The 57,671-nt window shown below is 58.4% G+C and carries 41 protein-coding genes and 1 tRNA gene (1 of these 42 only partly in view); 22 read left to right on the top strand and 20 right to left on the bottom strand.

Annotated elements, in window-relative coordinates:
* The 3 genes from GTQ55_RS16105 to GTQ55_RS16115 all read left to right on the top strand — a co-directional run.
* Positions 1-30 carry the 3' end of a PrkA family serine protein kinase gene (locus tag GTQ55_RS16105; protein ID WP_161859643.1) on the top strand. Its footprint begins 1,893 nt before the window's first position, so only the last 30 of its 1,923 coding nucleotides appear in the window; its start codon lies off the left edge, out of view; the stop codon is at positions 28-30.
* 125 nt (positions 31-155) lie between these two features.
* The gene (locus GTQ55_RS16110; RefSeq protein WP_161859644.1) at positions 156-1,436 is read left to right on the top strand and encodes a YeaH/YhbH family protein; all 1,281 of its coding nucleotides are present in this window, start codon (positions 156-158) and stop codon (positions 1,434-1,436) included.
* Positions 1,436-2,998 carry a SpoVR family protein gene (locus GTQ55_RS16115; RefSeq protein WP_161859645.1) on the top strand — a complete coding sequence of 521 codons (1,563 nt, stop codon included), beginning with the start codon at positions 1,436-1,438 and terminating at the stop codon, positions 2,996-2,998. The genes GTQ55_RS16110 and GTQ55_RS16115 overlap by 1 nt, the downstream gene beginning before the upstream one ends.
* A gap of 104 nt (positions 2,999-3,102) precedes the next feature.
* Here GTQ55_RS16115 and GTQ55_RS16120 read toward each other — a convergent pair whose 3' ends face one another.
* Positions 3,103-3,666: a response regulator gene (locus GTQ55_RS16120; protein ID WP_161859646.1), complete on the bottom strand. Its 564-nt coding sequence runs from the start codon at positions 3,664-3,666 to the stop codon at positions 3,103-3,105.
* A 497-nt stretch (positions 3,667-4,163) separates the two neighbouring features.
* On the opposite strand from GTQ55_RS16120, the gene GTQ55_RS16125 reads away from it, so the two are divergent.
* From GTQ55_RS16125 to GTQ55_RS16135, 3 genes are read left to right on the top strand one after another with little or no spacing between them, the layout of a single operon-like run.
* Positions 4,164-5,396, top strand: coding sequence for a multifunctional CCA addition/repair protein (locus GTQ55_RS16125; protein WP_161859647.1), 1,233 nt, complete (start codon positions 4,164-4,166; stop codon positions 5,394-5,396).
* Positions 5,397-5,448: 52 nt separating this feature from the next.
* Positions 5,449-6,174: a pteridine reductase gene (locus tag GTQ55_RS16130; protein WP_161859648.1), complete on the top strand. Its 726-nt coding sequence runs from the start codon at positions 5,449-5,451 to the stop codon at positions 6,172-6,174.
* A 29-nt stretch (positions 6,175-6,203) separates the two neighbouring features.
* On the top strand, positions 6,204-6,779 hold the full coding sequence (locus tag GTQ55_RS16135; RefSeq protein ID WP_237567730.1) for a phosphoribosyltransferase: 576 nt from the start codon (positions 6,204-6,206) through the stop codon (positions 6,777-6,779).
* Between the two features lie 41 nt (positions 6,780-6,820).
* On the opposite strand, the gene GTQ55_RS16140 is transcribed toward GTQ55_RS16135, so the two are convergent.
* Positions 6,821-7,282, bottom strand: a complete 462-nt coding sequence (locus tag GTQ55_RS16140) for a winged helix-turn-helix transcriptional regulator (protein ID WP_161859649.1) — start codon at positions 7,280-7,282, stop codon at positions 6,821-6,823.
* 128 nt (positions 7,283-7,410) lie between these two features.
* On the opposite strand from GTQ55_RS16140, the gene GTQ55_RS16145 reads away from it, so the two are divergent.
* Positions 7,411-8,523, top strand: a complete 1,113-nt coding sequence (locus GTQ55_RS16145; protein ID WP_161859650.1) for an NADH:flavin oxidoreductase — start codon at positions 7,411-7,413, stop codon at positions 8,521-8,523.
* Positions 8,524-8,815: 292 nt separating this feature from the next.
* On the opposite strand, the gene folK is transcribed toward GTQ55_RS16145, so the two are convergent.
* The 3 genes from folK to tsaD are packed head-to-tail and all read right to left on the bottom strand — an operon-like array spanning position 8,816 to position 10,763.
* Positions 8,816-9,307 (bottom strand): 2-amino-4-hydroxy-6-hydroxymethyldihydropteridine diphosphokinase, encoded by a 492-nt coding sequence (gene folK / locus GTQ55_RS16150; RefSeq protein WP_161859651.1) that lies wholly within the window; start codon positions 9,305-9,307, stop codon positions 8,816-8,818.
* Between the two features lie 2 nt (positions 9,308-9,309).
* On the bottom strand, positions 9,310-9,687 hold the full coding sequence (gene folB, locus GTQ55_RS16155) for a dihydroneopterin aldolase (RefSeq protein WP_161859652.1): 378 nt from the start codon (positions 9,685-9,687) through the stop codon (positions 9,310-9,312).
* 56 nt (positions 9,688-9,743) lie between these two features.
* Positions 9,744-10,763: a tRNA (adenosine(37)-N6)-threonylcarbamoyltransferase complex transferase subunit TsaD gene (gene tsaD, locus GTQ55_RS16160; protein WP_161859653.1), complete on the bottom strand. Its 1,020-nt coding sequence runs from the start codon at positions 10,761-10,763 to the stop codon at positions 9,744-9,746.
* Positions 10,764-11,169: 406 nt separating this feature from the next.
* On the opposite strand from tsaD, the gene rpsU reads away from it, so the two are divergent.
* From rpsU to GTQ55_RS16195, 7 genes are all read left to right on the top strand, one after another.
* On the top strand, positions 11,170-11,385 hold the full coding sequence (gene rpsU / locus GTQ55_RS16165; RefSeq protein ID WP_010133379.1) for a 30S ribosomal protein S21: 216 nt from the start codon (positions 11,170-11,172) through the stop codon (positions 11,383-11,385).
* A gap of 218 nt (positions 11,386-11,603) precedes the next feature.
* Entirely contained in the window at positions 11,604-12,047 is a 444-nt protein-coding gene (locus GTQ55_RS16170; protein WP_161859654.1) for a GatB/YqeY domain-containing protein, read from the top strand.
* Between the two features lie 10 nt (positions 12,048-12,057).
* The gene (gene dnaG / locus GTQ55_RS16175) at positions 12,058-14,097 is read left to right on the top strand and encodes a DNA primase (protein ID WP_161859655.1); all 2,040 of its coding nucleotides are present in this window, start codon (positions 12,058-12,060) and stop codon (positions 14,095-14,097) included.
* Positions 14,098-14,373: 276 nt separating this feature from the next.
* A complete protein-coding gene (gene rpoD, locus GTQ55_RS16180; protein ID WP_161859656.1) occupies positions 14,374-16,239 on the top strand; it encodes an RNA polymerase sigma factor RpoD in 1,866 nt (621 codons plus the stop codon).
* A gap of 110 nt (positions 16,240-16,349) precedes the next feature.
* Complete coding sequence (locus tag GTQ55_RS16185; RefSeq protein WP_161859657.1) at positions 16,350-16,739, top strand: diacylglycerol kinase; 390 nt, start codon at positions 16,350-16,352, stop codon at positions 16,737-16,739.
* A gap of 192 nt (positions 16,740-16,931) precedes the next feature.
* Complete coding sequence (locus GTQ55_RS16190) at positions 16,932-18,884, top strand: autotransporter family protein (RefSeq protein ID WP_161859658.1); 1,953 nt, start codon at positions 16,932-16,934, stop codon at positions 18,882-18,884.
* An 89-nt stretch (positions 18,885-18,973) separates the two neighbouring features.
* Positions 18,974-19,050, top strand: a tRNA-Ile gene (locus GTQ55_RS16195).
* A 110-nt stretch (positions 19,051-19,160) separates the two neighbouring features.
* Here GTQ55_RS16195 and GTQ55_RS16200 read toward each other — a convergent pair.
* Entirely contained in the window at positions 19,161-20,393 is a 1,233-nt protein-coding gene (locus GTQ55_RS16200) for an MFS transporter (RefSeq protein WP_183946704.1), read from the bottom strand.
* Positions 20,386-21,195, bottom strand: a complete 810-nt coding sequence (locus GTQ55_RS16205) for a DUF3298 and DUF4163 domain-containing protein (RefSeq protein WP_161859659.1) — start codon at positions 21,193-21,195, stop codon at positions 20,386-20,388. The genes GTQ55_RS16200 and GTQ55_RS16205 overlap by 8 nt, the downstream gene beginning before the upstream one ends.
* A 198-nt stretch (positions 21,196-21,393) precedes the next feature.
* Between GTQ55_RS16205 and GTQ55_RS16210 the strand changes: the two genes are divergently transcribed.
* Complete coding sequence (locus tag GTQ55_RS16210) at positions 21,394-24,594, top strand: DEAD/DEAH box helicase (RefSeq protein ID WP_161859660.1); 3,201 nt, start codon at positions 21,394-21,396, stop codon at positions 24,592-24,594.
* Positions 24,595-24,622: 28 nt separating this feature from the next.
* Here the strand turns inward: GTQ55_RS16210 and GTQ55_RS16215 are convergent, their stop codons facing one another.
* The 3 genes from GTQ55_RS16215 to GTQ55_RS16225 form a co-directional block, all read right to left on the bottom strand.
* Positions 24,623-25,579 (bottom strand): lipid A deacylase LpxR family protein, encoded by a 957-nt coding sequence (locus GTQ55_RS16215; protein WP_161859661.1) that lies wholly within the window; start codon positions 25,577-25,579, stop codon positions 24,623-24,625.
* Positions 25,580-25,708: 129 nt separating this feature from the next.
* A complete protein-coding gene (rrtA, locus tag GTQ55_RS16220; RefSeq protein WP_183946706.1) occupies positions 25,709-26,332 on the bottom strand; it encodes a rhombosortase in 624 nt (207 codons plus the stop codon).
* A gap of 6 nt (positions 26,333-26,338) precedes the next feature.
* The gene (locus GTQ55_RS16225; RefSeq protein WP_161859663.1) at positions 26,339-27,004 is read right to left on the bottom strand and encodes a hypothetical protein; all 666 of its coding nucleotides are present in this window, start codon (positions 27,002-27,004) and stop codon (positions 26,339-26,341) included.
* 633 nt (positions 27,005-27,637) lie between these two features.
* On the opposite strand from GTQ55_RS16225, the gene tal reads away from it, so the two are divergent.
* From tal to GTQ55_RS16260, 7 genes are all read left to right on the top strand, one after another.
* Positions 27,638-28,606, top strand: a complete 969-nt coding sequence (gene tal / locus GTQ55_RS16230) for a transaldolase (protein WP_161859664.1) — start codon at positions 27,638-27,640, stop codon at positions 28,604-28,606.
* A complete protein-coding gene (gene xylB / locus GTQ55_RS16235; protein ID WP_161859665.1) occupies positions 28,606-30,096 on the top strand; it encodes a xylulokinase in 1,491 nt (496 codons plus the stop codon). Before tal ends, xylB begins: the two co-directional genes overlap by 1 nt.
* A 58-nt stretch (positions 30,097-30,154) precedes the next feature.
* The gene (xylA, locus tag GTQ55_RS16240) at positions 30,155-31,489 is read left to right on the top strand and encodes a xylose isomerase (RefSeq protein WP_161859666.1); all 1,335 of its coding nucleotides are present in this window, start codon (positions 30,155-30,157) and stop codon (positions 31,487-31,489) included.
* Between the two features lie 201 nt (positions 31,490-31,690).
* Entirely contained in the window at positions 31,691-32,710 is a 1,020-nt protein-coding gene (locus GTQ55_RS16245; protein WP_161859667.1) for a LacI family DNA-binding transcriptional regulator, read from the top strand.
* 184 nt (positions 32,711-32,894) lie between these two features.
* Positions 32,895-33,074, top strand: a complete 180-nt coding sequence (locus GTQ55_RS16250) for a hypothetical protein (protein ID WP_161859668.1) — start codon at positions 32,895-32,897, stop codon at positions 33,072-33,074.
* A gap of 309 nt (positions 33,075-33,383) precedes the next feature.
* Positions 33,384-35,225: an IlvD/Edd family dehydratase gene (locus GTQ55_RS16255; protein ID WP_161859669.1), complete on the top strand. Its 1,842-nt coding sequence runs from the start codon at positions 33,384-33,386 to the stop codon at positions 35,223-35,225.
* A gap of 90 nt (positions 35,226-35,315) precedes the next feature.
* Positions 35,316-35,888, top strand: a complete 573-nt coding sequence (locus GTQ55_RS16260; protein ID WP_161859670.1) for an NADPH-dependent FMN reductase — start codon at positions 35,316-35,318, stop codon at positions 35,886-35,888.
* A gap of 111 nt (positions 35,889-35,999) precedes the next feature.
* Here GTQ55_RS16260 and pelA read toward each other — a convergent pair whose 3' ends face one another.
* The 10 genes from pelA to GTQ55_RS16310 form a co-directional block, all read right to left on the bottom strand.
* A complete protein-coding gene (pelA, locus tag GTQ55_RS16265) occupies positions 36,000-37,040 on the bottom strand; it encodes a pectate lyase (RefSeq protein WP_237567731.1) in 1,041 nt (346 codons plus the stop codon).
* A gap of 401 nt (positions 37,041-37,441) precedes the next feature.
* Positions 37,442-40,444 carry a TonB-dependent receptor gene (locus GTQ55_RS16270; RefSeq protein WP_161859672.1) on the bottom strand — a complete coding sequence of 1,001 codons (3,003 nt, stop codon included), beginning with the start codon at positions 40,442-40,444 and terminating at the stop codon, positions 37,442-37,444.
* Positions 40,445-40,571: 127 nt separating this feature from the next.
* The gene (locus GTQ55_RS16275; protein ID WP_161859673.1) at positions 40,572-43,127 is read right to left on the bottom strand and encodes a fibronectin type III domain-containing protein; all 2,556 of its coding nucleotides are present in this window, start codon (positions 43,125-43,127) and stop codon (positions 40,572-40,574) included.
* A 368-nt stretch (positions 43,128-43,495) separates the two neighbouring features.
* Positions 43,496-45,283 carry a pectate lyase family protein gene (locus tag GTQ55_RS16280; RefSeq protein WP_161859674.1) on the bottom strand — a complete coding sequence of 596 codons (1,788 nt, stop codon included), beginning with the start codon at positions 45,281-45,283 and terminating at the stop codon, positions 43,496-43,498.
* Between the two features lie 53 nt (positions 45,284-45,336).
* Complete coding sequence (locus tag GTQ55_RS16285) at positions 45,337-48,621, bottom strand: pectinesterase family protein (protein WP_161859675.1); 3,285 nt, start codon at positions 48,619-48,621, stop codon at positions 45,337-45,339.
* 242 nt (positions 48,622-48,863) lie between these two features.
* Positions 48,864-52,826 carry a pectate lyase family protein gene (locus GTQ55_RS16290; RefSeq protein ID WP_161859676.1) on the bottom strand — a complete coding sequence of 1,321 codons (3,963 nt, stop codon included), beginning with the start codon at positions 52,824-52,826 and terminating at the stop codon, positions 48,864-48,866.
* Positions 52,827-53,271: 445 nt separating this feature from the next.
* Entirely contained in the window at positions 53,272-54,573 is a 1,302-nt protein-coding gene (locus GTQ55_RS16295; RefSeq protein ID WP_161859677.1) for a TRAP transporter large permease, read from the bottom strand.
* A 15-nt stretch (positions 54,574-54,588) separates the two neighbouring features.
* Positions 54,589-55,170: a TRAP transporter small permease gene (locus tag GTQ55_RS16300; RefSeq protein ID WP_161859678.1), complete on the bottom strand. Its 582-nt coding sequence runs from the start codon at positions 55,168-55,170 to the stop codon at positions 54,589-54,591.
* A gap of 81 nt (positions 55,171-55,251) precedes the next feature.
* On the bottom strand, positions 55,252-56,238 hold the full coding sequence (locus tag GTQ55_RS16305; protein ID WP_161859679.1) for a TRAP transporter substrate-binding protein: 987 nt from the start codon (positions 56,236-56,238) through the stop codon (positions 55,252-55,254).
* Between the two features lie 98 nt (positions 56,239-56,336).
* Positions 56,337-57,344: a sugar kinase gene (locus GTQ55_RS16310; RefSeq protein WP_237567732.1), complete on the bottom strand. Its 1,008-nt coding sequence runs from the start codon at positions 57,342-57,344 to the stop codon at positions 56,337-56,339.
* Positions 57,345-57,671 lie beyond the last annotated feature (327 nt).

The following is a 57,671-nucleotide window of genomic DNA, read 5'->3' on the forward strand; positions in this document are numbered from 1 at the left end:
TGGTATTTGCGGGTGCGCAAGTCGCAGTAAGCACTGATGAGTTTTGTGCCTTGAAGTCTCACGGTGGCGGCGCTGCCCCAGCAGCAGCACTGCCACCGAGCTCCCCCAGGAGCCTCGTGGCACTGCAGCGCACCGCAACATAAGGCAGTAAAGCAATGAGCTATATCATCGACCGCCGCCTGAACGGCAAGAAAAAAAGCACCGTCAATCGACAGCGTTTTTTGCGGCGCTACAAGTCTCATATCAAAAAAGCCGTCGGCGAAGCCATGAATAGCCGATCCATCACCGATATGGGTAACGGCGAAAAAATCAGTATTCCCACCCGTGATCTCAATGAACCCATTTTCTCCAATGGCCGTGGCGGACATATGGAGCAGGTGCTGCCCGGCAACAAAGAGTTTGTCACCGGCGATCGTATTCCCCGCCCCGGGCAGGGCCAGGGCCAGGGCAGCGGAGGAAGTGGCGCCAGTGATAGCGGCGAGGGTATGGACGAGTTCGTCTTCCAGATTTCCCAGGAAGAGTTTCTCGATTTCATGTTCGAAGGCCTTGAGTTGCCGAACATGGTCAAGCGCAAACTCGCCGGCAACGATTCCTTCCAGGTGGTTCGCGCCGGTATATGCAACGAGGGCACCCCGGGGCGACTGAACGTGGTGCGCTCGATGCGCGCTGCCAATGCCCGCCGTATTGCACTCAGCGGCGGCAAGCGCCGCAACCTCAAGTTACTCGAGCAGGAACTGGAACAGGAAGAAAGCAAGGATCCGGCGCTGCGCGACCAGCGCAAGGTTGAACAGTTACGGCTGGAGATGGAAGACCTGAGAAGCAGGATCAAGCGCATCCCATTTCTCGACGACTTCGACCTCAAATACAACCTGCTGGTGAAACAGCCCCGGCCCAGTTCCAAAGCGGTAATGTTTTGCCTGATGGACGTATCGGGCTCGATGAACCAGGCCACCAAGGATATGGCCAAGCGGTTTTTCCTGCTGCTGTACCTGTTCCTTCAGCGCAGTTACGAATACACCGAGGTCGTGTTTATCCGTCACCACACCAGTGCCAAAGAGGTGGACGAACAGGAATTTTTCTACTCTCGCGAGACCGGTGGCACCATTGTATCCAGTGCACTCAAAATGATGCGCGACATCATGCGTGAGCGGTATCCGGCCAGCGAGTGGAACATCTACGGTGCCCAGGCGTCCGATGGGGACAACTGGAACGACGACTCCAGCACCTGCCACAAGATTCTGATCGACGACATCATGCCCCACGTGCAGTACTACTCCTATGTGGAAATCACACCCAGAGACCACCAGGCCCTTTGGGACGAATACCGGAGTGTGGAACAAGTGTTCCCAGAACACTTTGCCATGGAGCAGATCATCGATGTAGGGGATATCTATCCGGTATTCCGCCAATTATTCACCCAGAAGGTTGCCGCCTGATGCTAGATACAGCGATCAATAAAAAGCAGCCCATCTCGACCACTTCCGAGTGGACTTTCGAGCTCATTCAGGAATACGACCGGGAAATCGCGCTGCTGGCCAAGGAATTTGGCCTCGACACTTATCCCAACCAGATAGAAGTTATCAGTTCCGAACAGATGATGGACGCCTACTCCTCGGTAGGCATGCCAGTGGGTTACAACCACTGGTCCTTCGGCAAACAGTTCATCAGCGTGGAGAACAATTACCAGCGCGGGCGCATGGGGCTGGCGTACGAGATTGTGATCAACTCCAATCCCTGTATTGCCTATCTTATGGAAGAGAACACCATGACCATGCAGGCGCTGGTCATCGCCCACGCCAGTTACGGTCACAACTCCTTCTTCAAGGGCAACTACCTGTTCCGCACCTGGACGGATGCCAGCAGCATCATCGACTACCTGCTGTTTGCAAAAAACTATATTGCGCGCTGTGAAGAACGCCATGGCGTGGATGAGGTGGAAGCGCTGCTGGATAGCTGCCATGCACTGATGAACTACGGCGTGGACCGCTACAAACGCCCCTACCCCATCTCGGCCCATGAGGAGGAGCGACGCCAGAAGGAACGCGAGGAGTACCGCCAGCGCCAGCTGAATGACCTGTGGCGAACAATCCCGAAAATGGATGGGGCCGAGGAGCATGAACGTCCGCACCGCTTCCCTGAGGAGCCGCAGGAAAACATTCTTTATTTTGTCGAGAAAAATGCACCGCTACTGGAGAACTGGCAGCGTGAACTGGTGCGTATTGTGCGCAAGCTTGCGCAATATTTTTATCCGCAGCGCCAGACTCAGGTGATGAATGAGGGCTGGGCCACGTTCTGGCACTACACCCTGCTCAACGAGTTGCATGCGCGGGGCAAAGTAACCGATGGCTTTATGCTGGAATTTCTGCAAAGCCACACCAGCGTCATCTACCAGCCCCCCTACGACAGCCCGTATTACAACGGCATTAATCCCTACGCGCTGGGCTTCAGTATTTTTACCGACCTGCGCCGGATCTGTGAAAACCCCACGGAAGAAGACCGGGCCTGGTTTCCGGATATCGCCGGCAGCAACTGGAAAGAAACCCTTCAATTCGCGATGCGCGATTTCAAGGATGAGAGCTTTATCCTGCAGTTTCTTTCGCCCAAGGTGATGCGGGATATGAAACTGTTCTGTATTTCCGATGATGACCGGGAAAAGGAAATTGAAGTGGGCGCCATCCACAATGAGGATGGCTACCGGGAGCTTCGCGCCAAGCTGGCCGGGCAGTACAACCTGGGGAACCGCGAGCCAAACATCCAGGTATATTCAGTAGATACCCGTGGCGACCGCTCCATCACCCTGCACCACACCCAGCACCAGCGCAGGCCACTGGGTAAAGACACGAGCGAGGTACTGCGGCATCTGCACCGTCTGTGGGGATTCGACGTGCACCTGCACAGCCTCAATGGCGACGAAATTACTGCAGATTTTCACTGCCCTGAACTCGGCAGGGACCGACCGGACGAAGAGGAATCAATGCTAGTGCCCAAGCCGATCTGACGATCGGCGGGCTTGGCGTATTCTTACAGGGCCCGACGAAGCACCGACGGACACTCAAGCCGGCCCCACCACTTCAGCGGCAGGTACTACCAGCCAATGCCTGATCAGGCATCCAGCAACAGGTTGATTCGACCCACGAGCTCGTTGCGATCGCAACTGGCGGCAACTACGGCATCGGCTCCGGCATCCAGCCAGTGTTGCTGATTGCTGTCACCATTCGGTGCGATTACCAGCACGCTCAATGAAGAGAATTCACTGCGGCAACGAATCATATCCAGCACCTGAAATCCGTTAACGCCATCCAGGTTCGTATCCAGAACCAGCATTGCGGGTTTGCTGGTTGCCAGCAGGGCGCCAGCGGTGAAACTGTCACCAGCGATCTCCACTTCTACACCCGCTTGCTGCAGCAACTGACGGCTTGCGGCCAGCTCCGGAGAGTCAGCCACCAGCAACACCTTGCGCGTCGCGCTACCCAGCTCAGCAGGTACCGGCATGGCGTTGTCACGCAGGAAGCCAACAAAGTCTTCCACGCAGATACGGTGGTCGCCGCGACCCGGCAGTTTGTAAGCTTTCAACTGGCCGCGCTCAATCCAGCGGATTACGGTACGGAAATTCACTCCACAGTACCGGGCAGCTTCCCCGGTAGTGAGTACATGCACTTCACTCATTTTATTACTATCCCCCACGAATCGCGCATTTAATTATTAATTATGCTGAATTAAACCAAATAAGCAGGCGTTAATTCTATGCCTATATAGGTTTAACGAACCAACGGGGACATCCCTCAATAAAAGTTTGATAGTTATGGTTGACAGTTAAGGCAGGTAAAATAGAATAGGCAGCATGTTCGCCTAGTTTATTAAAACATCGGCAACAAACGCTATCTCCCCTTAATTTGTAGCCTTTTGTAACAACCTACAGAAGCATCGGGGAACCTTGCGATTACGAGCTTGTTGGGATTCTCTCTTCACGAATACCCTAAGACCCTGGGCCCCCTTGTATTTTCGGGGCCTTTTTTTTATCTTCCAGCCTCCTCAATTTCCTACTATTTACCTGACCAAACGCCGCTTTTGGCGAAGTCGTGCTCAGGTTCAGCAGCATTTATGGCCACTTCCGCCCTCTTATTTCTCGCCGCCGCGACCAGATTCAGTCGGGGAGCCGGACAGTGAAGTGCTATCTGGTTGGCGGCGCGGTACGCGACCTGCTGCTGCAACGCCCAATACACGAACGCGACTGGGTGGTGGTCGGCGCCACGGAATCCGACATGCTCGCGCAGGGCTTTCGCCCGGTAGGCAAGGATTTCCCTGTCTTCCTGCACCCGGATAGTGGCGAGGAGTACGCCCTCGCCCGCACAGAGCGAAAAAGCGGCCACGGCTATGGTGGTTTCACCGTCTACGCCAGCCCCGAAGTCACCCTCGAGCAGGACCTGCAGCGCCGAGACCTCACCGTCAACGCCATGGCACAGACCCAAGACGGCCAGATCGTCGACCCTTATGGCGGCCGTGCAGACCTGGAAGCCCGCAAATTGCGCCACGTATCCCCGGCATTCAGCGAAGACCCATTGCGCATATTGCGCGTAGCACGCTTCGCCGCACGCTACGCGCCGCTCGGCTTTACCGTCGCCGATGAAACCATGACGCTGATGCGAGGTATGGTGGATGCAGGAGAGGTCGAACACCTGGTGCCCGAACGCGTGTGGAAGGAGGTAAGCAGGGCACTGACCGAGCCCCGGCCCGATGTTTTCATCCACGTGCTAAGGGATTGCGGTGCGCTGAAGGTCCTGCTGCCGGAAGTTGATTGCCTGTTTGGTGTCCCGCAGCCAGCACTCCACCACCCGGAAATCGATACCGGTGACCATATCCTGCGCGCCCTGCGCGAGGCCCCGGCAGACCTGCCAGTGCGATTTGCGGTACTGGTGCACGACCTCGGCAAGGGCATCACTCCGGACAGTGTACTGCCCAGTCACCGGGGCCATGAGGGCGCCGGGCTTCCACTGGTAAAAGACGTGTGCAAGCGCCTGCGGGTGCCCAACCCCATCACTGCATTGTCCCTCGGGGTATGTGAATACCACCTGCACTGCCACAAAGCCTTCGAGCTGCGCCCGCAGACCCTCCTCAAGATGCTGCGCGCCCTCGACGCCCTGCGGCGCCCCGAGCGCTTTGCACAGTTCCTGGCGAGCTGCGAGGCGGATGCGCGCGGCCGCAAAGGACTGGAGGACCGCGACTATCCACAGGCGGACTACCTTCGCGCAGCCCGTGAAGCGGCGGCCAATGTGGACCCACAGGCGCTGATCGCGCAGGGATATGAAGGCGCCGAGCTGGGCAAGGCCCTGGACCGGGCGCGCCTGAAAGTCGTCGCCGACCTCAAAAAATCTTATAGCGCACCGGGCCAGCAATAGCGCACCCGCCGGCTCACTCCAAAACCCCAACCACGATTACCGGGAACACGCCATGGCCACCGCCCTGATTACCGGCGCCGCCGCCCGCCTCGGGCGCGCCATTGCCGAAGAGTTACACCGAGACCACCAGGTTGTCATTCACTACCGCCGTTCCGCGGAAGCCGCGCAGACCCTCGCCGCGAACCTCAACGCCAGGCGCCCGGGCTCCGCCGCGACTGTGCAGAGCGACCTGGGCAGTGCCACCGATTGCGACAACCTGGCCAGCGCCGCCCTCGCCTGTTTTGGCGAGCTGAGCGTACTGGTAAATAACGCGTCCGCGTTTTACCCCACCCCCATTGGCGAGGCCGACGAACAGCAATGGGATGAGCTGATGGGCAGCAATCTCAAGGCCCCGTTTTTTCTCAGCCAGGCACTGGCACCCGCACTTGCCGAGCAGCGCGGTTGCATCGTCAACCTCGCGGATATTCACGCGGAAAAACCCATGCCGACACACACCGTGTACTGTGCCGCAAAGGCCGGCCTGGCGATGCTAACCAAAAGCCTCGCTCGCGAACTGGCTCCGCAGGTGCGGGTAAATGGCGTGGCGCCCGGAGCGATTCTGTGGCCAGAACAGGAGAGTGAAGGCTATAACAAGGAGCAGATACTCGCGCGCATCCCCATGCAACGCAGTGGTGACCCATCGGACATTGCCCGCACGGTGCGCTTTCTGGCAGTGGACGCTCCTTATATCACCGGCCAGATCATCGCCGTGGATGGGGGCCGCAGCCTCAATATCTGAACATTCGACCATAGAGTGAGCAAAAGCCAGTGAGCGAAAAACAGTTTATTTCCGCCCAGTCCCTGCTGGAGGACTCGTTTACTCTGGCCATGAAAGTGGTCGAGAGCGGATTTCGCCCGGACTACATCGTCGGCGTCTGGCGCGGCGGCGCCCCCATTGGTATTGCCGTACAGGAGATGTTCGATTTCCTCGGCTTTCACGCCGACCACATCGCCATCCGCACCTCTTCCTATACCGGTGTCGATCAGCGCAGCAAGGAAGTGATCGTGCACGGACTGACCTACCTGATTAAACGGGTGGAGTCCGATCAGAAAATGCTGATCGTGGACGATGTCTACGATACCGGACTCAGCATCCAGCAGGCGATCAGCGACTTACGCAAGGCCTGCAAGAAAAACACACCGGAAATTCGCATCGCCTGCCCCTACTTCAAGCCGGGCCGTAATTGCACCGAATTCGAGCCGGACTATTACCTGCACAAAACGGATGAATGGCTGGTTTTCCCGCACGAATTGAAGGGGCTGACGGAAGAAGAGATCCTGGAAAACAAGCCGGAGCTGCGCCGTCACCAGGAACTGTTGAAGAAGGTCAAAAAAACGCAGTAATGATCAAGGGGCGACACTCACATCGCACCACACAGGCAGACTCAGCCCACTTGCCCCTCGGACTCGTCAGCCTCACTGACAAAAAGCACATCGCGCACACTCAGGGGGCCGCCAGCGGCGCCGCGTACCGCCAACGGCGCTATGGGCAACCCGGAACCGCGCTCCACCAGCTGCATGGAATCCTTTTTGCCATTCCAGCGCTCACTCCACTGGCGCAGAGCCACCACCACGGTGAACAGGTCCCGCCCCTTCTCGGTAAGACGATACTCGTAGCGAGTGCCATGCTCCCCCACGTTTACCCGGGTCATCACCCCGTTTTCCACCAGGCGGGACAGACGGTCACACAGAATGTTCTTGGCGATCCCGAGACCATTCTGAAAGTCCACAAAGCGGCGGGTACCCAGCATCGCCTGCTTGATCACCAGCAGGGACCACCAGTCACCAACTTCATTCAGCGCGCAGGCCACCGAGCAGCCGATATCGTCAAAGCGTTTACGTGTCATAGCGCCAGTATACGGGAAAGTGGTTGCATTAAAAAACCAAATCCGGTTTCATTACGCAACCTTAATTGTGGGCACCCGCCGTCGAAACCGACGCTCGCCCGCCGAATTCCTGTGTATGGGAGACCGTTATGAGTGCCGAGCTGGACAGCCTGTTGCGTCCTTTTGAACATAAATCCCTGAAACTCCGAAACCGTGTGGCCATGGCCCCCATGACCCGAACCGCCTCCCCCGGCTATGTGCCCAACGACCTGGTTGCTGGCTACTACCGCCGCCGCGCCGAGGGCGAAGTGGGCCTGATCATTACCGAGGGCACCTGGGTGGGTCACCCCGCCGCCAATGGCTACGAAAATGTGCCGGCAATTCACGGTGAAGAGGCTCTGGCGGGCTGGAAAAAAGTCGTGGACGAAGTGCATGCGGCCGGCGGCCAGATTATCCCGCAGCTATGGCATGTTGGTTCGGTGCGCAAAGAAGGCATCGGCCCGGATAAATCCGTACCGGGGCACTCCCCTTCCGGACTATTCAAACCGGGCAAGCCCAACGGCCACGCGATGACCAAGGCTGACATTCAGGAGACAGTGAAGGCCTTTGCGGACGCCGCCAAAGCGGCCAAGCAGGTCGGCTTTGACGGAGTGGAAATCCACGGTGCCCACGGCTACCTGATCGACCAGTTTTTCTGGGAAGGTACCAACCAGCGCGACGATGAATACGGCGGCTCTCTGGAAAATCGTACGCGCTTTGCTGTGGAAATCGTGGAAGCCGTACGCGATGCCGTTGGCGAGGACTTTGCCATCGTACTGCGCTACTCCCAATGGAAACAGCAGGATTATGAAGCCAGGCTGGCGCAAACCCCGGAAGAGCTGCAGCGGTTCCTCACACCGCTGGTTAACGCCGGTGTGGATATCTTCCATGCCTCCACAAGACGCTTCTGGGTACCGGAGTTTGAAGGTTCCGACATGAACCTGGCGGGCTGGACCAAGGAGCTCACTGGCAAGCCGGTCATCTCCGTAGGCAGTGTCGGGCTCGACGACGACTTTATCGGCGGCAATAACCAGGGTATGGGCGGCACCGCCAACCCCACCGGCATCGACGAACTGCTGCGCCGCATGGAGCGCAACGAGTTCGACATGATCGCCGTGGGCCGCGCACTGCTGCAGGACCCCAACTGGCTGCAGAAAGTGAAAGAAGGGCGTGAGCAGGACATTGTGCCGTTTACCAAGGAAGCGCTTGCCAGCCTGAGCTAACCCGGGCAGGCCGCTGCAGCAACTGCAGCGGCCTGGCAGATTTCACTGCAATTTCAACCGCAAGGTGACAGATGCGGAGAGAACGGTGGATGTTTTGCTAGCCTATGAAAGTGCCGGCCATAGTGGCCCGTGCTGCGAAGGCAAAACTCCAGGAGTTTTAGCGGGAATTCGGTGAGGGACAGGAAGTGATCGATCGCCGCCTGCTGGCCATGCACGACATCGTTGCCGCAATGCAGGGAAGGCAGTTGCGACGCACAGCGACGCATCCCTGACGCTGACTGTGTAGCCAGCGCTAGGGCCAGTTGAATTCCACCGGCCAGAGCTTCTGGGCGGCCTGGTCGTATTCTTCCCACAGCTGCAGGTACGTCTTGCCTTCGACGGGGTGCATCTGGTCTGGAGCGAGTTCCGAGAGCGGCAACAGCACAAACGCATTTTTGAGAATCTCTCCCCGCGGCAGCCTTACGCCATCGACAACACCGGTGAGATCGTCGTAGGTGAGAATATCGATATCGAGGGTGCGCGCACTGAACTTGGGGCCGCTGCGAAGCCGTCCGTTGTCGTCTTCGATCTGGCGCAGATGTATTGCCAGCTCGCCCACCGACAAATCGGTTTCAATCGCGGCGACCAGGTTATAAAAGTTGTCGCCGTCAAAGCCGACCGCTTCACTTTCGTAGACCTGCGACATTTTCAGGTCGCCGAACGCTTTGACCAACGCATCCAGCCCCGCACCAAGGTGACGGTTGCGTTCGATATTGCTGCCGAGGCTCAGGAAGACTGTCGCCATTTTCAGGCCTCCGTGGCCGGTTGCTTGGCGCGCTCACCGCGCTCTATAACCACCCCAACATCGCGCGCGCCGCGCACTGCGCCGGGCTTGGAAAGACGCAGGCGTAACCAGCTCACCCCGAACTCGTCGCGCACAATCTGTGCGGCCTGTTCCGCCATGGTTTCTACCAGCAAAAACTCGCTGCCTTCAATAAAAGCAATCAATCGCTTGGCCACCGCCTTGTAATTGAGGGTGTGCTCGATATTGTCGGTGCGCGCAGCCTCGCTGATATCGAACGCCATTTCGATATCCAGACTGACGGTCTGGCGGACTTCCCGCTCCCAGTCATAGATGCCAATTATGGTGTCGACCTTTAAATCACGAATATAAACAATATCCATCGAGCTTCTCTTTTATCTCAATCAGTGTACGGGGTTTTGAGCAGCGCATTAACTTCTCAAAGTTCCGTCAGTGGCCAGCGCGGTCGCACTTCTATATCCAGACCTGCGCCCTCGCCCGCCTGCAGCCGCAAGCAACCGGCGTAGGCAATCATGGCGCCGTTATCGGTACAGAATTCCTGCCGCGGGTAGTAAACGCTACAGCCGTCTTCCGCGAGCCGCGCTTCCAGTCGCTGGCGCAACAGCGTGTTGGCGGACACTCCACCGGCAATCACCAGGATTTTCCTGTTCGCCTGCTTGAGCGCGCGGCGGCATTTGATCACCAGGGTATCCACCACGGCTTCCTGGAAGGCCGCGGCAATATCCGCGCAGGTCTGCTCGTCTGGCAGGCCGTCGTCGAGGGCGTGCTTCTGTACCGTGGTCAGGGTGTAGGTCTTGAGGCCGGAAAAACTGAAGTCGAGCCCGGGGCGGTCGGTCATCGGACGCGGGAAGGTAAAGCGCCGCGGATCGCCCTGCTCCGCGAGGGCGGCGAGGCGCGGGCCACCCGGATAGTCCAGATCGAGCATCTTGGCGGCCTTGTCGAAGGCCTCACCGGCGGCATCATCCAGTGATTCCCCGAGCAGTTGATACTCCCCCAACCCCTGCACATCCACCAACTGAGTGTGGCCACCGGATACCAGCAAGGCCACAAATGGAAACTCCGGAGGCTTTTCCTCCAGCATGGGGGCCAGCAGGTGCCCCTCCATATGATGCACACCGATGGCGGGCACGCCCCAGCCGTAGGCCAGAGCCCGGCCGGCGCAGGCACCGACCATCAGCGCACCGATCAGGCCCGGTCCGGCGGTATACGCGACACCATCGATGTCGGCCGGAGTGGTATTACTCTCGGCCATCACCTCGCGGATCAGGGGCAACAGCTTGCGCACATGATCGCGACTGGCCAGTTCCGGCACCACGCCACCGTAATCTGCGTGCAGCTTCACCTGGCTGTACAGGGCATGCCCCAGCAGGCCCTGGTCGCTGTCGTACAGGGCCACGCCGGTTTCATCGCAGGAAGTTTCTATTCCGAGTACTCGCACGGGTTTCCAGAGATCCTCAAGGTAATCGTCCGGCCGAACACAAAAAGCGGACAAATGGCCGCTTCTGACCGGGTTTCAGGGGCGCTATCATACTCTTTGAAGCCTTCCCCTAGTAAGGGGATTTGCCCCACAGGGCACGCCCGGCGACGGCCAATGCCGCAATGTATATAGCGACTATAGTTACAAGCCTGGCGACGACCTGCGGTAACGCCGGGATCTATGCTGAAACGAATGTGCCGGCAGGCTTGCGAAGGCCAGATCATCTGTATAGAATTTGCGCCCTCGCTGTGAACCGGCCTCCGGATTGCATCTGCGAGATGAGCAATTTGCCGGAAAGGCCGCCAGGATCCAGACCCCTAATCAACCGGGTATCTGGCCGAGAGAAACGAATTTTACAGGTAATCTAATGCCCTCAGTACGCATCAAAGACAACGAACCTTTTGACATCGCACTGCGCCGCTTTAAGCGCTCCTGCGAGAAAGCCGGTGTACTCTCCGAAGTACGTCGCCGCGAGTTTTACGAAAAGCCGACCTCCGTTCGCAAGCGCAAGGCTGCCGCTGCTGTTAAGCGTCACGCCAAGAAAATGCAACGCGAAAACCGCAAGTTCCAGCGTCTCTACTGAGTTCGAGCTTTTCTCTCGCTCACAGCACGCTGACGCGAATGCGGTTCGCGGCCAGAAACGGCGCCCGAGTTTTCTCGCGCGCCGTTTTTTATTGCCCTGAATTCACCCGGGAGGCACTCACAAGCCTTACACTTTTTTGTTGAATTCGGGCCGCGTTCGCCCAATATTGACCCCCTGATCTTTCATTCCCTTAGCCAATTGAATCCCGGACGATCCCAATGAGCACACTCAAGGAAACCCTCGCCACCGCCACCAAAGATGCCATGAAGGCCCGCGAGAAGGCGCGCCTTGCCACCCTGCGACTGATCAACGCCGAGATCAAACGGGTGGAAGTGGACGAGCGCATCGAGCTGGATGATGCGCGCATCCTCGCCCTGCTGGACAAAATGACCAAGCAGCGCCGGGATTCCATCACCCAGTACGAAAAGGCTGGCCGCCCGGAGCTGGCGGAAATCGAGCAGCAGGAAATCGACGTGATCCAGGAGTTCCTGCCGGAGCAGCTGTCGGAAGCGGAGATTCAGGAAATCGTCGCGGCGGCGGTCAAGGAGACCGGCGCCAGCAGTATGGCGGATATGGGCAAGGTCATGGCACAGGTGAAACCCCAGGTGCAGGGCCGTGCCGACATGGGCGCTGTCAGCAAGCTCGTGAAAGCTTCCTTCTAAAGAATCGCATATGGCAGGCAAAATTCCGCAGTATTTTATCGACGACCTGTTGGCCCGCGCCGACATTGTTCCCGTCGTCGATAGCCGGGTAAAGCTGCGCAAGACCGGGAAAAACTATTCCGCCTGCTGCCCCTTTCACGATGAAAAAACCCCATCGTTTACCGTAAGCCCCGACAAGCAGTTCTACTACTGCTTCGGCTGCGGCGCCAGCGGCAATGCGGTCGGCTTCCTCATGGAGTACGACCGCCTGCCCTTCCCGGAAGCGGTGGAAAAGCTCGCCGCCAGCCTCAGCCTGGAAGTCCCGCGGGAACAACTGGCCCCCGGGCAGATCAAGCGCCAGCAGGAGAGCCAGTCTCTTTACCAGCTCACCGAGAAAGCCGCGGACTTCTACCGCGAGAAACTCCGCGACCACAAGCTCGCCGCCCGCGCCATTACCTACCTGAAAAACCGCGGCCTGTCGGGCGCCGTCGCCAAGGAATTCGGCATTGGCCTGGCGCCACCGGGATGGGACAACCTGCTGAACCATCTGGGCACCAGCGCGGAAAAAGCGGAGCAGCTCGAACTGGCCGGCCTCGCCATCCGCCGCCAGGACAGCGATGGCAATCCGAGCAAGACCGAACCCGGTAAACGGCACCACTACGATCGCTTCCGCAACCGCATCATGTTCCCCATCCGCGACCAGCGCGGTCGCACCATCGCCTTTGGCGGCCGGGTGCTGGGGGACGACAAGCCGAAATACCTGAACTCCCCGGAAACCCCGATTTTCCACAAGGGACGCGAGCTCTATGGCCTGTGGGAGGCCCGTCAGGCCAACCGCGAGTTGAAGCGGCTGATCGTGGTCGAGGGTTACATGGACGTAGTCGCACTTGCCCAGTACGGCATCCGCTGTGCCGTGGCCACACTCGGCACCGCCTGCGGTGAAGACCACATTCAGCTGGCATTCCGCCACACCGGCGAACTGGTGTTCTGCTTCGACGGCGACCAGGCCGGCCGCACCGCCGCGCGCCGTGCGCTGGAGGCTGCCCTGCCCCATATGCAGGACGGCCGCAGCCTGCGCTTTCTGCTACTGCCAGAAGGGGAAGACCCGGACACCCTGGTGCGCCAGATCGGCGGCGAGCGCTTTGACCAGCTGATTGATGAGCAGGGGCGCCCGCTGGAAGACTTCCTGTTCGACCTGCTCGGCGAGGGCATCAACATCCAGACCATGGACGGCCGTGCGCGCCTGTCCAAGGCTGCGGCCCCCCTGCTCGACCTGCTCCCCGCCGGCGTCTATCGCCAACTAATGTTCCAGCAACTGGCGCGGCGTACCGGCCTCGAGCAGGACATGCTGGAAGAGATCATCGCCGCGGAAAAAGTCCGCACGGCCAAACTTGCCCAGCAGACCCAGGCCGCGCCAGGCCCCGCCCCGCAAAAGACCCAGGCCAGGACTGCGGCGCAACCAACACCCGAAGACGGCCGCCAGCAACCAGCCGCCGAATACCCGGGCGACACAACGGAAAGCGCCCCTCCGGGTTACGATGAACCACCGCCGGACTATGACTACGTCGACCTGCCACCCCACGGCGAGGAAGACGCACCCTCTCAGGAGCCCAGCCGCCGGCGCAGCGGCCAGTACCGCTTGCCCGCCGAACGCATGCTCATCGCCCTGCTCCTGCACCACCCGCAGCTCGCCCGGCTGATCGCCGACCATGGGCCGTATCGCGGCAGTAACGATGCAGATCTCCAACTTTTCGGCGAAATTTTGCAGGTTTTACACAAGAACCCGGACCTCAACAGTAACCAGCTGTTTGGCCGTCTGCTCAACCTCGAAAGCAAGGAGGCCCGCGAACTGCTACCCCAGCTCGCCATGAGCCACCCCATCGTGGGTGCTGCGGGGCCCAATATGGAGTACGACCCCGAGACCGAATTCCACGACTGTCTGCGCACCCTGGAACAGGCCGCGGAAAGGCAGCGCAAGCGGGGACTGGTGGACCAGCTCAAGAACAACGGCAACCAGCTGAGCCCCGAACAGCTGGCCCTGCTGGCGCAATTCCGGCGTAAACAGGACTGAAACGCCCGCCAGCGCGCCGATTTTCGGCCGCAGCACTGTTGCAAATACTTAAAAAGCTTGCCTGCCAACCCTTGAATTCCCCGGCAGCAGCACTATATATAAAAACCCGCCGTCCAAAACCGGCAGGAACCCGTTAGACAAGCGCGCCCGGACCCTCCAACCACCTACCTGCCTTGACAGTCACTGTGGTTATTGCTATCGCAAATACGCTATAATCCCGCGTCTTTGTCCAGACAAAAGTCCCGACTTTTCAATCCCCAGAATTCAGGGTTGTGCATGACCGACAAAACCCAGCAGCAAAAGACCACCTCCCGCATCAGAGAGCTGATCGCCCGCGGTAAAGAGCAGGGCTATCTCACCTATGCGGAAGTGAACGATCACCTGCCCGAAGACATCTCCGACCCCGATCAGGTTGAAGACATCATCGGCATGATCAATGACATGGGCATCAAGGTGTTTGAACAGGCACCGGATGCCGAAGAACTGTTGATGGCCGAAGGCGACAGTTCAGCCGATGAAATTGCCGCCGCCGAAGCCGCCGCCGCGCTCGCCGCGGTAGAGTCCGATGTAGGCCGCACCACCGACCCGGTGCGTATGTATATGCGCGAAATGGGCACCGTAGAGCTGCTCACCCGCGAGGGCGAAATCGCCATCGCCAAGCGCATCGAAGAAGGCCTGCGCGAGCTTATGGCCGCCCTCGCCTACTGGCCGGGCGCCGTGCAGCACGTCATTGACGAATACGCGCTGATCGAAAAAGAAGAGCGCCGCATCCCCGACGTGATCGCCGGCTGGCTCGACCCCGCTGACGAAGTCCCCCCGGGCGCCCAGGCTGGCCAGGCCGCGGAAGCCAAAAAAGCGGACGAAAAAGACGACGATTCCGACGACGATGGCGATGACGACGATTCCGCCGAGGAAGAAGAGAACGTCGGTGGCATCGACCCGGAAGAACTCGCGGAGCGCATGAACGCGTTGATCGCCGCGCAGAAGAAAGCCGACGCCGCTGTCAAAAAGCACGGTCGCGACTCCAAGGAGGCCGGAGAGGCCATGGAAGCCGTGGGCGAGGTGTTCCGCTTCTTCAAACTGGCACCGCGTCAATTCGATCCGCTGTACAACCAGGTTCGCAGCATTCTCGACGATGTCCGCGAGCAGGAACGCCTGGTTATGAACCTGTGCATCCGACGCGCCCGCATGCCGCGCAAGACCTTTATCAAGGAGTTCCCCGGCAACGAGACCAACGTCGAGTGGATCCCCGCGATCATCAAGAAGAAGCGCGACTACTCTGACGCCCTGCGCCAGGTAGCCGATGAGATCCAGCGCGCCCAGCGCAAACTGCAGCAGGCGCAGGACAAGGCTCAGCTGGACGTCGGCCAGATCAAAGAGATCAACCGCCGCATGTCCATCGGTGAAGCCCGCTCCCGTCGCGCCAAGAAAGAAATGGTCGAGGCCAACCTGCGTCTGGTGATCTCCATTGCCAAGAAGTACACCAACCGCGGCCTGCAGTTCCTGGACCTGATCCAGGAGGGCAACATCGGCCTGATGAAGGCGGTCGACAAGTTCGAATACCGTCGCGGCTACAAGTTCTCCACCTACGCTACCTGGTGGATTCGACAGGCGATTACCCGCTCCATTGCAGACCAGGCGCGCACCATCCGTATTCCGGTGCACATGATTGAGACCATCAACAAGCTCAATCGCATCAGCCGCCAGATGCTGCAGGAGATGGGCCGCGAACCCACGCCGGAAGAGCTGGGCGAGCGCATGGAAATGCCGGAAGACAAGGTGCGCAAGGTACTGAAGATCGCCAAAGAGCCGATCTCCATGGAGACGCCGATCGGCGACGATGAAGACTCCCATCTGGGCGACTTCATCGAAGACCAGAACCAGTCTTCCCCGATCGACACCGCGACCTCCACCGGCCTGCACGACGCCACCCGCTCCGTGCTGTCCGGGCTGACCGCACGGGAAGCAAAGGTACTGCGTATGCGTTTCGGTATCGATATGAACACTGACCACACCCTCGAGGAAGTGGGCAAGCAGTTTGACGTTACCCGCGAGCGTATCCGCCAGATCGAAGCCAAGGCGTTGCGCAAACTGCGTCACCCTTCGCGCTCCGAACACCTGCGCAGCTTCCTGGACGAGTAATTTCGTTTTAATGCGTATCGTCCATACTGAAAAAGCCCGGCTCGCCGGGCTTTTTTATGGATTGCGAATTTATGACAAACAGATGAACCAGCGGAGCCTTACCCAGAACCATGGAAGAGCAGTTTGTGAATAAACCCGGCAAAACCGGTATCTCGCGCCTGATCGACGCCACCGAATATTCCCGCCAGGGCCTGCTGGCTACCTGGCGCAACGAGGCCGCTTTCCGGCAGGAAGTATCCCTCGCGATTTTGCTGATACCCGCCGCCCTGTGGCTGGGCGACTCGGGTGTGGAACGCGCACTCCTTATCGGTGTGACCCTGCTGGTGATGATCGTCGAGCTACTCAACAGCGCGCTAGAGGCCGTGGTTGACCGGGTAGGCCCTGAGAAGCACCCGCTGTCCAAGATTGCCAAAGACACCGGCTCCGCCGCCGTCTCCATGTCCCTGTTGCTGTGGCTATCGACCTGGGCCTGTATATTGCTGCCGCGCTGGCTCGGCTGACCGCCCCTTCACCGTAAAACTGGCCGCGCGGGCAAGATTCCCCGTCAATCTTTGTGACCCGCCGGCACCAGCCCCGGCAGCCCTGCCGCATTCAACTAAAATTTCTTGGCGATCGTACCAATTGGCGCACGCAATGGATCCGCGTGCCCGCTAGAGCTATCAAAGCGGCCAATAACGAACCAGGGACGGAACATGTGGTATCCCCGCGCGGGTCGTGCGTTTGACGCCGGCGCCTCCAGACTGTGCGCGCTGGCATTGCCAGCACTACTCTCCTCACTTGCCCCAACCGGCGCCTTTGCGCAGGTCGCTCTCGGAAGCAGTGATGATCACTTCACCCTGAGCAGCGGCAGTCCCACCGGGCGCAGCCTCGACGCCAACCTCGGCACAACCCTCGACGGCGGCGGCGGCAATGACACACTCGTCATCCAGGGGCTCAGCCTGGAAAATCCCTCACGGCTGCGGCACTGGGAAACGATCTCCCTTGAGCAAGCTACTCGACTGACGCTGGATACCAACCTGACACTGGGCGATGCAGGCCACCTGCCCGGGCGCCTCGAGGTCGACAGCGAAAGTAGCCTGCTGCTGCCACACTACAGCGCTGGCATTATCACCAGCGGCGGCCAGGCTCTCACCCTGGTCAACCGCGGCACCATCGACATGCGCGGTAGAACCGCCAACCAGCTGCTACTCCGCGGTGACTACATCGGCCATACCGGCAGTGCCATGTACCTCGATCTGGTCGCCGGTGGCGACGACAGCCTGGCGGACCGTGTGATCATCGACGGCGGTCACGCCAGCGGCAGCACCCAACTGTACTTCAACCGGCTCGCGGGCAGTGGAGCCAGCACTGCGGACGGAATCCTGGTAGTGGAGGCCCGCAATGGCGGCAGCACATCCAGTGGTGCGTTCTACATGCCGCAATCGATATCCGCCGGCCCCTACGAGTACTACCTTTTCCGCGGCAACGGCGACTCACAAGACGACAACAACTGGTACCTGCGGTCTACCCTGCAGCCGGGCGACCGCCCCGCAATCCGCCCCGATTCCGGCGCGCACCCGATCGACAGCCAAAGCATTGCCGCTTTCACATCGACGGAAAGCGCGCCGTCAGTCATTACCGATGCCGATACCGATACCGAGGGTGCAGCCACACTGCTTGCACCCGCACCCGCGGCTGGCAACACACCGGTCCCCATCTATCGCCCGGAAATCCCGCTCTACGCACAGGCAAAGTCCCTCGCCCGCCTGACCTCGCTGCAGGAAATCGGCAGCTATCACAAACGCAGGGGGGAGCAGCGCAGCTGGTTTGACGGCATCAACGATGACTGGATGCGCGTGCACCACATGCGCGCGGACTACAACTGGAGTGGCGATATCAGTAACCGCTTCGACGGGAGTATCACCGGGGTTCAGGTGGGCACCAACCTCTGGTCCGGCCCGACCTGCACCGGCGGCGCGCGCGAGTCCGGGATCTTTGTCGGCAGCACCCGTGCCAGCGGCGACGTCTCCGGCTTTGCGCGCGGCTTCAGCGACTACAGTTCCGGCCAGAACCAGCTCACCAGCTACCACGTGGGTTACTACTTCAACGATTACCGGCCGGACATGGGCTACTTCGATATCACCGCCAAGGTGGCCTACCTCAAACTCGAGAGCCGGTCCTCCCGCGGCATCGGCGATACCATCACCGGCCCGCAGCTCACTGTTTCCGTGGAAAAAGGCATTACCTGGCAGGCATCAGAACGGATCAATATCGAGCCGCAACTACAGGCGGTGGTGAACTACAGCAACCTCAGCGCCTACTACGATGACATCTCCTGGGTGGAACCGGACATGACCCCGGAGGCGAACTTTCGCGCCGGGCTCCGCGCCTACAACACGGATGGCCGCTGGCTCGACGGCAACCTGCGCATGTACCTGTTTGGCAATGTCTGGCACACCCTCAGCGGCAACGATCAGCTGCTGTTCGATCTGAACGTGCAGCTGAACCTTGAACGGCAGGCAACCTGGGGGGAGTTTGGCGGCGGGGTCGTATTGCTGGAACACAAATTCGGCAGCGCTTTCCTCAACCTCGGCTACCAGCGATCCCTCGACAAGCTGAACTGGTCCGGTGGCAACGCCAGCCTCGGCTTCAACTGGGCCTGGTAAAGCGACCATACAGGCGGCAAAGCGTTGATTTGGCACTAAAAATCGAGTACTTTGCCAACCCGTTCGCAGGTCCCTGCGAGCGCCGGTGGGGGCCCTTAGCTCAGTTGGTTAGAGCATCCGACTCATAATCGGCAGGTCCTGGGTTCAAGTCCCGGAGGGCCCACCATTTCCACATTCCAGCCAGTTTTCTTCTGGCGCGAATATCCCCTCAAGTTCTCAGCCAAAATCACTGCTCGGGCGGAAATCACAGACGCCGGTATCGGGCTGTCTGCATCCCTATTGCTCCACCGAAGCATTTGCCGCGGGAGCCCGGAACTGCAGCACCGCAAGCGCGATTACCGTGATCGCCAGTGGTGGGAATGAAACCCACAAAACGGTATTCCATCCGTACACACTCAGGATGCCGCCGGATACGAATGAGCCCAGGGCCATCAGTCCAAAGACAATAAAGTCATTGAGCGACTGCACGCGGGTTTTTTCCGTATCGGAGTGGCATTCCAGCACCAGTGCCGACGCGCCCAGAAACCCGAAATTCCAGCCCAGCCCAAGCAGAATCAGCGTCCACCAGAAGTGTGCCACTTCGATGCCGCCGAGGCCGACGGCCGCAGACAGGCCGATCAACAGCAACCCCACCAGCATTACCCGCTCGGCGCCGAAACGCGCGATCAGTTTTCCGGTGAAAAAGCTCGGCGCGAACATGGCGATCACATGCCACTGCAGGCCGAGGTTCGACGACTCGGTGGAGTGTCCGTGCATATGCATCGCCAACGGTGCTGCAGTCATCAGGAAGTTCATCAGGGTGTAGGAAATCGCCCCGCAAGTGGCTGCGGCAATAAAGCGCGGTTGCCTGGCGATGATCCCGAGCGGACGCCCGCCAGTTTTCTCCGCCAGCGTGGGTTTTGGCAGGCGCACACCAAACAGGATGAAGGCCGATACCGCAGCCACGGCGGCCTGCGCGAAGAAGGTCATGACAAACAAGTGCGGCGACAGGTTCATGGTCCAGTTCACCAGCTGCGGGCCGACCACACCGGCAGCGACGCCCCCGGCCATGACCATCGACAGTGCCTGCGCCTTTCGGCTCGGCGCGACGCCGTCCGCCGCGGCAAAGCGAAAGGACAAAACCACTGCCGCGTAAGCGCCACCGAAAAACGTCGACAGACAGAAGATCCAGAAACTACCGACAAAAGAGGCGTACATGGCCAGCAGGCCGGCCAGCACGCCGGCACCCGCGCCGGCCAAAAACGCTGCGCGGCGACCATAGCGGCCGGCAATCACTCCCGCGGGGAGAATACACAGGGCCATGCCGACCACAAAAATGGAGAGCGGCAGGGTTGCCAGTATCGGCGACGGCGCCAGCGTATTGCCGACAATAGCGCCGGTGGCATAGACCACCACGGAATTCGCACCGGCCAGAGCCTGGGCGATGGCGAGCCGCCAGATATTACCGCGCTGCTCACGCTCACTGAGGGCCAGGGGGGCCTCGCTTTCCGGCGTACGGGTTTCAGTCACTGTGATTTCCTGTATCTGGCAAATAGGGCTCCCGAATCACCCCAGCGAGCTTCTCACGCGGTATGGTCAATTCAACTTCGCCCATCGAATAGGGGCCGAGAGTATACACGCCGTAAAACAGTATCAGCCCCTTTTCGGTTAGCCGGAAATCGTCGGTTTGCGCAAATGGCCAGTTCTGGCGAAAGTCGTCGCGCGCATTCTGGGTATCCAGCCACTGCAGGTGTGCTTCTTCAGCCATCTTCCAGAAGTTTTTTTCCTGGCCCGGCACAATCACATCACCCAACGTTACCCGACTGTCTTTCGCGAGATCCCAGTTCAACCAGCGGGTGACGGGCATACCGTGCGCGCCGCCGGTATAGAGGTAAGTGCTGGTCGCAAGGGTAAGCAGGTTTCCGCGACGTGCCAGCGTTTTTACATTTCCATTCAACTGCCAGCGCGCAGCGGAAATCTCTGAATCAGCTGCCGTGTCCTCGATAAATTTTTGCGCGACCTTGTCCAGAGAATCGAGTGGCGTATCATCGGATTCACCGTTTCCCTGCAATTGCTGTAGCAATTGCTCGTACACCGCGTCATTCAGTGCAGGGCGATCGGCAAACACCTGCCGGCTAATCATTACTGATGCGCAATCGTCTGGCGACGCACAGCCGGGCGCAGTCATTTCCAGACTTTCTGTTTGTGAAGTCAGCGCCATCGGCTCAGTGGCACTGTCGCGTTCGCAACCAGCCAGTACCAATAACAGCATCGTGCTGATCAGTAATCCATTGCCAAACAGTCGCTTTCTCGGTGAAGTCACTTGCAGCATAAATTTCTCTTACTCGAATTCATTGCGATCCCAATAGAGCATGCCCCGGGGCAGACGGAACAAGGAATATAACAAACGGTGCTTACCCACATCATCGTATCGAATGGCGGCCGCTCCCCGCCACTGCCTAAAGACTCGTGCTAAAGTGCAAGGTTCGCACCCAACCTGCAACTAAAAAGACCTGCGCGGGAGCCGTTTTTGATCACGTTCACCCTCAATAGCATCCACCGGATGGTCGACGAGCCTACTTTTGCGCGTGGTGAGGATTATTTCGGGCGTGGGCGGGTGATGGAGGCGTATTACGATGAGGAGTCGGGCACCTATCACGGACGCGTGAAGGGCTCTGCACGGTACGTGTATCGCGTGGAGCTGGATGTCGATCGCGGCAGGCTGGTGGGCCTCTGCTCCTGTCCGGTGGGGCTGAACTGCAAACACGCGGTGGCCACCGCATTGGCACTTCTGAAGGAGCCGGTGGCGCCCAAAGAATCCTCGGAGGTCAAAACCGCCTCGCAGCAGTCCGAAGAACCGGCATGGATGAAATGGCTGTCGGAACTACCTTCGGCGCCCGCCACGGAGGCGGTACCGCTGGAGTACGGGAATCACTACCTGCTCTATTTTCTGGAGCAGGACGACCGGCAGCGGCTGCGCCTATCCACCAAAAAGGCCTACCTGAAAAAAGACGGCAGCTGGAGCCAGCTGCGGCACTTTGCCCCGGATACCGCAAGTCTCGGCTGGAACCGGCCAAGCCACCTGCTGGAGGAGGATGTCACGATCCTGCAGCTGCTGCCGCGCACCAGTGCTGCCGGCCGGCTGGAGCTGATCGGTGAGCAGGGGCGACGGGCGCTGACGCTGTTGCTCGACAGTGGGCGCTTCTACCTGGATGACACCGCGCTGCAACGCGCCCCCGGGAGGCAGCTTAGTTGGCAATGGCAGACACAAGGTTCTCATCAGCACCAGCTCACCCCCATTCTGGAGGGGCTGACCTCCCGGGATCAGTGGCAATTGATTCCCGTTACTCCCCCCTGTTACCTGGATACAGAGAACGCCGCAATCGGCGATATTGCCACCAGTTTGTCCAGCCGACAGCTGCAACACCTGCTGGAGATGCCCGCGGTTTCCGATCAGGAGCTGGGACTGATGTCGGTACAGTTGCGACAGAAAATTCCCGCCACACAGCTACCACTTCCCGCTGAGCCAAAGCTGCATACAGTGGAAACTTTCACCCCGAGAATTACCCTAGTCGGTTGTGATCTCGATCAGTACAAACTCCCCGCGCTGAAGCTGAGTTTTGACTACGCCGGGTTTTCACTAACACCGGCCTATAGCAGGCACTTTGAAGGGCCTGACATCACGCGCGAGCGAAACGGCATCTACTTCCATATCAAGCGCGATATGGAAGAGGAACATCGTCGCAGCGACCTGATTCACGAGTCCGATCTGTACCTCATCCCTGAGACGCTCGGCGGCCAGGAAGAGATCTGGTTACCGCAGGCCGCCGGGCCCGACGACATACCCCAGCGCTGGCGCGACCTGCTGCAACATACCCTCCCCGCGCTGGAGCAGCAGGGCTGGGTCATCGATGCTGATCCCAGTTATCAGTTTGATGTCGCCCGTGCCGATGTAGCCGTCGAACTCGCGGACAGCGGCAACCAATGGTTCGAGGTTGGGCTTGACCTTACATTACCGGACGGACGCCAAGTTCCCATCGTGCACCTGGTCGAACAATGGCTGGAGCAGAATGCGCCCGATGAATTGACCGTCAACGTTGGCGGAGACTGGGTGAGTGTAAACACACAACCGCTGCAAAGTATCCGCGGTCTGTTACTGGACTTGCTGCGCGAGAAAAAACTCGCTGGCACCGTCCGCTTACCCGCTTTCCAGGCGGCGCAATTTGAACAGCTCGCCGAGCTGGATCAACGCAAAGCGCCCGCAACCCGCAAGATGATCGAGCAGTTGCGGGATTTTTCCGGGCTGGAAGAGGTTCCACTACCGAAAAACCTCAATGCAACACTTCGCCCGTATCAGAAGGAAGGGCTCAACTGGCTGGCATTTCTCCAGCGCTACGGTTTCGGCGGCATCCTCGCGGACGACATGGGACTGGGGAAAACCTTGCAGACACTGGCGCTGGTACAGCACATGAAGGAGAGCGGCCTGCTGGAGAAACCGGCGCTGGTAGTGGCCCCTACCAGCCTCACCGGGAACTGGCAGCATGAGGCGGCCCAGTTTACTCCCCAGCTGGACGTGACGCTGATTCACGGCCCGGACCGCGCCGTGGCGTTCGACAAGCTACACAGCAGCGATCTGGTCATTACCACCTATCCGCTACTGGTGCGAGACTGGGAGCGCTACGACAAGCAAACGTTCAGCCTGGTGGCACTGGACGAGGCTCAGGCAATCAAAAATCCCACCACCAAAATTGCGGAGTGTGTGCGGCGTATCGACGGTGCTACACGCCTGTGCCTTTCCGGTACGCCACTGGAAAACCACCTGGGCGAGCTCTGGTCACTGATGGATTTTGCCCTGCCGGGCCTGCTGGGTGGCCGCAAGACCTTCAATGAAGCCTACCGAACGCCGATTGAAAGTCACGGTGAGTTTGAACGGCAACAGGAGCTCGCCCGCAGAGTGCGGCCATTCATGTTGCGTCGCACCAAAACTGAAGTCGTTTCCGAACTTCCGCCCAAAACTGAAACCATCCAGTATGTTGAACTGGGAAGCAGGCAGCGGGCACTTTACGAAAGCGTGCGTATCAGTATGGAAAAACGCATCCGCGAGCTGGTCGCCCGTCAGGGGATAGCAAAAAGCCATATTGAATTTCTCGACGCGCTACTGAAGCTGCGCCAGACCTGTATTGATCCGCGGCTGGTCAAGCTGGACAAGGCTGCCGGCATCAACGAGAGCGCCAAACTGGACTGGCTGGCAGAAGCCCTGCCACAGCTACTGGAGGAAGGCCGCAGCCTGTTGATATTTTCCCAGTTCACGGAAGTGCTGAAACTGGTGGAAGCACTGCTGGAAGAGCTAAAGGTCGATTACACAAAGCTCACCGGGCAGACCCGCAAACGACAGCAGGCAATCGACAGTTTCCAGAATGGCGACGTGCGGGTATTCCTGATCAGCCTGAAGGCGGGTGGTGCCGGACTCAACCTCACCGCCGCCGATGTAGTGATCCATATGGACCCCTGGTGGAATCCGGCGGTAGAAAACCAGGCCACAGACCGCGCCCACCGCATCGGGCAGGACAAGCCAGTATTCGTCTATAAACTTGTCGCGGCAGAGACGATTGAGGAGCGCATTCACCGGATGCAGAAACACAAGCAGGCGCTGGCGGATGCGCTGTTTGATGCGGCAAACTCAGCGAAGCTCCCGACTGACGACACAGAGCTGCTGGACCTGCTTCAATAAGGCTGCCGGCAACGCAGCACTGCTTCACTCAGAAAGAGATGCTGAGACCAATACCCGAGAAGTTCGCGTTCTCGTACTGCCCCACAAATTCCTGCGAACGGCGCGCGTGATAAAGGCTCAGGTAATAGCGACCAGCAGCAAAGGCGCCACCAAAGCGCCACTCACTCACCTGCGGCTCTTTCTCAACCCAATGGCTCGGCTTACTGCTGTTGCCGTCGAGAAAAATATCCCGGCTGATAAAACGCGTCTGCCAGTCCGCAAACAGGAACCAGCTCCCCGACACCATCGCCGCCCCGAAATCCGGCGCGACGGTAGTCGGTTGCAGTGCGCTGACACCGGCACTGGTATAGAGGTTTTTACCCAAACGAATGCCCAGCCCCAGCGCCGCCTGCGTCGCCACATTACCCGCGCTGCCACCCAGAGTCCCGGAAAACTCCCAGCCGGTTCCGCTGTCCCCGAGCGGTTGGATGTGTGCCCACTTGCGCGCGTAACTCACCACCACGCCGGCCTCATCTTTCAGCTGGTGATCCCAGCCATTGACGTCATAGGCTCGCAATACCTGATGCGTGGTGCGTTGCGCCTGCTCGGCGCCGGATGATGGACCGACAATACCGGCCTGGACGTCCAGGCGCTCGACAACCAGGAGGCCACTGTTTGGTAACAGGTGTTGGGATTTGAGCGAGCCGCCGAGATACAGCCAGCCAGCGTAGGGGCGGTCATCCAGGATCAGGTCTGACCGGGCAACCTCATAGGGGGTGTATATGGCTTGGCCGAGAGCGTATTGAGAATAAATTTCCCGGTTTTGATAAGCATCAGGTAAAAGGTTTTTTATCCAGCTGACCGGAGCATCCGGTGCGTAGGTGAGTTGCAGCCCCTGGGTGTAATAGGCATCGCTGGCACCATCAAAGGAATCGTTTTCCAGCTGCAGATTTACCGAGCCTGCAGCCGCCGGTGCGGGGGATGTAGCCAGGCAGAACACGCTCATCCATACCGCGTAAGCCGGCCACAGAAACGAAGTTCCATTTCGCTTTATCTGTTTCACGCATGGATTTTAGGAGAGCCCCGGAATTCCTCCAGAAACTCGGGTAGACAGATACGTCTGGATAAACGCCGGTCATTCGGCGCGGGCTGGGCGGGATTTCGAGAACCACAAAAGGCCGCCAAGCAATGTGCCGAACAGGCTCCCAAGAAGATGACTGGATACGGCGACTTCAGCCTCAATCAACTCTGCAGTAGCGGCACTGGGACCGGCGGTGAGCTCCCAGGCCACCTTTGCGAAACAACCCAGCAGTAGCAGCGCACCGGACCAGCGACGCTGGTACAAGTCACTCAGTGCGCCGAAGCAGAAAAGGCCATGCAACACACCCGAGAGACCATAGTAATACTCCATTTCCGGGAACCAGAGCCACAGTCCGGCGCTGATCAACAGGGACAATCCCGCGGCCAGACCAAGGTAAGCCGCCACCGGGTGTCGCTCACCCAGCAACGCAATCCGCCCAAATACAAACCAAAGCGCCACTACCGCTGCAGCATTCAACATCAGGTGCGCTGCATTCGTATGCACCAGCTGTCCGGTGAGTAGCCGCCAGTACTGGCCACTGGCCAGCGCGGCGCGATCGTACAGGAAAGCGTCCGGGTAAATGCCCTGCAACCATTGCAATGCGGTGCACAACAGCAGCAGAACTACCGGTCCCCCCAGACTGCCCATCAATGCCCGACTGCGCCCTTTACTGACCATCGAAAATCAGATCAAAACCGGGGCTGATTCCGCTTCCGACGGCTCGCTTTCGGAGGGCCGGTTTTTGCGCTCTTCAAGCGTACGCTGCAGTGACTCATCCAACGCTTCCAGCGTCCGCTGCAATTCTTCCGAATACACTTCCAGCGCTTCCGATGCCTGCTCGCTCATCTCTTTGCCGCTGCTTTCCAGCTCCTCGAGCATCTGGTCCATCTGGATACCGGCCTCGTCCGCAGAGCGCTCGAACTGTTTCGACAGATCTTTTCTGAACAGGTCGAACTTGCTCAACAAGTCTCCGAACACACCGCCATTGATGCTCATCGCGGTACGCTCGTAATCCACCAGCCACTCGCCATCGCGCTGCACCAGGTAGGTGGTGAAGGAACGGATGCGCCCCCTTTCCGGGCTGGACAGCTCCACTGCCACGCTGGCTTCATCGCCATCAATGACGACTTTGCCCCACTTGGGCTGATAGCTATCCCATTCCACTGAAAAAGCGTCGTAGCGCTCGACGCTGTCCAGCGTGGAATACCTGACGGCTCCCGACATGTCGTCGCGGATGGCCGCATCCCAGAATGCCACGGTGACTTGCTGCGGGGTTTCCGGCCCGGAGCAGGCGGACAGCAGGAACGCAAAAGTGGCGAATGCGGTGGCGGTGAGGTGTCGCAGTTTCATAGTCAAATCATCGAGCGGCTACATGGGAAAACGCCGGCATTGCGGGCTTACCGGCACCGGCGTCGATCGCGATAATCTAACACATTGCCGCCCTGACTGGCCGTTCAGCGTACAGGTGGCCGCAGACGCGCCCTACTTCCTAGTGGCAGGTGGCAGCTACCCAGAAACCTGCAAACCTCAGCCGGCCTCGCAGGCCTCCACCTTCGCACTCAATGCCTTGAGTACCACTGCGGTCACCACTGTGGTTACGACTTTTTCAGAACACATACCTGATCCCCGTAGTAATTGTCTGCATAGTTACATTCCTGCACTTCCGCACTTCCAGACTGGCTGTCTTGGCTCTTCATTTCCTTCTCCCAAATGGATTGCTGAGTACGGGGTAAAGCTACCGCCGGCCACTCCATAGGTGAAATCAAAATTCTCTCTCGAGAACATTGCTTAAAGCTATAAAAGGTATGCAACCGATAAATGTAAACGTGCATCAAAATGTAATTCTTCCGTCAGCCCCTCTGGCATTCGCGTCAATGATCAGGCAAACTACCCGAAATGAAAACGTTTACATTTTGTTGAGCTCCATCGTGAACTCGATGGAAACTGCTCAGCAAAGCGACAGATGAGAAAGCGATAACATTCATGGACAAGCTCAGTCAGCTGCGGGCGATGACCGCAGTGGTTGCCGATACCGGTGATATCAACGCCATCCGCCAGTTCACCCCGCTGGATGCCACCACCAATCCCTCCCTGCTGCTGAAGGCCGCTCAACAGGCGGAGTATCAGCCGTTGATCGATGAGGCCATTGCCTGGGCCGCAGCGCAGGGCGGCAGCAGCAGCGAGCAGACGTCATTGTGCGTCGACCGTATCGCCGCCAAGATCGGCTACGAGATCCTGCAGATCGTCCCCGGTCGTATCTCCACCGAAGTCGACGCGCGACTGTCTTTTGACACCAACGCCACGCTGGCGCGCGCCCGCCGGCTGATGGACCTGTATGCACAGATGGGAGTGGCCGCGGAGCGGGTGCTGGTCAAGATCGCCTCCACCTGGGAGGGCATCAAGGCGGCGGAAATCCTCGAGCGCGAAGGTATCCACTGCAACCTTACCCTGCTGTTCAGCTTCGCCCAGGCCCGCGCCTGTGCCGATGCGGGCGTTACCCTGATCTCTCCATTTGTCGGCCGTATTCTCGACTGGCACCTGCAGAATACCGATGCCACCGGTTTTACCCCGGAACAGGATCCCGGTGTGCAGTCCGTGCGCCGTATCTACCAGTTCTACAAGGAGCACGGCTTCGACACGACGGTGATGGGTGCGAGCTTCCGCAATACCGGGCAGATCGAAGCCCTCGCCGGCTGCGACAGTTTGACCATCAGCCCGAACCTGCTGGCGGAACTGGCGGAAGACCATGGCGAACTGCCGCGCGCACTCACGCCCGCAGACAACTCAGGCAATTCCTCACCGCCCCTTGGCGAAGGCGACTTCCGCTTCCAGCACAACGACGATGCCATGGCGCACGAAAAGCTGGGCGAAGGTATCCGCAAATTCGTCGTCGACCAGATTGCGCTGGAACACCAGCTCAAGGCGCGCGCAAAGCAGGGAGAGCCCGCCTGATGAGCAATGAGCAAACGGTATTTCTCGGGATCGATGCCGGCACCCAGAGCCTGAAGCTGCTGGCCTACGATGCCGTCCAGAAACAAATCCTGCACGTGAGTGCCGCGCCACTGGAACTGATCAGCCGAGACGACGGCAGTCGCGAACAGCTTGCGGCATGGTGGCTGGACGCGTTGCGCCAGTGTATGGGTGAGCTGCCTGCGGAAATCAAGGCGCGGGTGCGCGGCATCGGCATTTCCGGTCAGCAGCACGGCTTCGTGCCGCTAAATAAAGCCGGAGAAGTCATCGCGCCGGCAAAGCTCTGGTGCGACACCAGCACCATTGCCGAGTGCGAGGAAATCACCGCGCGCTTTGGTGGCAGCGCGCGCTGTATCGACGCCGTGGGCAACCCGATCATGCCCGGATATACCGCACCGAAAGTGCTCTGGCTGAAGAAAAACAAGCCGGATATCTACAGCGAACTCGCGCATATCCTGCTGCCCCACGATTACCTGAACTTTTACCTCACCGGAAAAATCTTCACCGAGTATGGCGATGCCTCCGGCACCGGCTACCTGAATATCCTGCGCCGTGAATACGACCGCGACATGCTCGCGGCGATCGACCCGGATCGCGACCTGCTGCCCCTGCTGCCGCCCCTGCTGGAGGCAAACGCCACCGTTGCACTCGGCCAGAAAGCCGCAGGGGAGTTCGGCCTGCCGCCGGGCATCCTGGTTTCTACCGGTGGCGGTGACAACATGATGGCCGCGTTCGGCACTGGCTCCATCGCCCCCGGCGTGCTGACCCTTAGCCTGGGGACTTCCGGCACCCTGTTTGCCCACTGTGAAAATCCGGCCATCGACCCGCAGGGCGACCTCGCCGCGTTCTGTTCATCCAGCGGCGGCTGGCTGCCACTGCTGTGCACCATGAACTGCACCGTGGCCACAGAGCTGACTCGCAAGGCGCTGGGCAAATCCATCCCCGAGTGCGAGGCACTGCTGGAAGAGTCGGAGCCCGGTGCCGGTGGCCTCCAGAGCCTGCCGTTCTATAACGGCGAGCGCATACCCAACCTGCCCAATGCACGCGCCAGCCTGCACGGCATGACCGATACCAACATGACCGCAGGCAACCAGTACCGCGCGGCCATGGAAGGGGCCACCTTTACCCTGCGCCGCGGCCTCGACGCGTTTGCCCGCGCCGGGCAGCAATTTAAAGCCATTCGGCTGACCGGCGGCGGCGCCAAAAGCCCGCACTGGCGGCAGATGGTGGCGGACGTATTCAACCTGCCGGTAGAGGTTCCCGCCCAGCAGGAAGGCGCCGCCTTCGGCGCTGCCATGCAGGCGCTCTGGGCCTGTACGGAAAGCGGCGATTTACCCGCGCTGGTGAACGAGCACCTGGCCGTAGACGCGTCTCTCGGCTGCGTACCCGTCACAGAAAACGTATCCGCCTATAAGGCCCTGTATCAAAATTTCCTGGATCTGCTCGGCAAGCAGTATCCGGGCATTCAATAAATTGCTGTTTGAAACCTGATAGATACCGATAAGCACCGAATAATTCTGGAGAGAAAAAATGAGCAGAAATCTTTTTGTCGGCGACAAGGAATACTTCCCCGAAATTGGCCAGATCCAGTTCGAGGGCCGCGAGTCCGACAACCCGCTGGCGTTCAAATACTACGATGCCAACAAGGTCATCGGCGGCAAGACCATGGAAGAGCACCTGCGCTATGCCGTCTGCTACTGGCACACCTTCTGCGGCAAGGGTTCAGACCCCTTCGGCCGCGATACCCAGACCTTTGCCTGGGATGATGCGCCCAATGCCATGGCCGCCGCACAGCAGCGTATGGACGCGGTATTCGAGTTCGCCACCAAGCTGGGCGTACCCTATTACTGCTTCCACGATGTGGATATGTCTCCGGAAGGCAACACCGTGGCAGAAACCGAGAGCAACCTGTCAAAATTGGTGGAGCTGGCGGCAGAGCGCCAGAAAGCCTCCGGTATGAAACTGCTATGGGGCACCGCCAACCTGTTCTCCAACCCCCGCTACATGAACGGCGCCGCCACCAACCCGGACTTCAACGTGGTCGCCTATGCGGCCAGCCAGGTGAAAGCCGCACTGGACGCCACCGTGGCACTGGGCGGCGAGAACTATGTATTCTGGGGCGGCCGCGAAGGCTACATCTGCCTGCAGAACGCCAACACCAAGGTGGAACAGGAAAACCTCGCGCGCTTCCTGACCATGGCGCGGGACTACGGCCGCTCCATCGGCTTCAAGGGCACCTTCCTGATCGAGCCCAAGCCCATGGAACCCACCAAGCATCAGTACGACTTTGACGCCCAGACCGTGATCGGCTTCCTGCGTCACTACGGTCTGGACAAGGATTTCGCGCTCAATATCGAAGCCAACCACGCCACCCTGGCCGGCCACACGTTCGCGCATGAGCTGCAGATGTGTGCCGATGCCGACATGCTCGGCTCCATCGACGCCAACCGCGGCGACTACCAGAACGGCTGGGATACCGACCAGTTCCCCACCGACATCTATGACGCGGTACACGGCATGATGGTGGTTCTGGAAAACGGCGGCTTCAAAACCGGCGGTCTCAATTTCGATGCCAAGGTGCGTCGCGAGTCCATCGACATGGAAGATATTTTCCTCGGCCATATCGGCGGCATGGATACCTTTGCCCGCGGCCTGGAAGTCGCCAACCGAATTCTCACCGAGTCCCCGTATAAGAGCTGGAAGGAACAGCGTTACGCCAGCTTCAGCGAGGGCAACGGCAAGGCATTTACCGACGGTAAACTGAGCCTGGCAGACCTGCGCAACCTGGCCGCTGAAAACGGCGAACCTCGCCCGACCAGCGGCAAGCAGGAGCTGTATGAGAACCTCATCAATCAGTACATTTGATTGATAACTCCCACACGTCAGATGACCATCTTGGGCCCGCTTTTGCGGGCCTTTTTTATAGGCGCCAAACGCAGCGTCTGGCTGCTGGATACCATTCCAGAGGTGTAAGCGCTACCATCTGTCGCTTCATCTGCCAGCACACGCCAAGCTGAGCCCAATTACAGAGCCCGAAAAGGGCCGAGCAACAGAGAGTACTGCCCGGTGTCTATCAAGAAAGTCGCCAAACTCGCGGGTGTATCCACCGCTACCGTGTCCCGCTATCTCAATAGCCCGGAACAAGTGAAAGAGAAGACCCGCAACAAGGTGCGGGCAGCAATCGAAGAGACCGGTTATGCACCCAATACCCTGGCGCGAAACTTTCGCCGCGGTAAAACCAGCCTGATCGTGGTCGTGCTGCCGAGCATCGGCGACCCATTCCTGGAAAGTGTGATGCGCGGTGTGTGGAAAGTGGCGGACGAGTTGGGCTACAGCATTCTGATACGCGATACCCAGTCTAACTCGCACGATTTTGACGAATACACCGACCTGGTATTTTCCAAGCAGGCCGATGGCATTCTGCTGCTGGCCAGTATTTCGCCCTTTGGTGAAGCGGAAGCCCGGCGCGGCCCCAGTGGTCAGGCGCACCCGCCGCTGGTACTGGGCCTGGAAAGTGTATCCGCGGAGCTCTCTCAGTTTCCCAGCGTGCGCGTGGATAATGTCGCCGCCGCCGCGGATGGCACAGAATACCTGATCCAACTCGGACACAAGCGCATCGGCTTCATCACCGGCAAACCGGATTCTCTGCTGACCCACGACCGTGAAAAAGGCTACCGGGATGCCATGCACAAGGCGAAGCTGAACGTCGCACCAGAATGGGTAGTAGAGGGTGAGCAAACCATCGAAGGTGCACGCCGTGCCACCCGCCAGTTACTCGAACTCGAGCAACGCCCCACAGCCATTTTCTGTGCCAACGACGAAATGGCACTGGGCGCGCTGTACGAAGTCAAGCAAGCGGGCCTCAGGGTGCCGCAGGATATCTCCGTCATCGGGTTTGATGACATCCGCTATGCCGAAATCGCCGATCCTCCCCTCACCACCATCGCCCAACCCGCCGAAGAAATTGGTGAACGCAGTATGCGTCGCCTGTGTGAAGCAATCGAGGGCAAAGAAAACAATACTGCCGCGGAAACCGTTCCGCACCGGCTGGTAGTGCGCAAGTCTTCGGCAAACGCGCCCAAATAGTACGGCCGGGCTACCCCAGGCAACTTCGCAAACCGAAAATCCCTCTGTTGCGGCGTTGCCACAGGTGTCCGCGGGGCAGCTGTGCGCACACGTTTTACACTACAGTTAAAAGTGCATACACATCGGCCTGAGCAGATCGGGCCACGCAGGGATTAGCGCGTATAACGCAGTAGAGGTCACCACGATGAATACGCAGATGCCGGTAAACACAGAGAGTTCAGCCCAAAGCGCGCTGCTGGCGGCACAGAGCAAGCCCAGCCAGGAAAAGCAGGACTCGACGGCCAAAACCGGCAACGGATGCGTGAATGTCGGCCTCCGATACCCCGAAGAGCTGGAACATTGTTTCGTCCTCGGAAATAACTGACCGCAGCCCGGCACAAGATTTCAGGCACCGGCTTTTTGGCCGGGCAGAAAGGCTGATCAAAAACCCGCAACTGCCCGCGTGTCCCCCGCCTTCATTTATCAAATGGGATTTATCCCCGCAGCAGCGGGGATTGTTTCCTTTTCTCATCCGTCTCAGGATTAGTGCGCGGTAAACGGAGCATTTGCTTAAACCGATTACGCATAAGAATATCCGGCTCATAACAAGCATTAATATTAAGCCTGAAAGCGACAGCATGATGCCTGAAAGCGATTTCGCTAAAACAATAATCACGATGACACCGGCCACCGTATGAACGATTCCACTAAAAAAACTGCCCCCAGATTCCGCAGCGCCCGCTGGTTCGACGACAAGGCCCATGCCGACCACACCGCCCTGTACCTTGAGCGCTATTTCAATTTCGGCCTTACCCGCGAAGAGCTGCAGTCCGGCAAGCCCATCATCGGCATTGCCCAGACCGGCAGTGACCTTACCCCCTGCAATCGCCACCACAAGGATCTGGCGCAGCGGGTAAAGGACGGTATCCGCGACGCCGGCGGTGTGCCGATGGAGTTTCCAGTGCATCCGATCTTTGAACAGGGCCGGCGCCCCACCGCGGCACTCGATCGCAACCTGGCGACCCTCGGCCTGATTGAAATCCTCCACGGCTATCCAGTGGACGCGGTGGTGCTTACCACCGGCTGTGACAAGACCACTCCGGCCACCATGATGGCGGCACTGCAACTGGATATCCCCGCCATCGTCTATTCCGGCGGCCCCATGCTGAACGGCTGGAAGCCGGTAAGCTGTGATGGGGACACCGGCGATGGCGAACGGGGCGAGCTGGAAGAACGCGTGGGCTCAGGCACGGCCATCTGGCAGAACCGCGAGCGCCTGGCCAAAGGCGAGCTGGACTACGCGGGCTTTATGGACGCCTCCGCTGAGTCGGTTCCCAGTGTGGGCCACTGCAACACCATGGGTACCGCGCTCTCCATGAACGCGCTGGCGGAAGTGCTTGGCATGTCCCTGCCCGGTTGTGCGGCCATTCCCGCGCCGTATAAAGAGCGCGCGCAGATGGGTTACTACACCGGCCGGCGGATTGTGGAAATGGCGTTCGAGAACCTGAAGCCGTCCGACATCCTCACACGCCAATCCTTCCTGAATGCGGTGGTGGCGTGCAGCGCCCTCGGTGGCTCAACCAACGCGGTGGTGCACCTGCTGGCACTGTCCCGGGGACTGGAGGGTGTGAAGCTGACCATGGACGACTGGCAGCAGTATGGCGAGGACATTCCCCTGCTGGTGAACTGCATGCCTGCGGGCAGGTACCTCGGGGAAGAGTTCTACCGCGCCGGCGGTGTGCCAGCGCTGATGAAGCAGCTGATTGAGGATGGCCTGATCGACGGGACCCAGAAAACCGTTACCGGTCACTCGCTGGCGCACAATTGCGAGCACTTCAGCGTACGCAACCGGGACGTGATATTCCCGACCGCACAACCGCTGATGGAAAACGCCGGTTTCGCGATTATGCGCAGCAACTTTTTCGATTCCGCGCTCATGAAAAAGTCCGTCATCAATCCGGACTTCCGCAAAAAGTACCTGCAGAACCCGGACCACCCCAACTGCTTTAGCGCCCGCGCGATCGTGTTTGAAGGCCCGGAAGACTACCGCGCCCGCATCGACGACCCGACGCTGGATATCGACGAGCACTGCATACTGGTGGTGCGCAATGTCGGCCCGGTGGGCTACCCCGGCTCCGCAGAAGTGGTGAACATGCTGCCACCCAAGCGGCTGGTGAAACAGGGAATCAACTGCCTTCCCACCCTCGGCGATGGACGCCAGAGCGGCACCTCCGGTAGCCCCTCGATCCTGCACATATCCCCGGAAGCGGCTGTGGGCGGTGGTATCGCCCTGCTGAAGACCGGCGACTGGATCGAAGTGAACCTGGCAACCCATCGGGTCGATGTGAAACTATCCGACGAGGAGCTGGCCGAACGGCGCCAGCAGGCTCATATACCGGTACCGGTAAACCAGACCCCGTGGCAGGAGATTTACCGTAATTCCGTCAGCCCGCTGGACACCGGCGCGGTGATGGAGACCGAAGAGGAGTATGTCCGGATCCTCGACGAGCATCCGGTGGGGCGCCACTCACACTAAACGGCGCCATTCACCCGGCTGCACCCGGTCATCCGGCTGCTATCTTGAATCTTTGTCGTACTTAAGCGGAACAAGATTCAGGTAGCAGCCATGTCCTCCTCATCACTCAAGATTCTCGCCATCTCCGGCAGCCTACGCGAAAGCTCGTTCAATAGCGCAGCGCTAAAGACCGCCGAGGAGATTGCCGGCGACAGTGCCCGCTTCACGTTTGCCGACCTCTCCGGTATCCCGCTGTACGATCAGGACTTGCGCGACAAGGGCATACCCGAGGCGGTGGAAGCCCTGCAACAACAGGTACTGGAAGCCGACGCGATCCTCTTTTCCACCCCCGAGTACAACTACTCGGTATCGGGCGTACTGAAGAATGCCATCGACTGGCTCTCCCGGGTTGATCCGCAGCCGTTTGCGGACAAGCCGGTGGCGGTAATGAGTGCCAGCATGAGCGCCTTCGGTGGCGCGCGGGCACAGTATGACCTGCGCCGTAGCCTGATTTACCTGGATGCGCATTTTGTAAATAAGCCGGAGGTAATGATCAGCTTCGCGCACAAAAAATTCGACGACAGCGGCGCACTGACCGATGAAGACACAAGGAAGTTTATCGGCGACCTGTTAAAGGCACTCGTAGAGTGGCAGCAACGCCTGAGCGCGGGGACATCAGACTAGAGAAGTTATACCCAGTGCCGGGATCAGGAAATCACCGGCTATTTACCGCTGTTGTCAGAGCCCCACACGCCATTCGCGGATGCCGGGGCTCTCCATATGAAATCAACGGGTTTAGAAGTAACCCACACTATCCGCATAGGCGATCAATTCACTTCCGTAATTTCCGCCCCACTCGTAGCCGTAACGGCGCTCGGCGTCGATGGCCATGATGTCATATTGCTTGATACCGGAGCGGTCGGCGAAGAAGCCGACATCCTGTCCCAGGTCGTAGAAGCGGTACCACATGGTGCTACCGGATTTAGCCTGAATCGGATTCCAGGTATCGTCGGTACTGCCACTGGGGCGCTTCACGTAGGCGGTATCCGCCTCCTGCACAACCGGGCTGCGGTACCAGGCGAGTGCAGAGCGCACGGCATCTTCCACTTCGGCAGTCTGTGGCTGCGACATCAGGAATGCGGTCACCAGCATGGATTCCTTACCGCTTTTCGATGCCAGCTCGTAGTCGCGCGCACCACGCGGCTCGTAGGTTTCCGGATCGTGCTGGGCACACCACACGGTCTTGGCATCGGCCTGCACGATCTGTGCGTTCAGGATAAAGTCGACACCGCCGGCGATAGCCACCGCCATACGGGCGCGCTGGTCGTCGGTAAACAGATCACCGCCCAGGGGTGCGTCCTCACGCAGCGCGTGATCCAGCAGGATCAGCACGCGGGCCATGGCGCCATCGTTGAAGGTCACATAGTTGGAGTAAGTGGTACCGGTACGCGCGGGATAGACCTGTGGCCAGCCGCCACTTTCGTACTGCATGGTCAGCAGGAACTCCAGCGCATCGCGCGCCGCGTCGCGGTACTTGGTGTCGTTGCTGCGCTGGTATACATCCGCCAGGAACATCAACTCGGTGACAGTGGCATCGTTGTCGATGGTACCCAGTTCCACACCGCCGGAACCGGTCCAACCGGAGCGCGCATCGCTGCCATTCCAGGGCGCATCGTAAGTGGACTCGGCGTTTTTATAAAAGCCCCCGTGCGGCATTTGCCAGGTGATCATGTTGTCAGCACGGGTTTGATCGGCGGCCAGGCTGCTGCCCAGCCAGGACTTGTAATTGTCCAGCTCACCGTAAATCGGGTTACCGGCCTGCGACAGCGTCGGCACTTCCCCACCTGACGAAGAAGAGCTCGATCCGCCAGAGGACGAAGAACTGCTGGAAGAGCTGGAGCTTCCGCCAGACGAGCTTGATGAGCTGCTGGAGGAGCTAGAACTTGAAGAGCTTGAACTGGAAGAGCTTCCGCCGTTCGCTGGCGGGATGACCTCGTTAGACCCGCCACCGCCGCAGCCAGCGAGCAATACAGTCAGTACCACTGCAACCAGTGGCGTAAAAAGATTGTTGAACATAGATACACCTAAATACTCAGGTTCCAATACTTCCCCAGCGCGCATGGCGGTGGGATTCCATTTTTATCGAACAGAATCAGGCTCTGGCGGACCGTGTTTTTTTGTATCCAGAGCCAAAAAAGCCCCGCAAGCGGGGCAAAAATGGCAAATTTACAAGAGGCTTAGAAATCGACTGTCAGGCCAAGCTGTACCGCAGGGCCGTAGGCTTCAACGTTGTACAGGATGCGGCCGCCGGAATCCGCATTACCAGCGAAGTACTGCTGGTCAGCATTGTCGGACAGGTTGACCGCATCGAAGTAGGCGCGCACACCATCCGCAACGCGGTAGGTCGCTTTCACATCGAAGGTCAGCGACTCATCCTGGTACATATCGGCCCAAACACGACAGTTGCCGGCGTAACCCAACTCCGTATCTGCCGCTTTGTCCGCTGCGGTACAGGCACCGATGCGTTTCAGGATCTCGCTGGTGTAGTTGGCGATAAAGCGGATGGAGAAATCGTCATTTTCCCACCCCACGGTCAGGTTGGCGGCGGTATCCGCGGTTTCCGGCAGCTGAATGGAATCAACGCGCACGGAATCGCCCACGTTACCGTCACTGCTCTGCAGGGTCAGGTTGGACTGCACAAAAATATTGTCGAGGTAGCGACCGATATTGTGATCTTCCCACTGGCCGTCAAAGTAGTGGCTGAAGCTCAGCTCCATACCGTAGACCTTGGCGGATTCACCGTTCAGGTAGGTATTGACGTTGGTCAGCTCGAGATCTGCCGGGATTGTAAACAGGTCTACCTGATCGATCGGCAGCGCAAACGGGGTGTCCGCAATATTCATGCGAATGCCGTTGGCGTCGACGATAAAGTCGGTGATGTCCTTATAGAACAGCGCGCCTTCCAGGAAAGTGCTCTCGCCGTAGTAGCTCAGCGACAGGTCCAGGTTGGTAGCCCGCATCGGATCCAGTGCCGGGTTGCCGATACGCACGGTGTTGTCACCGGACATCTCGAAGAACTCTTTCTGATAGGCAAGGTCACCCCGGCCGGAACCGATATCATCCGGGTCCTCGTTACACTGGCCGACGAACTCGGAGTCGGGATCGGTGTTACAGAATACTACGCGGTCCTGAATCTCAAAGAAGGCACGGCTCTTACCGAAATCGGGACGAGAGAAACTGGTCCAGATGGAGGCACGGCCGAGCAGGTTGTCGCTGAGCTCGTGACGGTAGTGCAGTGCCGGCAGGAATACGCCGTAATCGTTGCCTGCCTCTGCGAGCGGCAATGCGATATCCAGTGAGGTCAATCCCTCACTGTCCTCGTTGCGGTCATTGCGAAGAGCCATGTAACCGGTGGAGGTGAAGTCGGTATAGGCGTAGCGCGCACCAGCAATCAGGGTCGCCTCGGGCAGCACCTGCATTTCGGCCATCAGGTAGGCTGCGGCGGTGTCCTCGGTCAGGTTGTAGTCGAGCTTGGTGGAATCGAGCTCTTTCTGCTCGGTATCGTAGTTGTCACCAATCGCACGGGTACCGTTGATCAGACGCTCCGCTTCTGCGCGGGTGATGACCGCGTTGTCGAAGGCGGGGTTGTCCGGGATATAGGTTGCGAAATCGCCCAAGCGGGAACCGGCCAGTGCGACACAATCCAGATCCCCGGCGCAACCGGCTACCGCGCGATCAAAGGGCACGATGCTCGCACGGTTCTTGTCGTTGCTGCGCTCGCGCTGATTGACCTTCACACCGGTCTTCACGTAGTTCACCAGACCGGAATCCCAGTCGTGACGCAGGTTCAGGGAGAACTGATCGACCGCGTCTTCGCGAATGGAGTCTTCCAGGAACAGGTTGTCGTAGTTCAGGTTCGGCTGCACTGCGCTACCGTACTGGTAACCACCGTTCGGGTTGGAGATCGCACCGGTGGAGATTTTTCCGGTAGAGATCAGTTCGTCGAGCTGCGGGCCGGAAACCAGCTGGCCATTCAGCGAGTAGTCGCTGTAGCTACCGATGGCGTTCAGCTCACGCAGACGGAACTGTACGCGGCGACCGTCCGGCTTGGAGTTTTCACTGCGGGAGGAAACCACTTCGTAATCCACTTCCCAGCCGTCACCAAAGCGATTTTCACCGCCGATCGCCAGGGTATTGGTTTCTACCTCGGACTCCTGGATAAAGAACTGTTGCTGCAGATCGACACTGCTGCCGCCGAATACCTGAGCGTCGGGGTCAATAAACTGCAGATCTTCGTCGCCGTTGTCCCAGTTGAAGCGATAGTATTCACGAAGGGCAATATCATTATCCGAGTAGCTGGTGTGGTTCAGCTTCACGTGATAGCGGCTGTTGTCGTTTGGCTGGTACTCAACATTCAGCAGACCCGCGACACGTTCACGCTCCGCGTTTTCTTCAAACGTGGTGAACTCCCAGGGAATGATCATCTGCGCACCGCCCAGCTCTACGTACTGCGGCAGGGTGGAGCTATGGTGCCTGGTCTGGGCCCCCTGAGTCTTACGTTTCTCCCAGGAACCGGTGTAGGCAACACCAATGGTGTCGCCCAGGAACAGGTTGGTACCCTGCAAAGTGAGCTTGGGCGAGTTTTCTTCCGCCTGCTCCTGATAGTAGTTCTGCGCCCGCAGCTTGTAGGTGTTTTTACCCCGGTCCAGCGCGGACAGAGTCTTCACGTTGATGGAACCGCCGATCGCGTCCAGCTCCATATCCGGCGTCAGGGATTTGTTCACCTCGATGGACTGCAGTACGTCGGACGGCAGGCTGTCGAGGGAGAAGGCGCGGTCTTCCAGGGTTTCGTCGGTACCGCCACCGGCATTCGCCATGGCACCGCCGTCCATACGCACACTGACCATGCCAGCGCCGAGGCCGCGCAGGTTTACAAACTTACCTTCACCCTCACTTTTCTGCAGGGTGATACCCGGCATACGCTGCAGCAATTCCGCGACGTTCTGGTCGGAGAAGTTACCGGCATCATCCTGGGTGACAATCGAGCTGAAGTTGTCTTTACCGCGCTCGGCAGCCCGAGCGTTTACGTCGGCGGCGCGTACGCCTTCTACATACACTTCTTCAACAGAGAGTGAAGCCTCTTCCTGTTGCTCTTTTTCCTGTTCCACTTCCTGGGCGACCAGGCTGGCGGAAGTGGCCATGGCGATTGCCATGGCGAGAATCTGTTTCTTATAAGTCATTTTGACTCTCCCATCGGTTTTTTCCGGTACCGGGCTTTACCCTGCACCGCTGCGATGATTTTTTTCTTTGCCGTCGGCTGTACGACATGCCTCAGCCGACGATATCCCCGAGTGTTAGTGAAAACACTTACTGATAAGTGATCTTGAAATCGTCGATCACGACCGGCATGCCTTCCGTACCGCTGTCACAGCGAACCTGCAGGAAGGAGCTGGCAGTACCCAGGTCACTTTCAATGGTGACGGTACCGGTGGGCTGATCGCTATCCGAGAGCTGGGATGCAAACTTCTCGACCAGCTTGGAGCTGCCACCATGCATGGACTTGCTGGAACTCGAGGTGTTGTTGTCCACGTACACCTGACACTTGCCGGACTCCACAGAAGTATTGGGGTTTTCCACCACTTCGAAGGAAATGACATAGGGCTTGCTGAGGTCCAGGTCACCGCGACCGGCGGTGTCGGTATCGGCAGTATCCGTCCCGTGCATCGCATCACCGATGGAGAAGCGCGCGTTGTGCAGTGCCAACGTGCCGCCCGCAACCGTGATGCGGGAGCTACCGCTGGTCACATTGAACATCGGCTTGGTCGCATCGCCGGACTGGCCGCGGTACTCGGCGGTGAAGAAGTTGGTATCTTCTGTTTCCGAGTCCTCTACGAGGCCGATGCCGTTGAAGTTCTCTTCAAACACCGCGCTCGCATCGGCACCTGCGTAGGCACCCAGCTCACCGATATCCGCCGGCAGTTCACCAACCAGCTGCTCCGGGGTCAGGCCCGCGGCAATCTCGTCGTCGCTCCACACCAGCCAGTCGACATTCGCGTGGAATTCGCTGGACGAACCCTCACCGATACGCATGCGACTACTCGACGAGCCACCGTCGCGGCCATTACCGGTAAAGCTGCCGACTTCAACACCATCTCGATAAACCTTGGCGGTGATGTATTCGTTACCGGCATCCGTCGGGTCGTTCACCGTGAAGCTGACCTGATAGATGTGGTAGCCATCGGTCATATCCATGTCCACTTCCGCGGTGCTGTCGTCGGAGAGGAATTTATCCAGCTGGATCTTGTTGCCATCCGGACGCAGGATCGCCTTGATTCGTGCCGGTCCGCGTGCGTCTACGCCGCCATCACCGAGGTGAGTCTCGATCTCGAATCCACGAACGCCATCTTTGGTGGTAGCAAAGGAGGTATCGATACGGGCGATAAAGGTGAAGTGTTTGGGATAGGTGGTCGCATCACCAGCGATCACACCGTCCAGGTCACCAACAGGCTTGATATCGAAGCCGATGGTATCCAGGGTCATGATGCCAAGCTCGTCACTGGAGAAGTAAGGTACTTCGTCTTCGCCGAATGCGAAATTGGTTGCCTCACTGCCGTTGATCACGACCGCACCCAGGTCACCCGGGTGAGAGCAACCATCGTATACGCCCCACTGGATCATGTTGGTTGCAGACGGGTCCACTGAGGTGGTCGGGACACAGTTGTCACCAACTGGCGCAACCGGCATCGCAGTGGCCGCCTCACTCCATTCACCGGCGCCAACATTGTTCACGGCGCGCACCCACACACTGTACTCGCTGCCATTTTCCAGCTCGCTCAGGGTGGTGCTGGTCTCGGTCAGCCCTTCCACGATAGTCGCGGTATTCACATCGGTACCGGTGCTGTAGGCCACATCATAAGAGGTCGCACCAATAGAAGAGGCCCAGCTAACCGCGATCTGAGCATCGCTGGCAAACAGGCTCGGCGCTTCCGGCGCTTCCGGCGCAGTAGCGGGCTGGAATACGTTACAGGCAGGCAGTTCGGACTGACCGTCGTCTTCCTGGCGCTCAACCAGCAGGTCATCAAAGATCACCGAGCTGCCGCCCTCTACGCGAAACTGCAGGAAGGAGCTTGAGCTACCTACCTGTTCCTGGCGGAAATCTTTGACCTCACCGCCCTGCTCATAGGTGATATCGCCCGGGATGTTGATCTGGACACGCTTCCCCGGAATCAGGTCACCGGCCGGGATATTGAAGATACGCGAACCGGAACTGCCGCCACCCCAGGTGGAGTTGGCTTCGCCGGACGTGTTGTTGTCCACGTACACCTGCATGTTGCGGGTACCGGAGGCATCTTTCACACAGAAAGAAATGCGATAGGGCTGGCTCAGGTCCAGCTCACCCCAGGTGGTTACGTCATCTGAACTGGTGGTGTCTTTCTTGGGATCTGCGTCGTCGATCTCCGGGCGGGTCTGACCGGCAGAAAAGCGGCCGGTGTTCAGCAGCATCGCCGGGTTGCCACTGTCGCTGACGATCCCCATCTGGTCGAGTGCCACTTCGGGACCGTCGGCCGGGTTATCGTTGGCAAAGAAACAGCAGGTGGGATAGTAAAAGGAAGGCCAGGCGTCGGCGGCGTTGTTCGCGTCCAGCGCCTTGTAGTCCTGGCTGAAGAAAAACTGGGTATCCGCTTCATCAAAGTTGACGAACAGATCATCACCAAAGTTTTCGGAAAGGATCGGGCCTTCAGTGCCACCACCGGAGGAGCCGCCACTGGAGGAACCGCCAGATGAACTGCTGGAAGACTGCGGGGGTGGAGTGACAACCACGTCCCCCTCGTTGTTCTCATTGGCACCACCGCCGCCACAGGCAGTCAGTGTCCCCATAATGCACAGCGCAAGTGCGGATCTCGTCCAAGGTAAAGGTTTCATGCTCACCCCTTCTCTCTCTTTTGCAGTCGTTATTGTTATGAGCCTGGCCATACCTCCCGGATGCCGCATCGCTATATCTGCGGTAACCACCCAGGCCCAGTTCTAATGCTTATTGGTTTGGCAATGTAACCAGATTGGTTAGGCATATACAACCGCTTGCGCCAATTGGTAATGAAGATATTTGTGACTTGGGTCAGACAGGCGGAATTTGTCTCTTTACCGCACAAATAGTGGGCAAAATCAGCATAGGCTGTAGTTAAACTACAGAGCTTTCGGGGTAAATGAACAAAAAAACACCGCCAGAAGCGGTGCTTTTCTGAACAAAAGTGGCCAGACCACTATTTGCGTTGGCTTACCCGCAGGCGTTCTCAGGGCATCACCTCGATCAGGATGTCGTCTACTGCCACGGTGGCGCTACTCTCAGTACGCAGGGTAATGAACGAATTACTGCTGGCGGTCAGACCTGTCACGGTATAACTCTGGCCGGCCACCAGATCGCTGAGCAGCACCTGGTGGAATTTCGAGCTACCACCCCAGATGGAGTTGCTGCTTGAGGCCGTGTTGTTATCCACATACAGCTGGAAGTACTTGCTGGTATCCCCGCTCACGCTGACCACCTTGAACGAGATCTGCCAGGGCACGCTCAGGTCAAACACACCAGTGTTGGAATCACCGCTGGTGGTACTGACGGTTGGCGTGCTGTTGCCGATGGATACGCGGCTACCGGTCAGGCTTAGTGCCCCGCTCTGGATTTCCGCGCTGCCGGTCACCCGGTGGTACATGGGTGTGCCGTCGCCGGGCGCGCCACTGAGATCTCGATAGCTGTTGCTGAAGAAGCCGGCGGTGTCGGTGGCAAAGTTTTCCGCGTAGGGCAATGCCACATCTTCCAGTATCGGCTCCTCCTCTACGGGCAACTCACCTTCCGGAGTAACCGGGTCGGGAATTTCCAAATCGGACTGGTCCAGTTTGCCGCGGCCGGCATTGGCGAGGATGTGATCCTTCAGCCCATCGGTGGCATCCAGGACGTAGGGGTAAGGCACCTGGTAAGTGGAGGTAGATTCGCCATCCTCAGCGGTGATATCGGAGCCACCTCCACTGGTCCAGGTCACACCACTGCCAAAAACATTGCCGCTCAGATTCCAGTAGCCGGTGACATCGGAATAGAAAGATACGATCGGGTTCTGGGTATTCTCGAACACGTTGTTTTCGATCAGCATCTCGGCGCCAGCGCGGGAGTTGATCGCTGTGGAATTGATGTTGTTGTAGTAGTTGTTATATACGTGGCCGCGACCGTGGCGAAACAGGGGTACGCGGGACTCCAGGTCTTCGAAGCGATTGTGGTGGAAGGTGATCAGGCGATCCGTGTCGGGATTGCTGTCGTTTTCCGTATGCCCGTGCAGGGTGGTCTTCCATGCATCGTGCATATAGTTGTAGGACAGGGTGATATAGCGTGCACCGCTTTTGGAATCGATCAGGCCATCGTAGTAGTTCTTGTCCACCTCCAGCGAATTGTAAAGCTCGCAGTGGTCAATCCATATATGGCTGGTGGTACTGCCATCGTCATCGCCTTCGATGCTGATGTTGTCTTTCTCCTGGCCCGGCCAGGCTTCGTGGAACAGCAGGTTCTGCACGATGATGTTGTTGGCGCGGCGAATGGAGAGGCCGATACCGTCAAATTCGCCGTTTTCACCTACGCCGATCAGCGACACGTTATCCATATCCTTGATCTGGATATCGGTGCCGGTACCGGTATTGAAGTCGGTGATGGTACCGTCGATGTAAATCGTAACCGGCTGGCTCGCGTCCTTGGCTTCGTCGAGCTTGTCCTGTAGGTCCGCGCCATTGTTGACGGTATACACCAGGCCACCGGCGCCGCCGGTGAGGTTGTAACCGTATCCGGCGAAGCCACCGTCGATACTTTCGTTACCGGAACCGGAGGAGGAGCCGGAACTGCTGGAAGAACCTGACGAGCTCGAAGAACTACTGGAAGAGCTTCCCCCAGAGGAAGAACTGGAAGAGCTGCTGGACGAACTGCTGCTGGAACTGCTCGAAGAGCTCGATGAGTTGCCACCAGTGTTATCGCTGCCACCACCGCCGCAGGCAGTCATGCCAGCGCACAGTAACAAGGTGAGCAGAAATTGCGATGTATTACGCATGAGTATTTCCTGAAAGTAAAAAAACCCCGCGGCGATGCCGCGGGGTTTTGTTTTTATTGCACCAGTTGAATATCTTCGAAAGCGAAGCTCTGATCGTCGTTGTAAGGCGCGGCGAACAATCCGACTTTGATGGTATCTGGCAAGCCGGTGAAGGTGTTGCCCCAACCACTGGAATATGTGGTGCCGCCATCGGTCGAGTAATAGGCCTTGTACTGCTGCCCTACCCGCTGCAACTTAAAGTAGAGGTTATCGCCCGGAGTGAGCACGGCGCCATCGCCACTCTTGCCCCAACCCCCACCATCGGCAAGTACATGGCCGTACTGGGTCACCCAATCGCTGCCGGACAGGTACATACCGATATGCGCCAGTGGCGAGTTAGTAGCGCTGGCAGCGTCGCACTCACACATCATCAGCCCCACGGGGAACTGATTGGCTGCATAGGGTACGCCGGCACTTTTCAGTTTCGCCGTCAGGGTAAAGTCACCGGTTACCTGTTGGGATACCAGATAGAAAGACATGCCAGTTTCAAACTTGCCGTCGCTGGCAGTAAAGGTAACGCTGGTATCGGTTTGCTCGGTGATTGAACCGCTTGCGGTGGTAATGGAGCCCGGGTCACCCAACAGCACGCCATTACCACTCCAAGTCTCATCCGATCCAGTTACTGAGGGACAGTGATCGTCACTGGTATCTTCCGGGTACGGATCCCAGCCCTCACCACCGTTCCAGCCGGCAAAGATCTGCGCACGGGAACAGAAGCTGGCTTCCATCTCTTCCGCGGTCAGCGCGTAACAGCTGCCGGAGGTACCGCAGCGGCTGCTCATATCCAGCGGGTTACCGGCAAGGTCGGTGCTGCCGTACTCGCGCCAGCCACTGGCGGCGGTTGCGGTGGCAGGATTGGGAGCGGGCTGGCCGTTGATGCCTTCATACGCCCAACCTTCCGCGTTTACATGGGTGCCCATTGCGGTGTTGATGAAAGTGACATTGTCGTAATAGCTGCTGCTACCGCCACTGCGAGCCAGGTAGGTAGTGCCCTGCTCGATGGTGACACCAGTCGGGCTGGGGCCCTGGGTCAGTTCTGAATTCAGGAATACAAAGCCTGGTGCGGTTTCTACCGGGGTGCGCGCCTGCAGAACATAGCCACCACCGCTGGTCGCCTCAGTACTTTTGGAATCACCCAGTGAGCGGATCTCGGAATTCTCAAATACGCTGGCGGTGCTGTAGCCCCAGATAAAGTCCACATTGCCTGCAACCAGGGTGTTATAGAACCAGTTGTAGCCCTTCAGCAGCAGGGTGTCCTGCTCGGAGATAAACGCGGCGTTGCGGGCGATCAGTCGACCGTCACTGTTAAAGTAGATGGTCTCTGCCTGGTCACCAGCACCGGTACGCTGATGGGTGTTCTCAATAGTGAGATCTTCCAGGGTCAGCATGTCGCCGCCACTCACCAGGAACAACCCCCGCCCTGCGGTACCCCCGTTCAGGCCATCGTAGTTGTCGTAAAAAATACGTGTCTGGTCGACACCGGCACCGCTGATGGTGAGGTTATTTTTACCGGTGAGGAACAGCACCTCATGGTAATCCCCTGCAGCGATGGAGATAGTGGCAGGCTCATCCGCTGCGACATTTTCCATTACATGGTTCAGGGCACCCTGCACCGTGCGGAAATCCGCAGCGCCGTCGTCGTCCACGGTGACGTCGGCACCGGTGGGGCCGGATGCCCGGGTGGTGAAGGTCCAGCCCGCATCTTTACCCAGACCGGTAAACGTTTCTCCATTCAGCGTTGCACCCTGAACCAGGTCGGAGCTGATGGCCACAAAGTACTCGGTACTCGGCAACAGCATGCCGGTGTGCGGCGCGATGGTCAGGGTATCGCCCTCGATCACGAACGGTGTGGTGTTGAGTGCACGGGCGCCGTCCTGGCCGGGATAGCCGAGCACATCGACCTCCCCACCCGCGTAGATAGCGTCAATCTCGCTATCCCCATTGACTGTGAAAATACGCACAGAACCAAGGGTTTCATTCAGCGTCGGCGCGTTGTCGAAGGTAATACTGAGACGGGTGTCTTCGTACTCGCCGGTAGCCCCGGGAACCGGGGTGACCCGAGCGCTGATATCGCCATAGGTGGCGGTCGGCATTTCAAATGCCTTGGCAACGCTGGCGCTGATCGTGCGTCGCAGGCCGCTGTCGGAACCACTGACAAAGGAGATCTCGGCTTCACCTGGCGCGAGCGGGGTCAGTGTCACCACAGTGCCATCCACCGCAACGGAGACAACCGAGGAATCACTGGAGCTGACACTAAAGGTATCCGCGGTAACACCATCGCTTTTCACTGCGGTAACGTTGATTACCTCAGGCTCTTTTCCCGCAGTGGTAACCCACACCGGCTCGGCGTAGTCGATGGTCAGCTGTACCGGCTTGACCGCAGGATCGCCAACTTTTACGTAGTCCACTTCGAACGAGCGGTTGTAGGTGAAGAAACCGATACGGCCGGCCGTAGTGAACTGGCTCGCATCGTCGGTGTAGGTACCTATTTCTTCCCCGTCCAGGTAAACGGTAACGCTATTGCCGACCATGTCGTAGCGCACGTTGTACCAGGTACCATCGGTACCGTCTTTCTCACCCAGCAGGATCGGCTTTTTCACCTGCACTTCACGGCTGACTGATCCGGTAATGCCATCGTCAGTGGTTGCATAGCCCGCTTCCACCTGGGTGGAGTCGCTGCTGTTCTGCATGTTCAGGCCGCCGAAGTACCACTGCAGCGGGCCCTGGTAACGGCCAATGCTGTACAGGTATTTGTTACCGGTATTGCCGTTCTGACGCGGGCGAATTCGATACTCGACGAAGTAATCCTCGGGCACCCCCCCAAACGCGGACTCCTTCACCAGAATCAGCTCGCCCTCGCTCAGGTTTTCACCGCGGGTACCGGCGGTAAAGCGCAGGGATTTTCCCTTGTCGCCCTCGTCGAGAATATCGAACACGCCGGGGTCAGCAAGGCCGTAGCTATCAATCAGCGCATTCCAGGTACTGGCAAATTCACCGTCTTCAAAATCGTCACAGAAATAGAGACCGGTTTCGGGGCAGGTAAAAGCCGCCGGCTCCGGTTCGGGTTCCGGTTCGGGCTCGGGTTCGGGTTCGGGTTCGGGCTCGGGCTCGGGCTCGGGCTCGGGTTCGGGTTCGGGCTCGGGTTCGGGTTCGGGCTCGGGTTCGGGTTCGGGTTCCGCAACGACGATGTTGTTCAGTTCAGCCAGCTCTCTTTTTTCGCCGTCGTCACTACAGCCAGTCAGCAGGCTGCCGAGCAACGCAGCCATGGAGGTGGCCAACAAGGTGCTTGGTACTCTCATCGAATACTCCTGAGTTGTGGTCTTATTGTTGTTACCCGGCGCAGTGGAAACACCGGTACTTCTTCATCGCCCTGCCGTCACACCATCATGGTGCTACGGTAAGACAAATATATTTTGCGAAAAATAATCCGGGATTCTTAACGCCCGGCGGAAATCACTTTTCTCTCAAACCTAAAAAGAACCCATCCGCACACTGGCGGATGGGCTCAAATTGCTACAACTTTATTTTGTCTGTCGCATTACTACTGACAACTCGCACCACCCAAGCCGATAACGTAGCTCTGGTCATAAGCTAGTGGTGAGTTGAACGGGATCTGGCCGTCAACCCCCGCCGTGGCGATGATGTAATCCGCCATATCCTGACCGACTGCAGTTTGTTGCACCCCAATAACGTCACGTGAGTACTGGCTGTAGTTTTGGCTCAGGTCGCCGACGGAGCCGGACGCATCTGCCACATCAAAGTAGAGCGATGGCATCAGGTCGCAGGCACTATCCGAGAACCACAGGCGCGAGCCCTGGTCACGGAAGTTGCCGCCATCCACATCACGGGTGAGTTCTTGCCAGCGCTCTTCCAGTGCGAGGTATCGATCGTCTTTTTCCTGGAACTCGTCGTTGATCAGCATCATGTTGTCTTCCCACAGAACACTCGCGCCGACACGGACACTGAGGATGTCTTTGCGATAGTTCATAAAGAAGTTATTAAACATGTGGGAGGTACCACGACGGATCAGTGGAACACGACGCAGTGTGTTACCCAGATCGAAGTAGTGATTGTCTGTAGTGATAAATGCGTTGTGGTGCATGGTGGTGGTGATCTGCGCGTTGATCTCGCGACTGTCGCTGGAACCGTGCAGCGCCGCGCGCTTCACATTGACCAGTTTGTTGAAACTGATAGTGATGTCGTAAGCACCCACTTTTACATCAAACGCTGCGTCACCAGTGGTGTCGAAGGTGTTCTTGTGAATCCAGATATCGTGCGACGCACCGGTGTTGCGGATCATGTCCGGATCCAGACCATGGTCTTCGGTGTGGCCTGCGCCTCTGAAATCGAGGTGGGTCAGGATCACACTCTCGGCAGTCTGTGTCGGCTGGCCACTGCTGTCTGCACCGATGGCAAAGCCATTGAAGCGGAAATAGCCATTGCTCATACGACCGTCGAGGGTTTTGTGAGAACCGATCTTCGTATTGCGAATCGGCAGGTCTTTATCGTTCAAGCGGTTGTTGAAGAACTCGACCTGACATGCATCACCGGAATAACCGTTATCGGAGCACCACTGACGGTAGTCAATACACTGGGCCTCGCTACCACCGATGGCGGCCTGTACAGAGCTGTCTGCACAGTGATTGCGATGCATTGAGATTTCGGTTTCGCTGGCGAAATCGAACTTGTCGAACACGATCCAGTTGTGGTCGTCACCGGTTACCGCATCCAGGAGCTGCTGCTCGACACTGCGGCCCTGTGGATCGTTTTTGGTGATCACCGTCAGCTGACTGTTGCCGTTGGGGTCATAACCACCCATGGCGTTTTCACCGTAGCCCACCGCGCGGCCAAGGGTTTTCGACAGACACTCGACAATTTCCTGATCGGTGGTCAGCTCGGCAGAGTCGCGCCAGTTGACGTTTGGATCCGTGGCCAGGATGTAACAGGCATTACTCACTTCCGGAGACGGGAATGCGCCGCCAGAGGAAGACGTACCGCCGCTGGAAGAACTGGAAGAGGAGCTGCTGGTACCACCGCTGGAAGACGAACTACTGGAGCTGCTGGTGCCACCGGAAGAGCTGGAAGAACTGCTGGAAGACGAGCTCGAGCTGCTGGAGGAGCTGCCGCCGGACGACGATCCGCCGCCATTACAATCACCCGCAGCAGGGGCCGTACCGGTAATGGACAGGCTGTCGATATTTGCCAGGCCGCTGCCGCCGGTCGCTTCGAGGCGAATTGTGTTGTAGCCAGCATTCAGCGATACGGTAACCGCGCTGCTGTCGATGTAGCTGGCCCAGGCACCGGTATCACCCATGCTCACGCTGGCCTGGTTACTACCATTAACCAGAACCGCTCCGGGCCGCTCACCACCGCCGTTGGCGAAACGCCATTGCAGCGTGTAAGAGCCCGCAACGGGCACCACCACAGACCAGTCCACTCCCATAGCGCTTGCGTTGTCGGTATTGGCATAGCCCACCCCGGTGTAGCCACTGTGCTCCGACTCGATCGCACCATCTACGGAACAGAAGCCCGCTTCACTCTCCTGCAGGGTGAGTGTGGATACAGTGGCAATCACCGCATCATCACCATTGGAGTTGTAGCTCACCAGATCCTGATCAGTGATTTTTACCCAGTAATAGTAGGTTCCGTCAGCGAGGCCAGTGTCGGTGTAACTATTGCCGAGGACACTGGAGGCAATACGCAGGCGCCCGCTGGGGTCGGGATCTGTATCCCGGTATATTTCCTGGTTGCGCACGTCGATGTTACTGACGTTCCAGGTCAGGTTCGCATCGCTGCCGTTTGCTGAAACACTCAATGTGACGCTACCGGCACCAGAAGATGAAGAACTGGAAGATCCACCGGAAGAAGATGAACTGGAGGAGGACGACGAGCTGCTGCCAGTCGCGCTGTAGACTTCAAACTCGGCGATCTGCGGTGCACTTGAGGCAGAGTCGATCATAAGGTTGATCTTGCCCATGCTCACATCGCCGAGATAAATCTGCATCGCCGCACCGATGCCGCTGCCAGAGGCAAGCTCTGCGCCATTGTCGTTATTCACCAGACGCCAGGCTTGTACGCTGTTGCCAATCTCGCGGATGATCACGGTGTTGAAGTTGCCACCGAAGTTTTTCACGGAAATCCGCTCGCCGCTGGACGAGCTCGGCTGCCAGTAACTCCCCAGGTCGCCATCCACGGCATTACCGTAACTGCTGCCACCGCCCTTGCTGGAGCCATCGGCATCGCCAGCCAGCGCCAGATTCGGTCCAAGATCACCAGCGCCCCCCGAGCCGCTACCGCCGGAAGAGCTGGAACTGCTGGAAGAACTGCTTGAGGAACTGGAGGAAGAACTTCCGCCCGACGAGCTGGAACTGGTGCCCCCGGAAGAACTGGAGCTGCTCGAGGAACTGCTGGAAGAACCACTACTACAGCTGGCGTCTGCCACCTGTATGCCCGTATTCGCACCGGCAGTCGCGGCAACAATCTGCGGCACCAGGCTGGCGTCACACAGCTGATAGCTGTAGGGAATACTGACGGAGGTAGTGGATACCGGACTGGGACCGGCGGGATGGTTGTCATCGTCATCCGCCGTCCAGGTAATGTTGGACCAGATGTTGCCACTGACTTCCCAGTAGCCCATGTCATTGGTGTAGAAAGTACCAAGTGGATCCTTCGAGTTTTCGAAGTAATTATTTTCCGCTTTCATGCGCCCGCCGATACGCGAGTTCATTCCAGACTTGTTGATTCCGGTGTAGTGGTTGTTGTACGCGTGTGCGGTCGCTGCGCGTAGCAGTGGTGTGCGGGAATCAATGTTCTCGTACAGGTTGTGGTGAAACGTGACCGGACCATTGTTGGTATCACTGTCACTGGAGCCGACAAGACCACCGCGACCGGAATTGCGCAGAATGCTATAGGAAAGCGTGACGTATTTGGTCTCGGCTTTCATGTCGAACAGGGCATCGTAGCCTTCACTCTCACCGCCGGAAGCCTCCAGGGTGAGGTGGTCTGCCCACACGTTGTAGACATTACTTTCCATACCGATGGCGTCGCCACCGTTGGATGTGGGGGAACCGGATTTTTTTACATTCCGTACGTGCAAGTTCTGCAGAATGATGTTGGAAGCACTACGCAGGTGAATACCAAGCTCATCGAACAGGGCACCACTACCGACCCCAATGATGGAGACGTTGCTGACATCCTTGATTTCGATTTTGTCGTCGGCGGTATTACAACTGGCGCCGGATACCTTGCTGGTGTTGCCGTGATTGATGGTGCCTTCAACGTGAATAATGATCGGCGTATCGCTCGATGGGCGATTACACAGCGCCGCATGAATTTCCGTACCGGTAGTGGCGTACACCACATTGCCACCGGCTCCGCCAGTCGTACCACCGTTTTGTGTGGCAAACCCCGTGGCCTGAGCGGAGACATCCGCGGCCGCCAGACTGCCTACCAGTGTGCCCAGCAATGCACTTAGCATCGCGGCTCTCTTCAGCTTGAATTGCATGTGACCTTCCGTTTTTATTTTTGGCTTTGATCTAGACGATCGGTCACGGCGCAGGACCCGAGGAACAGCTTGCAGGGAGGTACGGACCAATCATCATCGCTGTGGGCGGCAGATACTGCGGGGTCCGCCCGATATTTGGCCAAACTGGACTGTAAAGCCAACGCTCTATGATTCTGCTAATTGGCAATACCAAATATCGAGCAGAAGGTTAACCATAGCCAACCAATGTGTAAAGCCTATTGTGGATTCTGTTAAGCCAATTTTGTAGAAATGAGAGCCCGGCGAGATGTGCGGCGCAGAAATCACTATTAAGTGGCGCGCAAAAAAAAAGCCGGGCTAAAAAGCCCGGCAATGCCATCCTGATGATGCGAGGAAATCAATGAAAAGTTGCCGCGCTTGGGGTAACGCTACCTCTCAGCAACCCTGCCCGTAACTCGAACAGGGGTTACTCAATCAACCCCAGCGCCCGCGGCAGAAACTCGCTGATGGCCGGCACCAGGGTGACCAGTGCCAGTACCGCGAACATCATGAGATACATGGGCATCAGCGGACGAATCAGCGCTGTGATTGATGTTTTGGAAATACTTGCCCCCACAAACAGCACACTGCCCACCGGCGGTGTACACAGGCCGATACACAGGTTCAGGATCATCACGATACCGAACTGCAGCGGCGACATTCCCAGCTCGGTCACCACCGGCAGGAAGATGGGGGTAAAGATCAGCACCGCTGGAGTCATATCCATGAAGGCACCCACAGCAAGCAGAATCAGGTTGATGGTGAGCAGGATCAGCAGCGGGTTGTCACTGAGTGTGATCAGTGCCTGACTGATGGTCTGCGGGATATTCTGGTAAGACATGATCCACGACATCGCCGAAGACGCTGCGATCAGGAACATCACAATCGCGGTGGTCTCAACCGACTTGGTTAGCAATGCCGGCAGCTGGGTGAACTTCACTTCCTTGTACACCACACAGGACAGCAGCAGCGAATACAGTACTGCGATGGCGCTGGCCTCGGTGGCGGTAAAGAAGCCGCTGATGATGCCGCCGATCACAATGAAGATCAGGAACAGACTCGGTACCGCATCGAGGGTTTTTTCGACGGCTTCCTTCAGGGTGGGCTTTTCACCCACCGGGTAGCCTTTCGCTTTTGCCCACAGGCCGCACACGATCATCAGGCCCAGTGCCAGCAGCAGGCCCGGCAGGTAACCGGCAATAAACAGCGCGGCGATGGAGACACCACCGGAGGCCAGCGAGAACACAATCAGGATGTTGCTCGGCGGTATCAGCAGACCGGTGGTGGAGGAAGCTACGGTCACTGCGGTATTGAAGTTCTTGTCGTAACCCGCTTTGGTCATGGACGGAATCATGAAACCGCCGATGGCCGAGGTCGCCGCCACGGCGGAGCCGGAGATTGAGCCAAACAGGGTACAGCTGATGATGTTCACGAAGGCCAGGCCGCCGGGAAGCATGCCCACCAGCACCTTGGCAAAATCAATAATGCGTCGGGCAATACCGCCGCTGCCCATCAACATGCCCGAGAAAATAAAGAATGGAATGGCCAACAGGGCAAAACTGTCGATGCCACTGGCCATACGCTGGGCCATAGTGATCATGGCCGGATCAAAGTCGATGGTACACAGCATGGTGAGCACGGTGGCGGCACCAATACTGATGGAAATGGGAACATTCAGGGCGAGAAGGATCAGAAAACTGACCAGCAATACCAGAACTGCAACTTCCACGATGTTTCTCCTCGCTTAGGCTTCGACGGCAGCTTCAGGCTGCTTTTGTTTTTCTTTTTGCACCGAGGTGCTCTCTTCTTCTAGACCATCGGTATACGGATGCACGTCCGAGTCAAACTCCGTGGGAAGTTCCTCTTTGGTTGTCACCAGCTCTATCAGGTGATCAACGGAGAACAGGCAGATCAACAGCCCCGACAGCGGCAAAACACTGTAGACAAAACCGATCGGAAGATTCAGCGCCGCGGAGTATTGCTCCAGCTCAAAGGTAAGCAGCATCAACTTGGTGCCGCCGTAAACCATCGCGGAGGCGGCGAAGGCAAAACACACCAGCACCACAAAAATCTGCAGCGCGCGACGCTTGGCACCGTGCAGCGCGTTACTCAGCAGGTCGATGCCCAGATGGGAGCGTTTGCGGTAGGCGTAGGCACCACCCAGCACGCCAATCCACACCAGCAGGTAGCGCGCCACTTCTTCGGTGTAGGAACTCGGCTGCATCGGCAGGAAGCGAGTGAGGATCTGCCAGGTCACATCCAGCACCATCAGCGCCAGCAATGTTCCGAGCACAATCGCCAGGGCTTTTTCAATTTTTTGCATCATCTTCGGTTTCCACTTTTATTTTTGTAGTGGCAATTTTTAATTTTTTTGCCGCTTTGGCCGACGGGCCAAAGCCCGGGCGATTTAGTTGATCGCCTTGATCTCAGCCAGCAGGTCACCCACTTCGGTGCCCTTATAGCTGTCGTGCAGCGGTTTCACCGCATCGATGAACGGCTGTTTGTCCGGGTAGATCACTTCAACACCGGCTGCTTTTACCGCCGCCAGGGATTCCTCGGTGGATTCCTGCCAAAGCTTGCGCTGGTAAACCACCGCCTCATCCACGGCCTGCTGCAGCCACGCCTGCTGCTGTGGCTCCAGCTTGCCCCACACCTCGGTGCTGATCAGCAGCAGGTCGGGCACGTAGGTATGCTCGTCCAGGGTGTAGTACTTGGAGACTTCATAGTGTTTGGAAAGGTAAAAGCTCGGCGGGTTGTTCTCGGCTCCGTTGACCACGCCCTGCTGCAACGCGGTGTACAGCTCGCCCCAGCTCACCGGGGTAGCGGCGCCGCCCAGGGTATTGACCATCTTGATCGCGGTCTGGCTGTTCTGGACACGAATTTTCTGGCCGTTCAGGTCAGCCGGCGTCTGCACGCCGATATCGTTCATGTAGAAGCTGCGGCTGCCGGCATCCAGGTAACCCAGGCCGCGCAGCCGCGCGCGCTCACAGGCCACCAGCAGATCTTTGCCAATCGGGCTCTGCAGTACATTCCAGAAGTGTTCGGAATCGCGGAATACGTAAGGAAGGTTGAAGACCTTCATCTCCGGCACGAAGCCCTCCATGGGGCTGGCAGAGACTTTGGTCATGGCCAGGCTGCCGATCTGCAGCAGCTCGATCAACTCGCGCTCGCTACCCAGCTGTCCGCCGGAATAGATATCGATGCGCATGGAATCGCCGGACAGCTCCCGCAGACGCTCACCCATAAACACCATGGCGCGGTGTACGGAGTGCTGCTGGTCCAGGGTGTGCGCCAACTTCAGGGCCACCTGGTCTTCCTGAAAGCCGCAACTGGCAAGGAACAGGGTTGTGCCAGCCAGCAGCGAGGCGCCCAGCTGCCGCAAGGATCTTTTCATTATCATCATCTTGACCTGCGATTTATTTCTTATCGGGTACAGGTTTTCTGGTTTGCCAGACTATGGAGCACAATCGCGCTTACGGCAGACCAGATTGGTCATACCATCGTAACAACTTGTGGCCCGCCTGTGCAATTTTCATTTTTCTCCACCGCGAGATAGTCATCGCGGGGAATGATGGCGCCGCGGTGGCCGATCACACGGGCCGCGCAGCGGTTGCCGGCGGCAATCGACTGCTCCGGGCTCGCGCCCTGCAGGCGCGCCGCCAGGTAGCCGGCATTAAAGGAATCGCCGGCACCGGTGGTATCGACCACACTGCTCACGGGCGGCACATCAATCGCGGTCAGCTCGCCGTCCACCTGCAACAGCACCGGCTCGGCGCCGCGCTTGATCACCAGCTCCGATACACCAAAGCCGGTATTGCGCTTCACGCAGCTGCCCGGGCGCTTGTCGCCCCACAAAGCCTGCTCGTCTTCAAACGTCAGCAACGCCATATCTGCCTGCTGCAGGAACTGCCCCACGGCTTCCCGCGCGGCGTCTGCCGAGGCCCACAGACGCGGGCGATAATTACTGTCGAACGCCACCCGGCCACCCTGAGCGCGGTACTCCGCCAGGAAGGCCAGCAGCTCCACACGTGCCTCTTCACCCATGATGGCGAGGGTAATGCCGGACAGGTACAGGCAGTCCATCTGCAGAAGGTGGGCTTTCAGCGCTTCGCGCCGAACGGGGTCCGCAAACAGCTCGCGCGCCGGCGCTTCGCCCCGCCAGTAGGTAAAGTAGCGCTCACCGTCAGGGGTGTTCTGGATCATGTAGAGACCGGGACAGCGGCCCGGAAGGCGCGCGATGGCGCCGGTGTCGATACCCTCGCCGGACAGGCGAGTGAGCACTTCCTCACTGTAGGGGTCATCCCCAAGGAGGGTTACATAGCTGACACTCACACCACCGCGGGCAATGTACACGGCGGTGTTATAGGTATCCCCGGCATAAGATTGTGTTAAAGAGGGCTGCGCCAACAGGGCTTTGTTGCCCTGCGACTGGCCCTCTCCATGAACTGGTGCTTGCGGCGCCAGTTCAACCATGACTTCTCCCAGTGCTGCCAGCTTCACGGCGCCCACCCCTGTTGTTTTATCATCGACAACCTCGCAAATGCGCTGCTCACACGCCAAGGCCTTACCAAAATATCGCACAGGTATAACCAATTTGGCGACGCAAGGCAACCACAGAGGAGCACACGCACCTCTTAGACACAGGCACCCTAACTGGTAATGCCACCTTACCAGATTATTCAGATCCTGACGTAAATTGCAATATGCACGACCTATTCAACCGGTATCAACTGACCCAATTTTTAACTTTTCAGGCCATTTGAGCATCGCCAAAGACGGACTGGATAGAGCCCAGCAGCGGCTGGCACACCTTTCGACCAGCCCTGG

This window comes from Microbulbifer hydrolyticus (assembly GCF_009931115.1).
Taxonomy (GTDB): Bacteria; Pseudomonadota; Gammaproteobacteria; order Pseudomonadales; family Cellvibrionaceae; genus Microbulbifer; species Microbulbifer hydrolyticus.

Coding starts and splice junctions, on each gene's coding strand:
- GTQ55_RS16110 (WP_161859644.1), top strand. CDS start 156: ATGAGCTATATCATCGACCGCCGCCTGAACGGCAAGAAAAAAAGCACC.
- GTQ55_RS16115 (WP_161859645.1), top strand. CDS start 1,436: ATGCTAGATACAGCGATCAATAAAAAGCAGCCCATCTCGACCACTTCC.
- GTQ55_RS16120 (WP_161859646.1), bottom strand. CDS start 3,666: ATGAGTGAAGTGCATGTACTCACTACCGGGGAAGCTGCCCGGTACTGT.
- GTQ55_RS16130 (WP_161859648.1), top strand. CDS start 5,449: ATGGCCACCGCCCTGATTACCGGCGCCGCCGCCCGCCTCGGGCGCGCC.
- GTQ55_RS16140 (WP_161859649.1), bottom strand. CDS start 7,282: ATGACACGTAAACGCTTTGACGATATCGGCTGCTCGGTGGCCTGCGCG.
- GTQ55_RS16145 (WP_161859650.1), top strand. CDS start 7,411: ATGAGTGCCGAGCTGGACAGCCTGTTGCGTCCTTTTGAACATAAATCC.
- folK (WP_161859651.1), bottom strand. CDS start 9,307: ATGGCGACAGTCTTCCTGAGCCTCGGCAGCAATATCGAACGCAACCGT.
- folB (WP_161859652.1), bottom strand. CDS start 9,687: ATGGATATTGTTTATATTCGTGATTTAAAGGTCGACACCATAATTGGC.
- rpsU (WP_010133379.1), top strand. CDS start 11,170: ATGCCCTCAGTACGCATCAAAGACAACGAACCTTTTGACATCGCACTG.
- GTQ55_RS16170 (WP_161859654.1), top strand. CDS start 11,604: ATGAGCACACTCAAGGAAACCCTCGCCACCGCCACCAAAGATGCCATG.
- dnaG (WP_161859655.1), top strand. CDS start 12,058: ATGGCAGGCAAAATTCCGCAGTATTTTATCGACGACCTGTTGGCCCGC.
- rpoD (WP_161859656.1), top strand. CDS start 14,374: ATGACCGACAAAACCCAGCAGCAAAAGACCACCTCCCGCATCAGAGAG.
- GTQ55_RS16185 (WP_161859657.1), top strand. CDS start 16,350: ATGGAAGAGCAGTTTGTGAATAAACCCGGCAAAACCGGTATCTCGCGC.
- GTQ55_RS16190 (WP_161859658.1), top strand. CDS start 16,932: ATGTGGTATCCCCGCGCGGGTCGTGCGTTTGACGCCGGCGCCTCCAGA.
- GTQ55_RS16205 (WP_161859659.1), bottom strand. CDS start 21,195: ATGCTGCAAGTGACTTCACCGAGAAAGCGACTGTTTGGCAATGGATTA.
- GTQ55_RS16215 (WP_161859661.1), bottom strand. CDS start 25,579: ATGAGCGTGTTCTGCCTGGCTACATCCCCCGCACCGGCGGCTGCAGGC.
- rrtA (WP_183946706.1), bottom strand. CDS start 26,332: ATGGTCAGTAAAGGGCGCAGTCGGGCATTGATGGGCAGTCTGGGGGGA.
- GTQ55_RS16225 (WP_161859663.1), bottom strand. CDS start 27,004: ATGAAACTGCGACACCTCACCGCCACCGCATTCGCCACTTTTGCGTTC.
- tal (WP_161859664.1), top strand. CDS start 27,638: ATGGACAAGCTCAGTCAGCTGCGGGCGATGACCGCAGTGGTTGCCGAT.
- xylB (WP_161859665.1), top strand. CDS start 28,606: ATGAGCAATGAGCAAACGGTATTTCTCGGGATCGATGCCGGCACCCAG.
- xylA (WP_161859666.1), top strand. CDS start 30,155: ATGAGCAGAAATCTTTTTGTCGGCGACAAGGAATACTTCCCCGAAATT.
- GTQ55_RS16250 (WP_161859668.1), top strand. CDS start 32,895: ATGAATACGCAGATGCCGGTAAACACAGAGAGTTCAGCCCAAAGCGCG.
- GTQ55_RS16255 (WP_161859669.1), top strand. CDS start 33,384: ATGAACGATTCCACTAAAAAAACTGCCCCCAGATTCCGCAGCGCCCGC.
- GTQ55_RS16260 (WP_161859670.1), top strand. CDS start 35,316: ATGTCCTCCTCATCACTCAAGATTCTCGCCATCTCCGGCAGCCTACGC.
- GTQ55_RS16270 (WP_161859672.1), bottom strand. CDS start 40,444: ATGACTTATAAGAAACAGATTCTCGCCATGGCAATCGCCATGGCCACT.
- GTQ55_RS16275 (WP_161859673.1), bottom strand. CDS start 43,127: ATGAAACCTTTACCTTGGACGAGATCCGCACTTGCGCTGTGCATTATG.
- GTQ55_RS16280 (WP_161859674.1), bottom strand. CDS start 45,283: ATGCGTAATACATCGCAATTTCTGCTCACCTTGTTACTGTGCGCTGGC.
- GTQ55_RS16285 (WP_161859675.1), bottom strand. CDS start 48,621: ATGAGAGTACCAAGCACCTTGTTGGCCACCTCCATGGCTGCGTTGCTC.
- GTQ55_RS16290 (WP_161859676.1), bottom strand. CDS start 52,826: ATGCAATTCAAGCTGAAGAGAGCCGCGATGCTAAGTGCATTGCTGGGC.
- GTQ55_RS16300 (WP_161859678.1), bottom strand. CDS start 55,170: ATGATGCAAAAAATTGAAAAAGCCCTGGCGATTGTGCTCGGAACATTG.
- GTQ55_RS16305 (WP_161859679.1), bottom strand. CDS start 56,238: ATGAAAAGATCCTTGCGGCAGCTGGGCGCCTCGCTGCTGGCTGGCACA.